This window comes from Bradyrhizobium elkanii USDA 76, assembly GCF_023278185.1.
Lineage (GTDB): Bacteria > Pseudomonadota > Alphaproteobacteria > Rhizobiales > Xanthobacteraceae > Bradyrhizobium > Bradyrhizobium elkanii.
The window spans coordinates 570,407-627,033 of sequence record NZ_CP066356.1 but is presented as its reverse complement, the minus strand read 5'-3'; the positions used below and the strand labels follow the sequence as shown (position 1 = coordinate 627,033).

Annotated in this window: 51 protein-coding genes (2 of these 51 running past the window's edge); 21 read left to right on the top strand and 30 right to left on the bottom strand. The window is 65.1% G+C overall.

Annotated features, from left to right (window positions below; genetic code table 11):
* A protein-coding gene (locus tag JEY66_RS02850; protein ID WP_016846822.1) for an ABC transporter substrate-binding protein crosses the window boundary here: on the top strand, positions 1-596 show its 3' end. It extends 1,012 nt beyond the left edge of the window; the window shows 596 of its 1,608 coding nt (coding positions 1,013-1,608); the start codon falls outside the window, past its left edge; it ends in the stop codon at positions 594-596.
* Between the two features lie 162 nt (positions 597-758).
* On the opposite strand, the gene JEY66_RS02845 is transcribed toward JEY66_RS02850, so the two are convergent.
* Positions 759-2,993, bottom strand: a complete 2,235-nt coding sequence (locus JEY66_RS02845; protein ID WP_018269122.1) for a CHASE2 domain-containing protein — start codon at positions 2,991-2,993, stop codon at positions 759-761.
* Positions 2,994-3,093: 100 nt separating this feature from the next.
* On the bottom strand, positions 3,094-7,260 hold the full coding sequence (locus JEY66_RS02840; RefSeq protein ID WP_016846824.1) for a VCBS domain-containing protein: 4,167 nt from the start codon (positions 7,258-7,260) through the stop codon (positions 3,094-3,096).
* Between the two features lie 594 nt (positions 7,261-7,854).
* Here JEY66_RS02840 and JEY66_RS02835 point away from each other — a divergent pair.
* A complete protein-coding gene (locus tag JEY66_RS02835; protein ID WP_016846825.1) occupies positions 7,855-8,601 on the top strand; it encodes a transglutaminase-like cysteine peptidase in 747 nt (248 codons plus the stop codon).
* A gap of 128 nt (positions 8,602-8,729) precedes the next feature.
* Here the strand turns inward: JEY66_RS02835 and JEY66_RS02830 are convergent, their stop codons facing one another.
* The 6 genes from JEY66_RS02830 to JEY66_RS02805 form a co-directional block, all read right to left on the bottom strand.
* Positions 8,730-9,929 (bottom strand): ABC transporter substrate-binding protein, encoded by a 1,200-nt coding sequence (locus tag JEY66_RS02830; protein ID WP_016846826.1) that lies wholly within the window; start codon positions 9,927-9,929, stop codon positions 8,730-8,732.
* A gap of 163 nt (positions 9,930-10,092) precedes the next feature.
* Positions 10,093-11,931, bottom strand: coding sequence for an AMP-dependent synthetase/ligase (locus JEY66_RS02825; protein WP_026191965.1), 1,839 nt, complete (start codon positions 11,929-11,931; stop codon positions 10,093-10,095).
* Between the two features lie 140 nt (positions 11,932-12,071).
* A complete protein-coding gene (locus JEY66_RS02820) occupies positions 12,072-12,851 on the bottom strand; it encodes an ABC transporter ATP-binding protein (RefSeq protein ID WP_018269124.1) in 780 nt (259 codons plus the stop codon).
* A 10-nt stretch (positions 12,852-12,861) separates the two neighbouring features.
* Positions 12,862-13,620, bottom strand: a complete 759-nt coding sequence (locus tag JEY66_RS02815; protein WP_018269125.1) for an ABC transporter ATP-binding protein — start codon at positions 13,618-13,620, stop codon at positions 12,862-12,864.
* Positions 13,617-14,768 carry a branched-chain amino acid ABC transporter permease gene (locus JEY66_RS02810; protein ID WP_016846829.1) on the bottom strand — a complete coding sequence of 384 codons (1,152 nt, stop codon included), beginning with the start codon at positions 14,766-14,768 and terminating at the stop codon, positions 13,617-13,619. Before JEY66_RS02810 ends, JEY66_RS02815 begins: the two co-directional genes overlap by 4 nt.
* A gap of 111 nt (positions 14,769-14,879) precedes the next feature.
* Positions 14,880-15,755, bottom strand: a complete 876-nt coding sequence (locus JEY66_RS02805; protein ID WP_018269126.1) for a branched-chain amino acid ABC transporter permease — start codon at positions 15,753-15,755, stop codon at positions 14,880-14,882.
* Positions 15,756-16,050: 295 nt separating this feature from the next.
* Here JEY66_RS02805 and JEY66_RS02800 point away from each other — a divergent pair, with 295 nt between their 5' ends.
* Both JEY66_RS02800 and JEY66_RS02795 read left to right on the top strand, forming a co-directional pair.
* On the top strand, positions 16,051-16,803 hold the full coding sequence (locus tag JEY66_RS02800) for an ABC transporter ATP-binding protein (RefSeq protein WP_016847306.1): 753 nt from the start codon (positions 16,051-16,053) through the stop codon (positions 16,801-16,803).
* Entirely contained in the window at positions 16,800-18,317 is a 1,518-nt protein-coding gene (locus JEY66_RS02795) for a hypothetical protein (RefSeq protein WP_018269127.1), read from the top strand. Before JEY66_RS02800 ends, JEY66_RS02795 begins: the two co-directional genes overlap by 4 nt.
* A gap of 117 nt (positions 18,318-18,434) precedes the next feature.
* On the opposite strand, the gene JEY66_RS02790 is transcribed toward JEY66_RS02795, so the two are convergent.
* On the bottom strand, positions 18,435-19,379 hold the full coding sequence (locus JEY66_RS02790) for an alpha/beta fold hydrolase (protein ID WP_050999331.1): 945 nt from the start codon (positions 19,377-19,379) through the stop codon (positions 18,435-18,437).
* A 184-nt stretch (positions 19,380-19,563) separates the two neighbouring features.
* Here JEY66_RS02790 and JEY66_RS02785 point away from each other — a divergent pair, with 184 nt between their 5' ends.
* The 3 genes from JEY66_RS02785 to JEY66_RS02775 are packed head-to-tail and all read left to right on the top strand — an operon-like array spanning position 19,564 to position 22,421.
* Complete coding sequence (locus JEY66_RS02785) at positions 19,564-20,379, top strand: MBL fold metallo-hydrolase (RefSeq protein ID WP_016847302.1); 816 nt, start codon at positions 19,564-19,566, stop codon at positions 20,377-20,379.
* A 45-nt stretch (positions 20,380-20,424) separates the two neighbouring features.
* Entirely contained in the window at positions 20,425-21,477 is a 1,053-nt protein-coding gene (locus tag JEY66_RS02780; protein ID WP_018269129.1) for an amidohydrolase family protein, read from the top strand.
* A gap of 11 nt (positions 21,478-21,488) precedes the next feature.
* Positions 21,489-22,421, top strand: coding sequence for a GNAT family N-acetyltransferase (locus JEY66_RS02775; RefSeq protein WP_018269130.1), 933 nt, complete (start codon positions 21,489-21,491; stop codon positions 22,419-22,421).
* A gap of 188 nt (positions 22,422-22,609) precedes the next feature.
* Here JEY66_RS02775 and JEY66_RS02770 read toward each other — a convergent pair whose 3' ends face one another.
* The 3 genes from JEY66_RS02770 to JEY66_RS02760 form a co-directional block, all read right to left on the bottom strand.
* Entirely contained in the window at positions 22,610-23,866 is a 1,257-nt protein-coding gene (locus JEY66_RS02770; RefSeq protein ID WP_016847299.1) for an aminopeptidase, read from the bottom strand.
* A gap of 114 nt (positions 23,867-23,980) precedes the next feature.
* Entirely contained in the window at positions 23,981-25,342 is a 1,362-nt protein-coding gene (locus JEY66_RS02765; RefSeq protein WP_016847298.1) for a class-II fumarase/aspartase family protein, read from the bottom strand.
* A gap of 60 nt (positions 25,343-25,402) precedes the next feature.
* Positions 25,403-25,792: a carboxymuconolactone decarboxylase family protein gene (locus tag JEY66_RS02760; protein WP_018269131.1), complete on the bottom strand. Its 390-nt coding sequence runs from the start codon at positions 25,790-25,792 to the stop codon at positions 25,403-25,405.
* A gap of 136 nt (positions 25,793-25,928) precedes the next feature.
* Here JEY66_RS02760 and JEY66_RS02755 point away from each other — a divergent pair, with 136 nt between their 5' ends.
* Genes JEY66_RS02755 through JEY66_RS02740 form a run of 4 tightly spaced genes read left to right on the top strand, consistent with a single transcriptional unit; the run spans position 25,929 to position 29,534 of the window.
* Positions 25,929-26,888 (top strand): Bug family tripartite tricarboxylate transporter substrate binding protein, encoded by a 960-nt coding sequence (locus JEY66_RS02755; protein WP_016847296.1) that lies wholly within the window; start codon positions 25,929-25,931, stop codon positions 26,886-26,888.
* Between the two features lie 19 nt (positions 26,889-26,907).
* Positions 26,908-27,795 carry an NAD(P)-dependent oxidoreductase gene (locus JEY66_RS02750; protein ID WP_026191967.1) on the top strand — a complete coding sequence of 296 codons (888 nt, stop codon included), beginning with the start codon at positions 26,908-26,910 and terminating at the stop codon, positions 27,793-27,795.
* Positions 27,792-28,772 (top strand): Gfo/Idh/MocA family protein, encoded by a 981-nt coding sequence (locus tag JEY66_RS02745; RefSeq protein ID WP_016847294.1) that lies wholly within the window; start codon positions 27,792-27,794, stop codon positions 28,770-28,772. The genes JEY66_RS02750 and JEY66_RS02745 overlap by 4 nt, the downstream gene beginning before the upstream one ends.
* Positions 28,773-28,778: 6 nt before the next feature.
* Entirely contained in the window at positions 28,779-29,534 is a 756-nt protein-coding gene (locus tag JEY66_RS02740; protein WP_018269133.1) for a GntR family transcriptional regulator, read from the top strand.
* Here JEY66_RS02740 and JEY66_RS02735 read toward each other — a convergent pair.
* Positions 29,531-29,671, bottom strand: coding sequence for a hypothetical protein (locus JEY66_RS02735; protein ID WP_157183405.1), 141 nt, complete (start codon positions 29,669-29,671; stop codon positions 29,531-29,533). The two genes, JEY66_RS02740 and JEY66_RS02735, sit on opposite strands and share 4 nt — an antisense overlap.
* Before the next feature lie 375 nt (positions 29,672-30,046).
* Here JEY66_RS02735 and JEY66_RS02730 point away from each other — a divergent pair, with 375 nt between their 5' ends.
* Positions 30,047-30,223, top strand: a complete 177-nt coding sequence (locus JEY66_RS02730; RefSeq protein ID WP_016847286.1) for a hypothetical protein — start codon at positions 30,047-30,049, stop codon at positions 30,221-30,223.
* 705 nt (positions 30,224-30,928) lie between these two features.
* Here the strand turns inward: JEY66_RS02730 and JEY66_RS02725 are convergent.
* From JEY66_RS02725 to JEY66_RS02705, 5 genes are all read right to left on the bottom strand, one after another.
* The gene (locus tag JEY66_RS02725) at positions 30,929-31,846 is read right to left on the bottom strand and encodes a DMT family transporter (protein ID WP_016840630.1); all 918 of its coding nucleotides are present in this window, start codon (positions 31,844-31,846) and stop codon (positions 30,929-30,931) included.
* Positions 31,847-32,061: 215 nt separating this feature from the next.
* Positions 32,062-32,832, bottom strand: a complete 771-nt coding sequence (locus JEY66_RS02720; protein WP_016840629.1) for an SDR family NAD(P)-dependent oxidoreductase — start codon at positions 32,830-32,832, stop codon at positions 32,062-32,064.
* A 16-nt stretch (positions 32,833-32,848) separates the two neighbouring features.
* Positions 32,849-34,513, bottom strand: a complete 1,665-nt coding sequence (locus JEY66_RS02715; RefSeq protein WP_075968447.1) for a thiamine pyrophosphate-binding protein — start codon at positions 34,511-34,513, stop codon at positions 32,849-32,851.
* Positions 34,514-34,726: 213 nt separating this feature from the next.
* A complete protein-coding gene (locus JEY66_RS02710; RefSeq protein ID WP_240536787.1) occupies positions 34,727-35,530 on the bottom strand; it encodes a dienelactone hydrolase family protein in 804 nt (267 codons plus the stop codon).
* Positions 35,531-35,692: 162 nt separating this feature from the next.
* On the bottom strand, positions 35,693-36,718 hold the full coding sequence (locus JEY66_RS02705; protein WP_050994052.1) for a L,D-transpeptidase family protein: 1,026 nt from the start codon (positions 36,716-36,718) through the stop codon (positions 35,693-35,695).
* Between the two features lie 176 nt (positions 36,719-36,894).
* On the opposite strand from JEY66_RS02705, the gene JEY66_RS02700 reads away from it, so the two are divergent.
* The 3 genes from JEY66_RS02700 to JEY66_RS02690 all read left to right on the top strand — a co-directional run bounded on the left by JEY66_RS02700 (position 36,895) and on the right by JEY66_RS02690 (position 38,474).
* Complete coding sequence (locus JEY66_RS02700) at positions 36,895-37,146, top strand: hypothetical protein (RefSeq protein WP_016840625.1); 252 nt, start codon at positions 36,895-36,897, stop codon at positions 37,144-37,146.
* Between the two features lie 69 nt (positions 37,147-37,215).
* Entirely contained in the window at positions 37,216-37,842 is a 627-nt protein-coding gene (locus tag JEY66_RS02695; protein WP_016840624.1) for a Crp/Fnr family transcriptional regulator, read from the top strand.
* 359 nt (positions 37,843-38,201) lie between these two features.
* Complete coding sequence (locus JEY66_RS02690; RefSeq protein ID WP_016840622.1) at positions 38,202-38,474, top strand: hypothetical protein; 273 nt, start codon at positions 38,202-38,204, stop codon at positions 38,472-38,474.
* A 10-nt stretch (positions 38,475-38,484) separates the two neighbouring features.
* Here the strand turns inward: JEY66_RS02690 and JEY66_RS02685 are convergent, their stop codons facing one another.
* From JEY66_RS02685 to JEY66_RS02640, 10 genes are all read right to left on the bottom strand, one after another.
* Positions 38,485-39,519 (bottom strand): D-alanine--D-alanine ligase family protein, encoded by a 1,035-nt coding sequence (locus JEY66_RS02685; RefSeq protein ID WP_016840621.1) that lies wholly within the window; start codon positions 39,517-39,519, stop codon positions 38,485-38,487.
* Positions 39,516-40,544, bottom strand: coding sequence for a putative zinc-binding metallopeptidase (locus tag JEY66_RS02680; protein ID WP_018269137.1), 1,029 nt, complete (start codon positions 40,542-40,544; stop codon positions 39,516-39,518). Before JEY66_RS02680 ends, JEY66_RS02685 begins: the two co-directional genes overlap by 4 nt.
* 194 nt (positions 40,545-40,738) lie before the next feature.
* On the bottom strand, positions 40,739-41,116 hold the full coding sequence (locus JEY66_RS02675; protein ID WP_016840618.1) for a hypothetical protein: 378 nt from the start codon (positions 41,114-41,116) through the stop codon (positions 40,739-40,741).
* 195 nt (positions 41,117-41,311) lie between these two features.
* A complete protein-coding gene (locus tag JEY66_RS02670; RefSeq protein WP_018269138.1) occupies positions 41,312-42,595 on the bottom strand; it encodes an RNA polymerase sigma factor in 1,284 nt (427 codons plus the stop codon).
* Between the two features lie 89 nt (positions 42,596-42,684).
* Positions 42,685-43,080, bottom strand: a complete 396-nt coding sequence (locus JEY66_RS02665) for a YciI family protein (protein WP_016840615.1) — start codon at positions 43,078-43,080, stop codon at positions 42,685-42,687.
* A 279-nt stretch (positions 43,081-43,359) separates the two neighbouring features.
* Entirely contained in the window at positions 43,360-44,055 is a 696-nt protein-coding gene (locus JEY66_RS02660) for an AprI/Inh family metalloprotease inhibitor (protein WP_016840614.1), read from the bottom strand.
* A complete protein-coding gene (locus tag JEY66_RS02655) occupies positions 44,055-45,038 on the bottom strand; it encodes a 2-hydroxyacid dehydrogenase (protein ID WP_016840613.1) in 984 nt (327 codons plus the stop codon). Before JEY66_RS02655 ends, JEY66_RS02660 begins: the two co-directional genes overlap by 1 nt.
* Positions 45,038-45,826, bottom strand: a complete 789-nt coding sequence (locus JEY66_RS02650; RefSeq protein ID WP_016840612.1) for an ABC transporter permease — start codon at positions 45,824-45,826, stop codon at positions 45,038-45,040. Before JEY66_RS02650 ends, JEY66_RS02655 begins: the two co-directional genes overlap by 1 nt.
* The gene (locus JEY66_RS02645) at positions 45,823-46,629 is read right to left on the bottom strand and encodes an ABC transporter ATP-binding protein (RefSeq protein ID WP_016840611.1); all 807 of its coding nucleotides are present in this window, start codon (positions 46,627-46,629) and stop codon (positions 45,823-45,825) included. The genes JEY66_RS02650 and JEY66_RS02645 overlap by 4 nt, the downstream gene beginning before the upstream one ends.
* 328 nt (positions 46,630-46,957) lie before the next feature.
* Positions 46,958-48,001 (bottom strand): ABC transporter substrate-binding protein, encoded by a 1,044-nt coding sequence (locus tag JEY66_RS02640; protein ID WP_016840610.1) that lies wholly within the window; start codon positions 47,999-48,001, stop codon positions 46,958-46,960.
* 144 nt (positions 48,002-48,145) lie between these two features.
* Here JEY66_RS02640 and JEY66_RS02635 point away from each other — a divergent pair, with 144 nt between their 5' ends.
* The gene (locus tag JEY66_RS02635) at positions 48,146-48,952 is read left to right on the top strand and encodes a creatininase family protein (RefSeq protein WP_016840609.1); all 807 of its coding nucleotides are present in this window, start codon (positions 48,146-48,148) and stop codon (positions 48,950-48,952) included.
* Positions 48,953-49,097: 145 nt separating this feature from the next.
* Positions 49,098-49,367 carry a hypothetical protein gene (locus JEY66_RS02630; RefSeq protein WP_018269139.1) on the top strand — a complete coding sequence of 90 codons (270 nt, stop codon included), beginning with the start codon at positions 49,098-49,100 and terminating at the stop codon, positions 49,365-49,367.
* Positions 49,368-49,484: 117 nt separating this feature from the next.
* Here the strand turns inward: JEY66_RS02630 and JEY66_RS02625 are convergent, their stop codons facing one another.
* A complete protein-coding gene (locus JEY66_RS02625; RefSeq protein ID WP_016840607.1) occupies positions 49,485-49,754 on the bottom strand; it encodes a metal-sensing transcriptional repressor in 270 nt (89 codons plus the stop codon).
* 338 nt (positions 49,755-50,092) lie between these two features.
* On the opposite strand from JEY66_RS02625, the gene JEY66_RS02620 reads away from it, so the two are divergent.
* The 4 genes from JEY66_RS02620 (at position 50,093) to JEY66_RS02605 (ending at position 56,152) form a co-directional block, all read left to right on the top strand.
* The gene (locus JEY66_RS02620; protein WP_018269140.1) at positions 50,093-50,398 is read left to right on the top strand and encodes a hypothetical protein; all 306 of its coding nucleotides are present in this window, start codon (positions 50,093-50,095) and stop codon (positions 50,396-50,398) included.
* A 176-nt stretch (positions 50,399-50,574) separates the two neighbouring features.
* Positions 50,575-52,212, top strand: a complete 1,638-nt coding sequence (locus JEY66_RS02615) for an Nramp family divalent metal transporter (RefSeq protein ID WP_018269141.1) — start codon at positions 50,575-50,577, stop codon at positions 52,210-52,212.
* Between the two features lie 374 nt (positions 52,213-52,586).
* The gene (locus JEY66_RS02610) at positions 52,587-54,575 is read left to right on the top strand and encodes a carbohydrate porin (RefSeq protein WP_038373256.1); all 1,989 of its coding nucleotides are present in this window, start codon (positions 52,587-52,589) and stop codon (positions 54,573-54,575) included.
* 104 nt (positions 54,576-54,679) lie between these two features.
* Positions 54,680-56,152 (top strand): FAD-dependent monooxygenase, encoded by a 1,473-nt coding sequence (locus tag JEY66_RS02605; protein ID WP_016840604.1) that lies wholly within the window; start codon positions 54,680-54,682, stop codon positions 56,150-56,152.
* A 12-nt stretch (positions 56,153-56,164) separates the two neighbouring features.
* Here the strand turns inward: JEY66_RS02605 and JEY66_RS02600 are convergent, their stop codons facing one another.
* A protein-coding gene (locus JEY66_RS02600) for an FMN-binding glutamate synthase family protein (RefSeq protein ID WP_016840603.1) crosses the window boundary here: on the bottom strand, positions 56,165-56,627 show its final stretch. 1,163 nt of this gene lie beyond the right edge of the window; only the last 463 of its 1,626 coding nucleotides appear in the window; its start codon lies beyond the right edge, outside the window — the gene reads right to left on this strand; it ends in the stop codon at positions 56,165-56,167.

Here is a 56,627-nt window from a genome sequence, read left to right as displayed (position 1 = left end):
TCGGCAAGCCGACCTTTGAACTGAAATACGACCTCGCAGCCGCCAGGAAGCTGGTGGAGGAAGCCGGCTATTCGAAGGACAAGCCACTGAAGGCGACCTTCATCATCGCCCAGGGCGGTACCGGGCAGATGCTGTCGCTGCCGATGAACGAATTCCTGCAGCAGAGCTTCAAGGAGATCGGCATCGACATCGACTTCAAGGTGGTCGAGCTCGAGACATTATATACGCACTGGCGCAAGGGCGCGGCGGACGAGATGAACGCCGGCATCACCGCCAACAACATCGCCTATGTCACGTCGGATCCGCTCTACGCCATCGTGCGGTTCTTCCATTCCGGCCAAATCGCGCCGGTCGGCGTCAACTGGGGCGGCTACAAGAACCCGAAGGTCGATGCGCTGATCGACGAGGCCAAGCAGACCTTCGATAGCGCGAAGCAGGATGCGCTGCTGGCGCAGGCGCACGCGCTGATCGTCGACGATGCCGCGCTGGTGTGGGTAGTGCACGACACCAATCCGCACGCGCTGTCGCCGAAGGTGAAAACCTTCGTGCAGGCGCAGCACTGGTTCCAGGATCTGACCCAGATCGGGCTGGAGTGAATCTCTGGACCGTCGTCCCGGCCTAGTGCGCAATTGCGCACGGGGGCCGGGACCCATACGCCGCGGCCGGCGCAATAGGCAAGCGGCCAGACGGCTTTCTAACAACACCCATCTGTGGTTATGGGTCCGGCTTTCGCCGGGACGACATCGAGTTTGCGTCGCCTATTTCGTCGTCAACGCGAATGCGCCGTTCCAGTCGTCGGGCGGCGGCTCCTTCTGGAAGGCGTGGATGCGCGCCTCGTAGAGGCGGTAGAGATATTGCAGCGTCTGCGCCTCGTCGGTCTTGCGGCCGCGTTCGATCGCGGCGAGCGCGCCGTCCCAATCGCGGCCGCGGTAGCAGGCGAGCATCTCGATGGTCAGGTTGCGCAGCCGCTGGAAGCGGCCGGAGTTCGCGACATCCTCGCGGCCGGCAATCGCGTAGATCACCTCGGGCTCCTTCTTGCCCTTGACCATGATGAAGTCGAGCTCGAGGATCGCAAACTTCTCCTTCACCGCGAGCGCGGTCTTCGATCCCACGATGATCGGGAAGCCGTACTCCTTGGACTGCCCCTCGAGCCGCGAGGCCAGATTGACGCTGTCGCCGAACACCGAATAGTCGAAGCGCACATCGGAGCCCATATTGCCGACCACGCAGGAGCCGGTGTTGAGACCGACACCGATGTTGAGCGGCACATAGACGTGGCCACCGTCCTTCGCCTCCTGCTCGCGCTCACGGTTGAGGTCGTCGACGCGCTCCAGCATGTCGAGCGCCGCATCGCAGGCGTTGAGCTGGTGCTGCTTGTCGTCGAGCGGCGCGTTCCAGAACGCCATGATGGCGTCGCCCATATATTTGTCGATGGTGCCCTTGCGGGCGAGGATCGCGTTGGAAAGCGGAGTAAGGAAGCGGTTCATCAGCGCCGTGAGGCCCTGCGGATTGCTCTTGTAGGTTTCCGAGATCGAGGTGAAACCGCGCATGTCCGAGAACATGATGGTCATCTCGCGTTCCTCGCCGCCGAGCACCAGCCGCTCCGGCGACTGCGCCAGCTGCTCGACCAGCGCGGGCGACATGTACTGCACGAATTGCGACCTGATCTGCCGGCGCTGCTGCTGCTCGCGCACGAAGGCGGAGAAGATCAGCGTGAGATAGATCGCCGTGGTCGACATCAGCGGATAGGTGAAGTCGATCAGCAGCCGGTGCTGGGAATAGAAATACCAGGACGTGCCGATCAGCACGGAGGCGAACATTCCACCGACGGCGACCAGCGTGATCGGACCGAACTTCGGCGCGAAGGCGATGACAAGGAGCCCCATGATCAACGCGGCGAAGAACTCGATGCCGATGCCGTAATTCGGCTGCGAAACGACGTCGCCGGTCAGCGCGCTCTCCAGCACCTGGGCATGAACCTCGACACCGGGCATCGCCGGCGTCACCGGCGTCGTCTTGATGTCGTTCAGCCCGATCGCCGAGGTGCCGATCACGATCAGCTTGCCGGCAATTCGGTCCGCTGGGACGCGCCCGTCCAGCACATCGACGGCCGAGACATAGATCGAGGGATCGCGGCGGGCGTAGTGGATCCAGAGTTGGCCGTGGAGATCGGTCGGGATCGCAAAGCCCTTGAGACCCAGGCTCTTGATCCCGGCCTTGTCGGCCTTGATCAGGATCGTGCCCGAGCCGCTCGCCACCCGCAGCATCTCGAAGCTCAGCGACGGCATGGTGATGCCCTGCGCCACCATGATCATCGGCACGCGCCTGACGATGCCGTCGCGCTCCGGCCTGATCGTGAACAGGCCGCGCCCGGCAGCCGCCTCCTCAAGCACCGGCACGTTGCGCAGCAGCCCCGGGAACATGAACATGAAAGGTTGCGGCTCCTCGCCGAGCATCGCAAGTCCGGTGACCGGAAGCTTTTCGTTGAGGTCGGCGCGCACGTTGGGCCCGCCGGACTCGCCGAGCACCACGCGCGAGTTCTTGATGGCTTCGGCCATGATGCTGTCGTTGCTCGGCAGCTGCCGCAGCCTGGCGCGCATCTCCTCATCGAGGCTGCTGAAGGTATCGGCGGCGATATCGGGGTTGAGACGGTCCGGCTCGGAGAACACCGCGTCGAACGCGATCACCACGGCGCCGAGCCGGGTGAGGTTGGTGACGATGTCGGCGAGCCGCGTCCGTGGCCACGGCCACTGTCCGAGCCGGGGATCGGCGAGGCTCTTCTCGTCGATGTCGACGATGGTGACGGGCCGCGCGGTCTTCTGGCGCGGCTGCAGCGCCTGGAATGTGTCAAACGTCCTGACGCGAAGCTCCTGGACCGGAGCCGGATCCACGATCCGCAGCGCGGCAATGCCGATCAACAGCGCCACGCAGACCAGCCGCGCATAGCCGAAGCGCCGTGCGAACCACCTGCGTATCGCCTTCAGCCGTTTCATGCCATCTGGATATCACGCGCGCAGAATTGTTCCAATCGAACAAGCATGCGCAGTGCACAATCGGCCGGACCAGACCCGCGGCGGCACGGCCGCGCGTCCGTCAGGTAAAATGAATAATGAAGTCGTTCTGAGACAGGCTCGCCTTCGCGACATTGTGCAATGTGATCGTGTCTGCGCCGTCGACCGTGATCAGCGTATCCGCCGAGTTCGTCGGCGATGTCGCAACATGCTGATCGAACCAGGTGCTGAAGGTGCTTGCCGAGACGACCGTGGACAGGTCGATCTGGTCCTGGCCTGGCGTGAAGTTCAGGATCGTGTCGTGGTTGAAGCTCGGCGCAAACACGAACTTGTCCTGGTACCCCGAACCGAAGAACACGTCCTTGTCGCTGGTCCCCGTCAGTGTCACCGGCTGCGGCGGATCCTGCTGGACGTTGAAGATCAGGTTGACCGTATCGGTTGCGCCATGGCCATCGGTCACGGAGAGCGCGATCTTGTCGGTCGCCGGAGGCGTCTGGCCGGGATTGTAAACGAGGCCTGACGATCCAAGCGCGGTGTTGATGCTGGAGAGAAGCCCCTCCTGCGACGAAGGCGCAACGCTGCTGCCCGCACCGGGCGTCGTCGCCGCGGCCATGGTGAAGGTCTCGTCGGCCGTCGCATCGGCGTCCGTCACGGTCAGGCCGGAGATCGTCTCGGTCCCGTTGGGATGTTCGGTGATACTGACGTTGTCGGTATGGATCACGGGCGTGTCGTTGGCGCCGATCACGTCGATCGTCAGCGTCGCAGTCCCGACGGCGCCATGCGCGTCGATCGTCTCCACATCGAAGGTGTCGACATAGGTGCCTTTGCCCAACGCGTTGATCGCGGCGGCATCGGGAACATAGCTGTAGGTGCCGTCCGGGTTGATGGTCAGCGAGCCGTAGAGGCCTGCGATCTGCGTGACCGCGGCGTGGTCCGAATTGAGCGCGGCATAAGTCAGCGTCGCGGTTTCGCCATGGTCGACGTCGTTGCCATGCAGCGTGCCGGTCAGCGTGCCGAACGTGTCGTTATCGGCGGTATCGGTGAGAGTGCCGGCATTGACGTCGGCGAGTGTCGGCGCGTCGTTGGCGCCGTTGATCGTGATCGTTACGGGCTCGTTGACGACGCCGCCATGTTGGTCGTCGATCTGAATCGTGTAGGTCAGCGTCAGCGTCTCGCCGAGGGCGAGATAGTCGAAATTCTGGTCCGCAGCCGAAAAGGTCCAGGTCGACGATCCGGTTGAACCGCCGGTCGCGTCCGTCAACGTCCCCAGCGACAGCCAGTTCAGGATCGTGGACTCGTCGGGCAGGCCCGTGGTCGCCCCGGATTCGGCGACGCCGGTGATGGTCATGGTGTGGGTGTCGCTGAGATCCACATCGGTGAACGTCACGGTGCCCGATGCGCTGTCCGGCGTCGATGAACCGGTCGTATCGGGTTGTTCGGGGATGATGGCCGCCTGAGGCGCCGACGTGACGATCGGCGCGTCATTGCTGCCGGTAATCGTGATCGTCACCGGTTGGCTGATCACGCCGCCATGATGGTCATTGACCTCGACCGTATAGGTCAGCGTCAGCGTTTCACCGTCGGCAAGATAATCGAAATTGCGGTCGGCGGCCGAGAAGGTCCAGGCCTGGGATCCGGCGACCCCGCCGGTCGAATCGGTCAGCGTCCCCAGCGAGAGCCAGTTCAGGATGGTGGACTCGTCCTCGGGCAGGCCTGTGGTCGTTCCGGATTCCGCGACAGCGGTGATGGACACGATGTGGGTGTCACTGAGATCGACGTCGGCAAATGTCACCGCGCCCTGGGCCACGTCGAGCTTGATCGATCCGGTCTCGCCGATCATCTCGGGGACCGTGGCGGTCGGCGGCTCCGACGTGAACGACGGCGCGTCGTTGGTGCCCGTGATGGTGATGGTGACGGGCTGGGTCACGACGCCGCCGTGGTGGTCGTCGACCTGGATCAGGTATGTCAGCGTCAACGTCTCGCCGACGGCGAGATAGTCGAAATTCCCGTCGGCGGCCGAGAATGTCCAGGCGCGCGATCCGGTTACGCCGCCGGTCGAATCCGTCAGCGTGCCGAGCGACATCCAGCCCAGTATCGTCGCCTGATCGGGAAGCCCTGTGGTCACGCCCGTTTCGGTGACGCCGGCCACGGTGACCCTATGGGTGTCGCTGAGATCGACATCGACGAAGGTCACAGTACCGGATGCGGTATCCGGCACGACCGAACCGGTCGTCTCCTCGGCTTCAGTGATGGCCGCCGCCTGGGTCGGCGAGGTGATCACCGGCCTGTCGTCGGTGCCGACGATCGTGATGGTGACCGGCAGCGTGACGACGCCACCCTGATGATCGTCGATCTCGATCGTGTAGGTCAGCGTCAGCGTCTCGCCGGTGGCGAGATAGTCGAAGCTCCTGTCGGCAGCCGAGAACGTCCAGGAGCGCGATCCCGTCACGCCATCGGTCGAATCAGTCAGGGCACCCAGCGACAGCCAGCTCAGCACGGTGGCATGGCCGGCAAGTCCGGTGGTGACGCCGGCCTCGGTGACGCCGGTGATGGTGACCGTATGCGTGTCGGTCAGATCCGCATCGGTAAACGTCAGCGTGCCGTGCGCCGTATCGGGCTGGGCGGAATTCGTCGTTGCGGCGAGTTCGGTGATCGAACCGGCCTGCGTCGAGGACGTTACCGCCGGCGTGTCGTTGGTGCCGGTGATCGTGATCGTGAAGGTCTTGAACGTGGTCTCGTTGTTCGGCGCGAAATTATTGTCGACGCGCGCGACATAGGTCAGCGTCAGCGTTTCCCCGGCAGCCAGGAAGTCGAACGCGCTGTCGGCAAGGTTGTAGGTCCAGGTTGCCGAACCGGCATTCTTGTTGTTCGGATTGGGCTCGAGCAGCAACGGGATCTCGACGGTCTTGATGGCCGCAAGCTGCGCAGCCGTCAGCGATGAGGTGACGTCGCTGCCGTTGGCGTCCCGATAGCTGAACGCGGAATAGTCGACCTTCGCGCTCGGTATGTCACCGACATTGAGGTCCAGCCATTTGATCTGGCCCGTCGCAGTGTCGAACAGCCCGCTTTGGGTCAGCCCCGGCCGCTCGGTAAACACCGCGTCCTGGGTCACGACTTGCGGCGGCCCCGGGATGTGATCGAGCCTGCTGTTGGGAGCGCCGCCGGCCTGAGGTCCGGTCGTGTTGACGAAGGTCAGCAGAATGACGATCGGCGCGCCACTGTCGCTGCTGGTGAGCTTGAAGCTGGTCGACACCGGCACGACGCTGTCCGTGAAGTTCGTCGTGAGCTTGGTGTTGGGATTGTTGTTGTCGGTGAACTTCAGCGCGAAGACGTCGGAGATGAGCTTCTGCGCATCGGTCGACAGTTGCGCCGACGAAACGAAGCTGACGCTGCCCTGGCCGTTGACGATGGTCTGGGTGCCGGCCTGATCGATGGTCGCGATCGGATTGAGCGTCGTCTTGTCGAACAGGATGTAGGAGCCGGTGCTGCCATCGGGCTCGACCAGCACCTGGAATTTGGCCGGCGGCACGCCGCCGGTGCCCTGCACGTCGAAATCGATCTCGACCAGCACCGCGGTGCCGCGGATGCCCATGGTCGCAACCGGCGTATCGACCTTCATATCGCCGTGCTTGGCGGTCGCGCCGGCCACGAAGGAGATCGTGCCCGAGACCAGACTCATCAGCGACGAATTGCTCGACCCGTTCGGGTCGTAGATCATTTCGTTCAACACCATCTTGGCGTTCGGTCCGAGACCGAACACGGTGCCGTCGATGAAGGTGATGCCGAGCGTCGAGTCCCCGCCGGATTGCACAACGTCACCCTTGTTGACGTTGTCGCCCTGGTTCAGGACGATGGCGACGCCATTGCGGATGGCCGTGGCGTTCCCGGTCAGCTTGGTGACATGGCCGATGACCTTGGCCGGCTCCGCCGCGCCGCCGGCCTGGGCATATTGGGTATAGCCGGTGAGTGCGCTGACGAGATCGCCGGTGAGATGCGCGCCGTCAGGCGACGCCAGCGGCGCGCGCTTTTCGCCCTTGAAGTAGTCGTGCAGGACGAGTTCCCGATCGTCCTTCGCGATGACGAGATCGAGCCCCGTCCGCTTGAAGTCGCCGGTGAACAGCAATTGCCCGTCGTCGACGATGATCGCGCCGGGCGGAGCATGCGTGGAAACGCTGTCGACGTGCACGTATCCACGGGCATAAGCGTCCGTGTTCGGCAACAGGCCGTCGAATTTCTCGACAAAGTTCACTGCGGATCACCGCACGAGAGTTAGTATTGTTAAAATATCCGAATGATTATGCCTGCATATCATCGGATAAAGCTTGGCGAAACCACTCTGTGCTTGCGCAAGGTGGTCCTCTAGTGCGGTTTGACTGGATGTGACCTGGCTCACGCTGTGAAGAGCCGTGTAGTTCGGATTCGCTTGACGGTACCATAAGGTGGGATTTAAGCCAAGATACGTACTGAGCCACGTATTCGTGGTATTGATTGGCATTTCTGTACTTGCCTCTATTTCCCCATAGCCCAGAGCGGGCATTTGACCCCAATTTCCCGGCCAGAGCTGTGACTTAGCTTACAAATCACAGCAGTCCGTGCGCGGACCGGCCGGGTTAACCAGAAGGCAAGGATGAGTTGCAAAGCAGTGGAAAAAGGTTCGCCGCTTCCTTTCACAAACCGGTAAAGTTTTCGGGACCCCAAGCAGGCGCCCTTTAGCCTCTTCCCCTGATTCCCCACATCTTAAGTCGATTCGAAGGGATCGTTCGCCATGCTGGCGGGCATGAAACGATCCGGTCGCGTGCGCGGTGCAGTATCCACCCGCCGATGAGCGGACAGGGGGTGTCAGATGAGGTTCTCGCTTCGCCCGCTTGCGCTGCGCGCCGTCATGCTGAGCTTCGGCCTGGCGCTGGCCGCGCCGGTTGCCGAGCTCAATGCCGCTTCGCTGCTCTCGCCTGGTCCAGCGACGCTGATCAGAAAGTCGACCGAGCCGTTCGGCCTGACGACCAGCCTGCTTGCCGACGGCGGCCTGTACGACAAATGGCTCGGCGTGCAGCGCCAGCTCGCCGACGAATTGGAGCAACTGGCAGCCTGCGAGAGCGACCGCGCCGGCTGTGTGTCGCCGGCGGCGCTGCGGTTCCTGGCGATCGTCGATGCCGGACGGGCGCGTCAGGGTCGTGCCCGGCTCGGCGAGATCAACCGCGCGATCAACCTTGCGATCCGTCCGGGCAGCGATCTTGCGGCCTATGGCGAGCCCGACGTCTGGACGACGCCGCTCGCCACGTTCGCCCGCGGCAGCGGCGATTGCGAGGACTATGCGATCGCGAAATTGGTGGCGCTGCGCAAGGCCGGCGTCGCGCCGGAAGATTTGCGGATCGTCGTCCTGCATGACCTCGTCGGCGGCGAGGACCATGCGTTGGTCGCGGCGCGGCTCGACGGCCGCTGGCTAACGCTCGACAACCGCCGCATGGCGATGATCGAGGACAGCGACATCAGGAGTTTTCGGCCGACCTTCGTGATCGACCAGCATGGCGTCAGCCGCTATGTCGATGCCCCGCTCGTCGCCGAGGCCGCGTGGCGGCCGGCGGCGCGATAACTGATTGCGTCATTCCGGGACGATGCGAAGCATCGAACCCCAATTCGCAATTGCGAATTGGGGAATCTCGAGGCTTCGGGTCTGGTCCAAACGCACCATCTCGGAATGACGATCCCGAGGAATGCCGCTCAGAACATCAGATTGTCCTTCACCAGAACCCAGCGGCCGCCCTTGACCTGCTGCACCTGGGTGATGGTGTTGGCCAGATGATCCGTCTTGGAGAACTTGGTCGGCGGCGAGCTGAAGATGTCGAGGAATTTGTCGCCTGATTCCAGCGAGTCCAGCATCTTCTGGCCGGTGAGATCCTTGCCCGCCTTCTGCGCGTAGAAGGCGAAGGTCATCACCGCGTTGTAGCCGATGATCGCCTGGGTGTTGGCGTCGGTGTTGAACATCTTCTTGTAGTTCACCAGCCAGTCCTTCACCTTGCCCTTGGCCGTGTCCTCGTAGGGAATCTCGAAGCCAGACGCCGCATAGAGCCCTTCGACGGCTTCCTTGCCGAGCGCCGGCACTTCGAGCACGTTGGTCGGGGTGGCGCCGAGGAAGGTCACGTCCCAGCCGAGCTTCTTCGCCTCGTTCATCGCGCCGATGGTCTCGCGGATCACGGTGCCGAGCACGACGAGGTCGCAGCCGTCGGCCTTCATCTTGGCGACCTGCGCCGAGAAGTCGGAGGCGCCGCGCTTGTAGCTCGTGACCGAGGCCGGCTGCACCTTCATCGCGCCGAGCTGCTGGGTGAAGCCATCGAGCACGTTTTTGCCATACTCGTCATCCTGATGCATGATGCAGGGCTTCTTGAAGTTCTTCCACTCCATCATGTATTTGAGCGCGGCGCGCGTGCTCTCGACATAGGGCAGGAGGTTGTTGAACTTCAGCCGCTCCTGCGGCTTGGCGGGATCGAACTTGAAGGTGAATTCGGCGGCCGTCAGCGGGAACAGCTGCAGCACGCCGGCATCGAACAGGACGTCCTGCGCGGCGAGCACGGTCGGCGAGCCCATCGGGCCGATCATCGCGAACACCTTGTCGCGCTCGACCATCTTCTGCGAGGCCAGCACCGCCTTCTTCGGATCGTAGCCGTTATCCTCCAGGATCATCTTGATCTTGCGGCCGTTGATACCGCCGCCGGCGTTGATCTCCTCGACCGCCATCTTCATGCCGTTGGACACCGGAACGCCCCAGACCTTGATCGGGCCGGACAAGTCCTGATGCGTTCCGATCACGATCTCGGTCGGCGATATGCCTTCATTGGTGACCTTGGTCTGGGCTGCGGCCGGCAGACAGGTCAGCGCCAGCGCGCTCACCGCAAGGCCCAGCGCCTTCAGCGATTTCGACATTGCAGTCTCCTCCTTAACAATGGCCCATGTTGAGCGAAGGGTCGGGCCGGCTCGCTCCTTCGCCAATTCGGCGTCGTCGAATCCTTCTTTGAGCATGATCTCCGCGCAAGCGTTGCGCGCTTGTCGCGAGGGAAAACCGCTTCACACTTTTCCGGATCATGCTCTATGCCACCGCCCGCTCGCCATACATGGCGTCGATCTCGGCGGCGTAGCGCTTGTTCACGAAGCTGCGCTTCAGCTTCATGGTCGGCGTCAGCTCCTCGTCCTCGGGCGTGAGCTGGCGCTCGATCAGATAGAATTTCTTGACGGTCTCGACGCGCGCGAACTTCACGTTGACCGCCTCGACCTCGCGCTGGATCAGATCCTGGATTTCGCGGGCGCGGCACAGGCTCGCGTAATTGGTGAAGGGGATGTCGTGATCCTGGGCGTATTTCTCGACATTCTCCTGGTCGATCATGATCAGGCAGGTGAGATACGGCCGCTTGTCGCCGATCACGACCGCGTCCGAGACATAGGGCGAGAATTTGAGCTGGTTCTCGATCTCGGACGGCGTGATGTTCTTGCCGCCGGAGGTGATGATGATGTCCTTCATCCGGTCGGTGATCTTGACATAGCCTTCATTGTCGATCGTGCCGACGTCGCCGGTGTGCAGCCAGCCCTTCGCGTCGATCGTCTCGGCGGTCTTCTCCGGCTGGTTGAGATAGCCCATGAACAGGAAGTCGCCCTTGATCAGGATCTCGCCCTTCGGGCAGATCATCACCTCGCCCCAGGGCGCGGCCTTGCCGACCGAGCCGAGCTTGATGCGGTCCGCCGGCATCATGGTCGCGACGCCGCAATTCTCGGTCTGGCCGTAGACCTCGCGCATGTCGATGCCGAGCGCGAGATACCAGCGGATCAGATCCGGCGAGATCGGCGCGGCTCCAGTCAATGCGATCCGGCAGCGGTCAAGCCCGAGCATGCGGCGGATGTTGCGGAACACCAGCCAATAGGCCGCGCGGTTGGCGATCCGCAGCAACAAGGGCGGCGCTTCGCCCTGCAGCCGGCACTCGGTCATCCGGTTGCCGATCGCGAGCGCGCGGGCATACATCCAGTTCTGGAACGGGGTCGCATCCTTCAGCGCGATGGTGATGCCGGAATAGAACTTCTCCCAGATCCGGGGCACCGCGAGGAACGCAGTCGGCTGCACCTCGCGCAGATTGTCCGGCACCGTCTCCGGGCTCTCGGCGAAATTCATCACCGAGCCGAGTGCGAGCGAGATGTAATAGCCGCCGACCCGCTCGGCGACGTGGCAGAGCGGCAGGAACACCAGCCGCTCCTCGCTGTCGGTCGAGGGGTAGAGATCGTTGGCGTGGCGCATCTGGTGCGTCACGCTGCGGTTCGAGTGCATCGCGCCCTTGGGCGGGCCCGTGGTGCCGGAGGTGTAGACCAGTATCGCGAGATCGGAGGCGGTGCGGCTGCCGGTCATTTCGTCCCACACGGCGTCATTGCCCTGGGCATGGTTGCGGCCAAGCGCGGTGAATTCGGCAAACGAAAGCACCATCGGATCGGAGAAGCCGGAGAGGCCCTCCATATCGAACACGACGATCTTCTCCAGCGTCGGACAGCGCGCGCGGCAGGTCAGCACCTTGTCGAGCTGCTCCTCGTCCTCGACGAAGATCACCCGCGTGCGGGAATCATTGATGAGGTATTCGACCTGCGCCGCCGAATCGGTCGGATAGATCCCGGACGAGACGCCGCCGGCGCACAGGATGCCCATGTCGGCATAGACCCATTCCGGCACGGCGTTGGCGATGATCGAGGCGACGTCGCCGGGGCGAAAGCCGGTCGCCTGCAGGCCGAAGGCGATGTCCTTGGAAATCTGCAGCCATTCGCGCCAGCTGGTCGGCTGCCAGATGCCGAACTTCTTCTCGCGGATCGCGGGCCTGTCGCCACGCGTCTGAACCGCGAGCAGAAAGCTCCTCGCGATCGTGTCGGCAACCGTCAGCACCGCTGGTCCTGCCATGCGCGCTCCCTCCTCTGCCGCCCGTCTCACCCGCCGGCCCTTGGTACCGGTCTTGTTGGCGAAACAGGCCTTAAATCTAGCTCCAACTCGATCTCAGTGCCAAACCTTCCTCGGCGCCAATTTTCAGCGCCAAGTCCTTCTCAACGCCACGTCTTCTTCTTTTTCCAGCGCCGCTCGCCCCGCGCGCCGGCTTCCTTGGCGCCGAGGTAGAACTCCTGGATATCGGGTGAATTCATCAGCCGCTCGCAGGTGTCGTTCATGACGACGCGGCCGATCTCCAGCACATAGCCGTAGTGCGCCGTCTCCAGCGCGATCTTGGCATTCTGCTCGACCAGCAGGATCGACATGCCCTGCTCCTCATTGACGCGGCGGATGATGGTGAAGATTTCCTTCACAAGGATCGGCGACAGCCCGAGCGACGGCTCATCGAGCAGCAGCAGCGTCGGCCGGTTCATCAGTGCCCGCCCGATCGCCAGCATCTGCTGCTCGCCGCCCGAAAGCTGCCCGGCGGGCTGGCCGAGCCGCTCCCTCAGCCGTGGAAAATAGCCGTAGACGCGCTCGAGGTCCTGCGCCACACCGTCGCGGTCCTTGCGCAGATAGGCGCCCATCATCAGGTTTTCGCGCACCGACAGGAACGGAAACACCTCGCGCCCCTCGGGCACGTGGCTGAGGCCGAGCCGCACGATCCGGTCGGCCTCCATGCGCTGGATCGGCTTGCCGAGGAATTCGATCGAGCCCTTCTGCGGGTCGAGGATGCCGGAGATCGTCTTCAAGACCGTGGTCTTGCCGGCGCCGTTGGCGCCGAGCAGCGTCACGATCCGGCCGCGCGGCACCTCGAGGCTGATGCCGCGGATCGCCATGATCGGCCCGTAATAGCTTTCGATGTTGGAGAGCTTCAGGATAATGTCCGCTGTGCTCATGGCATCATCCTCATGCGCCGAGATATGCTGCGACGACGTCGGGATGGTGCTGCACCTCGGACGGCGAGCCCATCGCCAGGACGCGGCCGTAGTTCAGCGCGATGATGCGGTCGGAAACGCGGTTGACCAGCGTCATGTCGTGCTCGACCATTAGCACGGTGATGCCGAGCTCGCTCTTCATGTCGCGGATCCAGAACGACATGTCGTCGGTCTCCTCGACATTGAGGCCGGACGACGGCTCGTCGAGCAGGATCAGCTTCGGCTCCGAGCACAGCGCCCGCGCCAGCTCGATCACCTTGCGCACGCCGTAAGGCAGTCCCGAGATCAGCTTGTCGCGGTAGGGCTCGAGATCGAGAAATTCGATCACCTGCTCGACGCGGCGGCGATGCGCCTTCTCGCCGGCGCGGACGCTCGGCAGGAACAACAGCTCCTGCCACAGCCGGGTCGTGGAATGGCGATGGCGGCCGACCAGGAGATTGCTCAGCACGGTCGCGTTCTCGAACAGCTCGATGTTCTGGAAGGTGCGGGCGATGCCGAGTTTCGCGATATCGTAGGCCGGCTCCTGGGTGATATCCTGATCCTCGAAGAAGATCTTGCCGGAGGTCGGCGGATAGATCCGCGAGATCAGGTTGAAGATCGAGCTCTTGCCGGCGCCGTTGGGCCCGATGATCGAGAGGATCTCGCCCTTCTCGACCGCGAAGCTGACCGCATCGACCGCCTTGAGGCCCCCGAAATGCAGCGACAGGTTCTCGGCGCGGAAATAGCTCATCTGTTCCGCTCCGATTTCACGTAGATCTTCTGCCGCTTGAAGGTCGCGCGCTTGTAGAGCGGGAACAGCTGGAAGAAGAGCTTGATCTTGAGCCAGCGGCCGTAGAGTCCGAGCGGCTCAAACAGCACGAACAGCACGATGATGATGCCGTAGATCGCGCCTTTCAGTCCGTTGGCGGAGGCGAAGGCTGCGACCGCGTCCTGGATGTGGCCCGCGCGCTCGGTGCCGGCGCCGAGCGTCGCAGCAATGCCGCCGATCACGCCGGGCATATCGTCCTTCAGATAGGTCAGGAACGGATCGATCATGACCAGGAAGATCGCGCCCAGCACCGCGCCGTGCAGGCTGAACGTGCCGCCGATCAGGATCACGATGATGAACTCGATCGAGAGCTGCAGCGTGAACATCTCGGGCGAGATGAAGGACAGCTTGTGCGCGAACAGCACGCCGGCAAAGCCGGTGATCGCCGCCGAGATCGCGAACGACTTCACCTTGTAGAGCGCGACATTGATGCCCATGCTGCGCGCCGCGGTCTCGCTGTCGCGGATCGCGACGAAGGCGCGCCCGGTCGGCGAGCGCAGCAGATTGAGCGTGCCGACGATGGTCAGCACCAGTACCGCAAGGCAGAGATAATAGAAGGTCGGACCATCGCGCGACACCGTCGTGCCGAGCAGCTGCATGGTCTTGACCCGCATGCCCTCATTGCCGTTGGTGACGCTTTCCCAGCGCGCCAGGATCTCCTCGACGATGAACGCAAAGGAGATCGTCGCGATCACCAGATAGATGCCCTGCAGCCGCAGCGCCGGAAACCCGACCAGCGCGCCGACCACGCCGGTCAACAGCCCCGCGGCGAGGAAATAGACCGGGAACGGCACATTGAACTGCTGCAGATAGGCCGCGGTGTAGGCGCCGATCGCCAGAAACGCGGCATGGCCGAGCGAGGCCTGTCCGGTGAAGCCGGTCAGGATCAAGAGCCCGACGCCGACGGTCGCGTAGATGCAGACGAAGACCAGCTGGCTCATCAGATAGCTTGACAGCACGTAGGGCGCGATCAGCAGCACCGCCAGCAACAGGCCGTAGGAATAGATGTAGCCCGAATGCGGGAACAGCTTGATGTCGTCTTCGTAATCGGTCTTGAAGAGAAACCGCATGTGTCGCTCCCTAGATCATGATGCGATTACGATCTAATCGCATCATGATCCCGTCTTCTCTTTTGAGCATGATCTCTTCGGAAAACCGGTTGCCACTTTTCCGGATCATGCTCAGACCTTCTTGCGGACATGAAGGCCGAACAGGCCCTCGGGCTTGAGCAGCAGCACCGCGAGCAGCACGATGTAGGGCGCGACGTCCTTCCAACCCTGCGGCAAATAGAAGCCGGCCATGCTCTCGATCACGCCGATCAGGACGCCGCCGACCACGGCGCCCGGGATCGAGCCGAAGCCGCCGAGCACCGCGGCCGGAAACGCCTTCAACCCCAGCACCAGGCCGACATTGGAGTGAATGAAGGTGATCGGCGCCAACAGCACGCCGGCGCAGGTCGCCACCGCGGCCGAGATCGCCCAGACGATCGAGACCACCCGCTTGACCGGAATGCCCATGTAATAGGCAGCCAGCATGTTCTCGGAGCTGGCGCGCATCGCGGTGCCGAGCGTGGTGCGGTTGAAGAACAGATAGAGCAGCGCGCACAGGATGATGGTCGCCGCGATCACCGACAGCTTGTCGTAGGCGAGCACCAGGCTGCCGATCCGCAGGACGCCCTGGCTGAACGGCGTCTCGATCTTGAAGTCGTCGGTGCCCCAGATCATGCCGGAGATCGAGCGCAGGAAATAGCCGAGCCCGATCGTCGCCATGATGATGGAGAACTGCGGATAGCCGAGGATCGGCCGCACCACGAGCCGCTCGGCCAGCATGCCGAACAGCGCCATGCAGATCACCGCGCCGGCGAACCCGACCCAGTAATTCAGCCCGAGCATGCCGATGAAGGTGAAGGCGAAAAAGCCGCCCAGCATCATCAAATCGCCTTGCGCGAAATTGACGACCTCGGTTGCCTTGTAGACCAGCACGAAGCCGAGCGCGATCAGGCCGTAAACGCAGCCGAGCGCGATGCCGCTGACGAGCTGCTGAACAAAGTCCAGCATCGTTCCCTCCCCGATGCCCGGCGATTCTTATCCGATCGCTCGTTGCATCCCGCCTTCACGCCCTTGTGTCTGGAGCGCTGAAAGCCGCCTATGTCCGCCCCGATTGAGCCAAAAGGCCCGATCCCTGTCAACAAACCGCTGATGTCGCTGTATCATCACATTTGCGGAGATTTGCCGCAGCACGGACTAATACGGATATCACCTTTGATTTGCCCCGTGCGATTCACTGCACCGAAACGGTTTTTGTCCAAGCTTTGCGCAACCGACGAGCGAACTTCCGGATCGCCACCACGCCATGACACCTGAACTGTCCGCACTCGCCGTGCGAGGGTTAACCAAGCGTTTTGACCGCCCGGCGGTCGACGCGCTCGATCTCACGATCCGTGTCGGCGAATTCTATGCGCTGCTCGGGCCGAACGGCGCCGGCAAGACCACGACGCTGCGCATGGTGGCGGGGCTGTTGCGGCCCGATGCCGGCTCGGTGTCGATCCTCGGCACCGACGCACTCGCCGATCCGGTCTCAGCCAAGCAGGTCATGGCATGGGTGTCCGACGAGCCGATGATCTACGACAAGCTGACGCCGCTGGAATATCTCGAATTCGTCGCCGGCCTGTGGGGCATCGATCCGCGAACCTCGGAGAGCTCGGCGCGCGATCTCCTGATGTCGCTCGGGCTCGAGCCGCATCTCAACGAGCGCTGCGAAGGCTTCTCCAAGGGCATGCGCCAGAAGGTGGCGCTCGCCGGCGCGCTGGTGCACGATCCCCGCCTGATCATTCTCGACGAACCGCTGACCGGCCTCGACGCGCTGTCGGCGCGTCACGTCAAGGGGCTGCTGCAGGAGCGCGTCCGCGCCGGCTGCACCGTGATCATGACGACCCACATTCTCGAAGTCGCCGAGCGAATGGCCGACCGCATCGGCGTGATCGCGGCCGGCAGGCTGATCGCCGAGGGCACGCTGGCCGAGCTGCGCGAGCAGAACGGCCGCAACGACACCACCCTCGAGGATATGTTCATCGCGCTGGTCGATACCGAAGCGGCGGCCGCGTGAGTTCGGTCGCCCACCTCACCTGGTTCGCGCGCCACGAATTCCGCCTGGCGTGGCGCGAATGGCTGGCGATGATGACCGGCGGCCGGCGCCGGCGCAATCGCGCCGTGATCGGCCTCCTGATCTTCGCGGCGATCCTGCATCTGCCGGCTTATGCCGTGGTCAGCCGCTATGCCGACCTGCGGTTTCCGCTCGACCCGTCGTCGCTGATCGTGCTGACCGCGACGATCTTCCTGGCCTGGGCGCTGATGCTCTCGCAGGCGATCGAGTCGGTGACGCGCGTGTTCTACGCCCGCGCCGACCTCGATTTGATCATGTCGTCGCCGGCAAAACTCACCAACATCTTCTCGATCCGGATCGCCGCGATCGCGCTGACCGTGAGCAGCATGGCGCTCTTGCTGTCGACGCCGTTCATCGACGTGCTGGTCTATCTCGGCGGCCCGCGCTGGCTCGCCGGCTTCGGCGTCGTCCTTGCGATCGGGCTGTCGGCGGCAGCCACCGCGATCGCCGTCACCGCGTTCCTGTTCCGCCTGATCGAGCCGAGCCGGACGCGGCTGGTGGCGCAGGTCGTCTCCGCCGTGATCGGTGCGGGCTTCGTCATCGCGCTGCAGGTCGTGGCCGTGCTGTCCTACGGCACGCTGTCGCGCTTTGCCTTTCTGACCTCGGAAACCGCGGCGCGAATTGCCCCCGCCCCCGACAGCCTGCTGTGGTGGCCGGCACGGGCATCGCTCGGCGACCTCGAAATCATGATGCTGCTGCTCGCCGCAGCGCTGGTGATGCTCGGCGGCGTGATGGCGATATTCGCACCGCGGTTTGCCGATACGGTCGCCAGCGTCGCCGCCAATCCGGCTGCGGTGACGCGGGGACGCGCCCGCGCGTTCCGGGCGGGCTCGCGGCAGCAGGCGCTGCGGCGCAAGGAATTCTTGCTGCTGCGCCGCGATCCGTGGCTGCTGTCGCAGAGCCTGATGCAGATGCTCTACCTGCTGCCGCCGGCGCTGATGCTGTGGCGAAGCTTCTCCGGTACATCGACTGCGATCGTGCTGATTACGCCCGTCATCGTCATGGCCGCAGGCCAGCTCGCCGGCGGGCTCGCCTGGCTGACCATCTCCGGCGAGGACGCGCCCGATCTGGTGGCGACCGCGCCGCTGCCGCCGTCACGCGTGACCCGCGCCAAGGTCGAGGTGGTCCTGTTCGCCATCGCCGTGGTCTTCGCCCCGCTGGTGGCCGCGCTGGCGTTTGCCTCGCCGGGGCAGGCCGCGGTCACGGCGATCGCAATCCTCATCGCGACCGCATCCGCCGCCGCCGTCCAGCTCTGGTTCCGCGCGCAGGCCAAGCGCAGCCAATTCCGCCGGCGTCAGACCTCCTCCCGCATCGCCACTTTCGCGGAAGCCTTCTCCTCGATCGGCTGGGCCGCAACCGCGGCGCTGGCCCTGACAATCCCGACGGCCGCGCTGGTCAGCGGCATTCTGACGCTGCTGACGCTTGCCATCGCCTGGAAGATCAGCCCGCGGCGCTAAAGCGCGATGAGCTTAGATTGAATCATCATCGCGCTCTAGTTCCTTGTTTGAGCATGATCTCCGCGCAAACGCGTCCCGCGTTTGTCGCGCGGGAAAACCGCTTCGCACTTTTCCGGATCATGCTTTAGCCTTCATCACCTCCAGCACTGCGGCGGCAAACGCCTCGGGCGCTTCCCGCGGCAGATTGTGGCCGGCATGCGGAATCAGGCGATGGGCCAGGCGGCGGGTGTACTTGGCCGCGGTGCGACTGCCGTCGGTCGCGAACGTCACGCCGTCGTCGGCGCCGTCGAGCGAGATGGCGGGGACCCTGATGACAGGCAATATGTCGAGCCGCCGCTGCAAATCCGCATATTGCGGATCCCCATCGACCACGCCGTAGCGGTGCCGATAACTGTGGATCACGACGTCGACATAATCAGGATTGTCGAACGCGACCGCAGTCCGCTCGAAGCAGGCGTCGTTGAACGCCCAGCTCGGCGACCATTGCGACCACAGGATTTTGGCGATGCCGCGCCGGTTGGCGGCGAGCCCCGCCCGCCCCCGCTCGAGCTGGAAGTAGTACTGGTACCACAGCGCCACCTCGCGATCCGGCGGCGCCGGCACCATTGCATGCGCGATGTCCTGGATCATGTAGCCGTTGGTGCAGACGAGTCCGATGCATCGCTGCGGCCACAGCGCCGCACCGATCGATGCGGCGCGGCCGCCCCAGTCATAGCCGGCGAACACCGCGCGCTCGATGCCGAGCGCGTCCATCAGCGCCATCATGTCGGCCCCGACCGCCGCCTGCTCGCCCGAACGTGGCGTCGCCTTGTCGCGGAACGCCGTCGGTCCGTAGCCGCGCAGATAGGGCACGATGACCCGACAGCCCTGCGCCGCCAGCGCAGGCGCGACGTCCACATAGGAGTGGATGTCGTAGGGGAAGCCGTGCATCAGCATCACGGCCGGCCCGGCGGCCGGACCAGCCTCGTAATAGGCGATGTTGAGCACGCCAGCGTCGACATGGCGCACTGGTTCGAGCCGCCTGGTCGAAGGCGCGCGCGGCGCGGAGGCAGTGTCAGTCACGCATAACTCCCTGATCCTGGTTGTCTGCGCGGCATCCTAGCGCGTCTCGACGCAACAATCCGCCGGATCGCGTTGCAATCAGCGCCATGGAGCGATGCGCCGACCTCATCATGACGGCGCGCCGATTGCGCGATAATCTCACCTCGGCGGATATCGCCGAAGGCGGAAGAAGGCGGAACACGTCATGCTGAGATTGCTCGCCGCGCTCGTCTTGCTGGGAACGTTCACCAGTCACGCCTTCGCGCAGGACGCCCAGCGCAGCGAATGCCTGGCGATGGCCAATGCGCCGCTGCGCGCCTTCCCGGTGAACTACCGGCGCGTCGCAGCCAAAGCCGACGAGGTCGCGATCACCTATGCCGGCCATTCGACCTACTATATCGACACGCCCGGCGGCATCCGGATCGCGACCGACTATAACGGCGTCTATCGGACCGGGCGGCTGCCCGACGTCGCGACCATGAACCGGGCCCACGCGACCCATTACACGCTGTTTCCCGACCCCAAGATTCCCCACGTGCTGCATGGCTGGGGCGAGAACGGCCAGGCCGCGCATTACGCTGAGCGCATCGGCGACGTCTATATCCGCAACGTCACCACCGATATCAGCCGCTACTGGGGCGAAGACGCCGGCGGCGAGATGATCAAGGACGGCAATTCGATCTTCATCTTCGAGGTCGCCGGCCTCTGCATCGGCCATCTCGGCCACCTCCACGTCAAGCTCGACGACAGCCATTTCGCCGCGATCGGCCGGCTCGACATCGTGATGGTGCCGATCGACGGCACCTATACGATGTCGCTCGACGGCATCTCCGAGATCACCAGGCGATTGCGCGCCGCCGTCGTGCTGCCGATGCACCGCTTCGCCACCCCGCTCGACGAGTTCATGCGCCTGATCGGCCAGCAGTTCGAGATCGATCGCCGCGGCGGCGAGCGCACCCTGCGGATTTCGCGCGACACCCTGCCGGCGACGCCGACGGTGATCATCCTCGACGGGGTGTGAGGTCTCTGTTCAAGAAGAAGCAAAACCAAACGGGAGTGAAAATCGATGGTTGCCAGCACTCTGCCCGCCTCCGCCAGCGGGCTCTATGCCAACCCGCGCGAAGACTGGCTTGCCCAATACACAGAGGAGATCATCGATCCGGCCCGTCCGATCGTCGATCCGCATCACCATCTCTGGGATCGCGGCGGGCTTCGCTATCTGATCGAGGAGATGTCCGACGACATCGCGTCCGGCCACAACATCGTGGCCACCGTCTATGTCGACTGCCGGTCGATGTACCGCGCCGACGGCCCGGAGGCGTTCCGTCCGGTTGGCGAGGTCGAGTTTGCCAACGGCGTCGCCGCGATGGCGGCGAGTGGCGGCTACGGCAAGGCGGCGATCTGCGCCGGCATCGTCAGCCACGTTAACCTTCTGATCGGCGATCAGGCCAAGGCGGTGCTGGAGGCGGAGATTGCCGCCGGCAACGGCCGGTTCCGCGGCATCCGCCACTCCTCGGCATGGGACGAGGACCCCAACGTCGCCCACATGTACGCGAACCGGCCGAAGGGCATTCTGCTGGACTCCACCTTTCGTAGGGGGTTCGCCTGCCTGGCGCCGCTCGGCCTCAGTTTCGATGCCTGGTTGTTCCACCCGCAGATCGGCGAGCTGACCGACCTCGCTCGCGCCTTTCCCGATACCAGGATCGTGCTCGACCATTGCGGCGGCCCGGTCGGCACCGGCCGCTTCGCCGGCAAGCGCGCGGAAACCTTTCCGGTCTGGAAGGCGTCGATCCTGGAGATCGCCCAATGCCCGAATGTGGTGGTCAAGCTCGGCGGGCTGGCGATGTGCCTGCTCGGCTACGACTTCCACCTCCGCCCCAGGCCGCCCTCGTCGGAGGAACTCGCCGCCGCCTGGCGGCCTTATGTCGAGACCTGCATCGAGGCGTTCGGTCCGGACCGTTGCATGTTCGAGAGCAACTTCCCACCTGATAAGGGGCAATGCAGTTATCAGGTCATCTTCAACACCTTTAAACGCCTTGCATCACAATATAGCGAAGCCGAAAAGACGGCGTTGTTCCTGAAGACGGCAAAGGATGTCTATCGGCTCGATATCGGGTAAGCTTCCGACTCATGGATGACGGCATCACCATCCGGCCGCTTCGAGAGGCTGATGCGGAAGCGGTGGTCGAACTTTACGCAAAGGCAGCTGCGGTGGAACCGCGGCTAGGCCCTGTCACGCTGCCGCAATGGTCCCAGTTCCTGAAGCTGCCGCAGAACCGCGGCGGGCGGGACTTTCGTGTTGCCGAGCGCGATGGCCTGCTCTGCGGCCTCGCCGAGTCGTCGTTGCGCGACCAGGGCGCGCACCATTCCCGGTTCCTCAAGATCGTCGTGGCGCCCGAGATGCGGCGCCACCGGATTGGCCTCGCGCTGTTCGACGAGGTGCTTGCGATCGACGCCGATCCCGGTCTCACCGTGCAGACGCTGGTGAGCAGCGACTGGCCTGCGGGTATGGCCTTCGTGGCGGCTTTCGGCTTTGTTCATGTCGAGTCCGAGATCGGGATGAAGTGCGTCGAGCCGTTGCAGCCAGCGCGCACGCTCGCGGCCGCGCGCGCCACCATCGAGCAGGTCAGCGACGTCACCGCCTGCGCGGGCGAGGTCGCGCGCATCCACAATGCCGCCTATGCCTCGGACGCCGCCTTCCGCCTGTATTCGCCGGAGGAGATGGCGCAGGTCCTGACCGAGAGCGAAGTCTGGATCGCGTCGGAGGATGGACAGATGTCGGGCTTCTGCCTGACGGAGTCGGAACGGAACTCGATGTGGATCGAGTCGGTCGCCGTCGATCCGGTGCGGCAGGGACGCGGGCTCGGCCAGCTGCTGGTCTATCGCGTGTTGGCTGCGCACGACGTCTCGATCGAGCACCCCTGCTGGCTCAACGTCTCGAGCCGCAACGCGCCCGCGCTGAAGATCTATCGCCGGCTCGGCTTCCGGCCCCAGCACGAGACCTGCCGCTTCAGCGCCACGCGAGGCGAATTGATCGCCGCGCGCGAGCGGCGGTTTCAGTAGAGCCCTGCAGCACAAGTCCGACAACGGCAAATTTAGGCCCGTCACCCTGAGGAGCGCGTAGCGCGTCTCGAAGGGTCGACGGCCACCGGCGGGGCCGTGCATCCCTCGAGGCTCGCTCCGCTCGCACCTCCGGCGACAAAGGCGAAGCCTTTGCGCGGGGATGACGGGACTGACTGGGCAGTCGCCCCTTACGCCCACTCGCCCTTGCGGAACACCGGCACGCTGCGGCCGTCGGCGTGGATGCCGTCGATGTCGGTGTGGGCGGAGCCGATCATCCAGTCGATATGGATCAGGCTCTTGTTGCCGCCCTGCTCGGCGATCTGCTGCGGCGTCAGCTTGTCGCCATTAACGAAGCATTTCGAGTAGCACTGGCCGAGCGCGATGTGCGAGGCGGCGTTCTCGTCGAACAGCGTGTTGAAGAACAACAGCCCGCTCTTCGAAATCGGCGAGGAATGCGGCACCAGCGCGACCTCGCCGAGGCGGCGCGCGCCCTCGTCGGTGTCGAGCACCTTCTTCAGCACTTCCTCGCCGCGCGAGGCCTTGGCCTCGACGATGCGGCCTTCCTCGAACTTGACCGAGATATTGTCGATCAGCGTGCCCTGATAGGACAGCGGCTTGGAACTGACGACGTGGCCTGAGACGCGGCGGCAGTGCGGGGTGGTGAAGACTTCCTCGGTCGGGATGTTGGCATTGCAGACGATACCGTTCTTGGCGGTCGACGCTCCGCCTTCCCATTCATGACCGTCGGCGAGGCCAATCGTGAGGTCCATGCCGGGTCCGGAATATTTCAGCGCGTGGAAGCGCTGGCCGTTCAGCCATTCGGTGCGCTCGCGGAGCTTCGCATTGTGCTGTGCCCAGGCGGCGACGGCGCCATCCTGATCGACCCGGGAGGCGGCGAAGATCGCATCCGCAAGCTTGGCTACCGCGACGTCCTCGGCATCGTCGGGGAACACCTGCTTGGCCCAGGACGTGCTCGGATAGGCGATGATGTTCCAGTTGGTGTCGAAATTGACGATCTTCTCCAGCGCCGGCTGGTAGGCGATCGAATTGGCCTTGCTGGCGCGCGCCACCTTGACCGGGTCTTCGCCCGACAGCAGCATCGGATTGTCGCCGACGATCGCAAGCCGCGCGGTGTTGGCGCCGAACGCCTTCGCCATGCCCTCATAGAGCCAGCTTGCAGCGCGATCGAAACTCGCATCGTTGCCGTAACGGTAGCGCGCCAGCGTGAGCTCTTCGTCCGAGAAGAACGGGGTCACGAGACCAGCACCGGCCTTGTAGGCATGCTCCACCACCCGCCGCACCAGCGGCATCGCCGCGGCAGGCGCGGTCAGCAGCAGATCTTGCCCCGGCTGCAGCTGCAGGCCGACCTTGATCGCGACTTCGGCGAGCCGATCGAGCTTGACGGGATCGATCGAGGCGGAAAGGTTGCGTTGATGTGCGGTCATGAAGCGCCGTGTCGTTTGAGGAACTCTCGGGATTCGTAGTCCAATTCGATCCGCATTCGCAAGGTTCCTGGCCGCCGCGCCCGATCACGCGACGGCGAGCAATTGCCTCGAATCTTACCGCTTCACCGTGGCCAGCACCCGGTCGACCATCTCGGGCGCGAGGCCGAGATAGTTTTTCGGCGCGGTGAGGCGGTCGATCGTCGCGCGATCGACCCGGCTGGCAACGCGATCATCCGCGGCCAGCGCCTCGGCCAGCGTCAGGCCCTTGTCGTTGGCGACGCGGCAGGCGTCGTAGACCACGTCATGCGCCTCCTGCCGGCCGATCGCGGGCGCGAGGCCCATCATCACGGCTTCGGCCACGATCAGCCCGCGGCTGATGTCGAGATTGTCGGCCATCCGCTGCTCATCGACAATCAGGCCGCCAAGCGCGAACCTCGCCTGGTGCAGCGCGCCCGCGGTCAGCACGAAGCTTTCCGGGATCGCTATCCATTCGGCGTGCCACGGACCGGTGGCGCGCTCGAAATCCTGCACCATCGCGTCCAGCATCAGGCCGGCATGCTGGCGCACCGCCTTGGCGGCGGCGAGCATCAGCTCCGACGAGATCGGGTTGCGCTTCTGCGGCATGGTCGAGGACGCGCCGCGCCCCTTCACGAACGGCTCGTAGACCTCGGCGAACTCGGTCGACGCCATGATCATGATGTCGAGCGCGATCTTGCCGAGCGTTCCCGTGACCAGCGCGAGGAAATTCACCGCTTCCGCCAGGCCGTCGCGCGCGACATGCCAGGTGGAGACGGGCACGCCGAGCCCGAGCTCCTCGCACAGCGCCTGCTGGACCTCGAATCCCTTGTCACCGAGCGAAGCCAGCGTGCCGGCGGCGCCGGCAAACTGGCCGACCAGCACGCGCGGCTTCAGCTCCACGAGCCGCGCGGCGTGGCGATCGAAGGCGGCGAGCCAGATCGCGGTCTTGTAGCCGAACGTCACCGGCAGCGCCTGCTGCAGATGGGTGCGGCCGGCCATCGGCGTGTCGCGGTATGTTTTCGAGAGGTCGGCGAGTATGCCGCGCAGCGCGGGGATGTCGTCCTCGATGATCTTCAATCCGTCGCGCAGCTGCAGCACCACGGCGGTGTCCATGATGTCCTGCGTGGTCGCGCCCCAATGCACATAGCGGCCGGCCTCGCCGCACTGCTTCGCCATCTGATGCACCAGCGGCAGGATCGGGTAGCCGACCACGTCGGTCTCCTGCCGCAGCAGATCGAAATCGAGCGCGGCAACATCGGTCCGTTTTGCGATCTCCGCGGCCGCTTCCGCCGGGATCACACCGCAGCGCGCCTCGGCCTTCGCCAGCGCGACTTCGACTTCGGCGTAGCGCTCGATCAGCCGCAGGTCGGAAAACACCTCACGCATCTCGCGCGTGCCGAAGGCATCGCGAAACAACACGGAATCGAGCACGGTGGTCGAGGTCGGGAAGGCGGACATGGGCAGATCCTGTTGCCGGTCGCGGTCGGCAACGTCCCTATCACGGCAGAGGCTTATGCCCTACCCCTCCGGCGGCGCCTCGCCGAACACCTCGGCTGCGATCTTGCTGGTCTCGATCGCGGCCGGAATGCCGCAATACATCGCGACCAGCAGCAGCACGTCCTGCACCTGCGCGGCGGTGCAGCCATTGGCCAGCGCACCCTTGGCATGGACGCGGAACTCGGCCGGCTTGCTGCTCGCCGCGGTGATGCCGAGCATCACGAGGCTGCGGATCTGGTCGGACAGCCCGCTGCGCTCCCAGACGTCGCCATAGACATAGGCATTGATGATGTCTTGCAGCGGCGCGCCGAAATCGCCGGCAGCGGCCATCCGCTCGGCGACATCGCCTTCGCCGAACATCTTCTGGCGCCGGCGCAGTCCGCGCGCATGGAGATCGCTGATGTCCACCATCGTCGTCGGGCTCCCTGAATGGGCTATTTATACGGATAAGTATGACGCACCTCAACATTCCGGCAGGCCTGACGCTTGCCTTTCTGATCCATTTGTCCGTATAAATTTGCAAAAGCAGACACGGGAGGGGACCGGGATGAAGTTACGGCTGGGGCTGCTCGTCGTCCTGCTTGCGACGCTTCCGGTCCTGCCGGCTTTCGCGGCCGACGATTTCCCGCAACGGCCGCTCAAGATCATCGTGCCGTTCCCGGCCGGCGCCGGTCCCGACAATGTCGCGCGGCTGGTCGGCCAGCATCTGCAGGACGCGTTCGGCCAGACCGTGCTGATCGAGAACCGCGCCGGCGCGCTCGGCAGCATCGGCGCCCAGGAGGTCGCCCGCAGCGCGCCCGACGGCTACACACTGTTGATGGGCACCAACACCACCCATGCCAGCAACGTCGCGACGCTGAAGAGCCTGCCCTACGACCCGGTGAAGGACTTTGCGCCCGTGATCCGCACCACCACGACGGCGATGGTGCTGCTGGTCAATCCGAAGCTCGCGGCCAGGGACCTGCCGCAGTTCCTCGCCTACGCCAAGGCCAATCCCAACCTGACCGCGGGCTACGGCTCCGGAGCCTCGCAGATCTCGATCGCCCAGCTGCAATCGCGCGGCGGCCTGTCGCTGATCGCGGCGTCCTATCGCGGCGTCCCGCAGGCAATGACCGACGTGATGGCGGGGGTGATCGATCTCACCTTCGGCGATTTCTCGGTCGCGATCCCGCAGATGGAGGGCGGTACCTTGCGCGGCATCGCCGTGACGTCGGCGGCCCGCAACGAGCTGACGCCCGGCCTGCCCGCGCTCGCCGAAGCGATGCCGGGCTTCGAGGCCACGATCTGGTACGGCCTGTTCGCGCCCGCCGGCACACCGGAACCGGTGGTCAGCAAGCTCTACGCCGAGTGTGCGAAATACCTCGCGATGCCGGAGACGAGGAAGAAGCTCGCCGATGTCGGCGTGATGGTGGCGCCGCTGGCGCCGGCCGAGTTCGGCGCCTTCGTCAGGAGCGAGGTCGTGCGCTGGTCGGCGGAGGTCAAGGCGGCCGGCATCCAGCCGCAATAAAGCGAGGTGGCGTCGCATCATGGCTCGCGAGACACCTGTTGGCATGATTGGCCTGGGGCTGATGGGATCGGCGCTCTCCGCGCGGCTGATCGACGCCGGCATCGGGGTGATCGGCTTCGACATCGACGCCGCGAAGACGGATGGCCTGAGGGCCAGCGGCGCCGAGTTCGCGGCTTTCGCCGCCGACGTCGCGGCACGCTGCCGGACCATCGTCATCGCGGTGTATGACGCGGCCCAGGTCAGGACGTTGCTGCCGGACCTTGCCAACGCGACGCCGCCGCCGCGCGTCATCTGCACCACCACCTGCGCGCCGGGCGAGATCGTGGCAATCGCCGAATTCGCCTCGCGCTCGCGCCTCGCGTTCATCGAAGCGCCGATCTCGGGGACCAGCGCCGAGGTCCGTGCGGGCACGGCCACCGCGCTGGTCGCCGGCGATGCCGACGCCATCGACGCCGCCGCGGCGACGCTCGACATTCTCTGCCCGCAGCAGATCAATGTCGGCGCGATCGGCAATGCCAGCCGCACCAAGCTCGCCATCAACCTGATCCTGCAGAACAACCGCGCCGCGCTGGCCGAGGGCATCGCCTTTGCCGAAAGCCTCGGCCTCGGCGGCGCGGCGTTCCTTGCGACCGCGCGGCGATCGGCGGCATATTCCAAGGTGATGGACAGCAAGGGGCCGAAGATGCTGGCGCGGGATTTCTCGCCGCAATCGCATATCGCGCAGACCCTGAAGGATGCCGAACTGATCCTGCAGGAGGCCGGCCGGCACGGCCTGCCCTTGCCGCTGACCTCGGTGCAGGCCGGGTTGCTGCGCGCGGCGATCGCGCTGCAAGGGCCGGACAACGACAGCGCCGCGGTCATCGAGGCGATCCGGGCCGGCCGCGGCCACAGTGAGGGACAGTCATGATCAACTGTGCGATCGCGGGCCTCGGCCGGTGGGGCCGCGCACTGGTCGAGGCTGCGCAGAGCGAGCCGCGGCTCAGGATCGTCCGCGCGGTGGAACCCGACGCCAACAGCGCTGCCAGCTTTTGCGAGGCGCACGGCCTCTCGGTCACTGCGAGCCTGGACGATGTCCTCGCCGACCCTCGCATCGATGCCGTTCTGCTGGCGACGCCGCATTCGCTGCACAAGGGCCAGGTGATCGCAGCAGCCGGCGCCGGCAAGCAGGTGTTTTGCGAGAAGCCGCTAGCGCTTCGGCGCGCCGATGCCGCAGAGATGTTCGCGGCCTGCCGCAGCGCCGGCGTGGTGCTTGCGGTCGGGCATAACCGCCGGTTCTGGCCGTCGATGCAGGCGCTGCGCACGATCACAGCCAGCGGCGAGCTCGGCACCATCCTGCATGTCGAGGGCCACAACAGCAACGAGAACTCGCAGAGCATCACGCAGGGCTGGCGGCTGTCACCCGAGGAATCACCGGGCGGCGGCCTGACCGGCGCGGGGCTGCATGTGCTCGACGGCTTCGTCAGCCTCCTTGGTCCTGCCCGACAGGTTTATGCCCGGTTGAGTGCGCGCGAGGCCGGACCGCCGCCGCTCGACACTGCAACCTTGGCGATTGAATTTGTGAATGGCGTGAGCGCAACCCTTGCGACAATTCGCGCAACACCGTTCTATTGGCGCGTGCATGTGTTCGGAACGAAGGGATCCGCCGAGGTGCTCGACGAACAGACGATGGTGCTGCGGAGATCCGGCGAAGCGCCTGCGACCACGCGCTATCCGGCGATCGACACCCTGACCGCGGAACTTGCGGCCTTTGCGGACGCTGTCGAAGGCAAGCAGCCGTTCCCGGTGCCTGAAGCGGACGTGCTGGCGACGCTCGCTGCGTTCGAGGCCGCGCTGCAGTCGATGTCGTCTGGACATCCGGTTGCCTGCCATATGGCATGCCAGTGATCTGCCATGTCTGAACAACCGGACAGGGCGAGATCGTCCCGCTATCGCGACATCGCCACCGGGCTGCAGAAGGACATCCGGCTCGGCACCTACGCGGTCGGCAACCTGCTGCCGACCGAGACCGAACTGATGGCGAGCTACCAGGCCAGCCGGCAGACCGTGCGCGAGGCGCTGCGCATCCTGATCGACCAGGGCCTGATCGTGCGCCGCGCCGGCCTCGGCTCGGTGGTGATCGCATCCGAGCCGCCGGTGCTGTTCACCCACAGCGTCAAGTCGCTCGGCGAGTGGCTGCGCTATTCCAACGAGACCTATCGCGAGGTCGTCGCCAGCAGCGACATCGTGGCCGACCGCAAGCTGGCCGGGCTATTGAAATGCGAGCCCGGCAAGAGCTGGTTCCTGATCGAGGCGGTGCGCCGCTCCGACCAGTTCGCCGCGCCGCTCGGCTGGGCCGAGATCTACGTGCTGCGCCGTTTCGCCGATGTCGTGACCCGCAGCGACCACGGCCGCACCCCGGTGCATGAGCAGATCGCCAGGATGTACGGCCAGGTCACCGAGCGCGCGCAGATGGAAATCTTCGTGCGGGGCATGCCGGCGCCGATCGCCAGGGCGCTCGGCGTCAAGACCGGCTCGCCGGCGCTCACCGTGGTACGCCGCTACTACGGCCAGCGCGAGGAACTGTTCGAGGTCACCATCACCACGCACCCCGAAGGGCGCTACACCTACACGATGGATATGCAGCGCTCGCTGCGCCCGAAGCTCTAGCGCACCCGGGCCAGATGGGTGCTGGCAGAGGTATGTGCCGTCTGCGGGGTGCCGCTCACGCCCCAGATCGCGACGGCGATCAGCGCAGCCGCCCAGACATAAGGCACAGCATTCAACTTCTTCATTTCCGGGATCATCCCCAACGTCTCAGGAGGACCGACTGACCTCTCGACCCAGGTCGTGAATCTCACCACCGCGGTCCTCAGCGTCTCACCAGGCAGCCGTCCTTCACAACGCTACTAAGGTTAGACCTTGTCGGTTTCAGGACGCCTTCGTGCGAATCCGGAAATGATTTCGTCGGAACCGGCCTCTCTCATCCGAATTGATGAGACGGCGGGCCGAAGAGGTTCGGCTCCATTCGAGGCAACACTTAAGAGAATTTTCTGCCCAAATTTGAATCAGACGCACAGCAAACCTTCCAAAGATGCGCCCACTGAATTCTTTTTGATTGTCGCCCCGACTCCCGCCGTGCCATCAGGGCCTGTGACACTGTGATGACAAGGGCTTCTCCCGTGACTGCCGAACCGGCCAAACCGCAAGGCGACTCCCGTCGCCGCTCCAAGGAAACCCGGGACGAGGTCGCGCGGTCGCTGGAACGGGAATTGAAGCTGCTGACGGAAGAGCGTCAGGAGCGCGCGCTCCGGTTCGGCCTCGACATTGCGGGCAAGACGCCGAAGGTGGACCAATAAGGTCGCCGCCGCGCTGAGAGCCTCGGGCGCATAGTTTCCATAGCACTGTCGATTCGCGCGGCCGTCTGCCATGGCCGGTGTGCGTGTTGGCGTACGCCGGTCGCGACGCGACCTCCTCCGGCACGACCTCGAGGCCGCTGTGCGGGCACGTGCACGGCGCTTTCTGATTCCACCTGTCAAACAGCTCTCGACGTCATCACCCGCGCATGCGGGTGATCCAGTATTTCAGAGACGCCGGTGCTTGAGCCGAGGGGGCGCGGCGTACTGGATCGCCCGGTCCCGTCTTCGCCAAGGCTTCGACGAGGCCATGCATCCTTGGCACGCCGAAGCTTTAGCGGAGGCGGCAAGCCGGGCGATGACCGTGCGGATGCCACACACACGATCGTCGTCCTGGCGAAGGCCAGGACCCATAGTCACCGCACTTGATCATGAACGGGATCGTGGCCCCAGCGTCGCGCAACAACTCTCATTTGGGGTAATGGGTCCTGGCTTTCGCCAGGACGACACCAAATGTGTTGCACGAGCCGCGAGTCACACATCCGCATTCTCGGCTGCAAGCACGAGCCCTGCAAGCATCGGCAGCGCCAAACGTTGAACTTGCATCGGCGTCTCATTGCGAACGGCGGAGAGCGGCACCATCCGCGATCCCCCGCATGCCTGTCAATCGTCGCCACGACCGCGCCAATCGGAACGGCGGCAAGCCGTCTAGCGCTGCCGCTGCGCGAGATAGAATCCGGCCAACACGGCGGCCAACCCGGCCGCCTGCAGCGTGGTCGGCGGCTCGCCGATCAGGAGCCATCCCAACAGCAGGGTCAGCACCGGCACGGTCGCAGGAAATACGGCTGCGCGGGCCACGCCGAGGCGCTGGATCGACACCGCGAACAAATACATTGCCGCGGGCCCGGCCAGGATGCCTTGGGCGATGGCCTGCAGCGCGTTTTCATGCAGGCCGATGGCCGCATCGCGAGCGAGCCCACCCGAGACGGCGTACAGTGGAAACAGCGAGAGCGACAACACGCTGATCACGCTGGCCACGGAGAACGCCGAGACACGCCAATAGCGCACCAGCGTGGCGAAGCCCGCGAACATCAATCCGGTCGCAACGAAGATCAGATCGCCCATCACGGCGCTCGGCCCCATATGGCCGATCGACTCGCTGCCGATCACGGCAAGGCCGACGACAATGACGACAGCGCCGGCTGCCCGCGAGAGCGAGACCGATTCCTTCAGCAGGACGACCGCGAGAAACAATCCGCCCAGCGTCGCGCAGGACGGCTGGATCACGCTGCCATGCCCCAGCGGCACGAACATGAAGCCGGCATAGCTGATCAGCGACATCACCGGCCCGCCCAGCAGCATCAGCGCCATGCCGCGGCCCCAGCCGATGCCGCAGAGATCGCGGAGGCCGGCGCGCACAACGAGCGGCAGGAAGGCGATGCCCGACCACAGGAAGCGATGCATCAGCAGGTCGACGGGCGTGAACCCGACCTTGAGGCCGTGCCGGGTCGCCACGAAGCCGAGCGCCCAGCACAGCGCCGCGCCGAGGCCGCATGCGACCCCGAGCAGGATGGCTTTCGTATCCGGAAGGGCTGCAGCCTTGGCGTTGGCCGGACGTTCGTTCATCGCGAACGACTACGTGAGCTGCCGAGACGGATCAACCCACAGGTACGCACGGCTGGTTGGCGCAAGCCCTTCAAAAGCCGCTTGGATCAAGCTTTGACGTCATTCCGCGCTGCCGCGATGTCCGCTTGCTGCAAAGGGCGAGCTCGAGGGCCGGTCCACCCTAAGGGAAGCTGGCCTTTCACAGACAAGACGTGGGACTTAGGCCCTTCGAAAGATCAGGCGGCGCTGTAGCCGCCGTCGACCACGTGCGATGCGCCTGTCATGAACGACGCCTTGTCCGAGCACATCCAGACCACGGCTTCCGCGATTTCCTCGGGCACGCCCAGGCGACGGACCGGCACCTTGGCGATGATCTCGTCGTAACGTTCGTCCATCGTCTCCCTGGTCATCGGCGTCTTGATGTATCCGGGATTGACGCAGTTCACGCGGATGCCGTCCTGGGCATATTCGATCGCGGCGGACTTGGTCAGTCCGACAACACCATGCTTGGTCGCGACATAGTGGCCGGACGTTGCGAGGCCGACCAGGCCTGCGATCGAGGCCGTGTTGACGATGGCGCCGCCACCGCCCTGTTTGAGCATTTGCGCGATCTCGTATTTCAGGCACAGGAACACGCCCATCAGATTCACCGAGAACATCTTGGCCACCGAGGCTTGCGTGAGTTCATGAATGCGCTGGCCGGGCGGGCCGACGGAACGCCCGGCAACGCCAGCATTGTTGAACGCGCAATCGATGCGCCCGAACGCCGACACCGTGCGCGCCACCATGTTCGCGACATCGGCCTCGTCGGTGACGTCGCCCTGGATCGCGATCGACTGGCCGCCGGCGGCATTGATCAAGGCGACCGTCTCCTCGATGCCGTCCATCGAGAGGTCGGACACCGCTACGCGTGCGCCTTCACGCGCCATCGCGATCGCCGTCGCCCGGCCGATGCCGGAGCCGCCGCCCGTCACCAATGCAGCCTTGCCGTCCAGAATGCCCGCCATGAGAAACTCCTTCGGGTCAGCGCTTGCCTTCGATTGCGATCTCGACGAGGTACGGCCGCTGCGCCGCGACAGCCTTTGCGACGGCACCGGCAATGTCGCCGGCCTTCTCGACCCTGACCGCCTCGACGCCCATGCCGGCCGCGAGATGCACGAAGTCGAGCGCGGGGCCGGTGATATCCATGTTCTGATAGGGGTGCTGGGTGCCGGCTTCGAAATTCTGCCGCCAGACATCCACATTGTGCTTGAGGATGCGGTACTCGCGGTTCGCCAGCACCACGAACACGATCGCAAGCTTGTGGTGCGCGGCAGTCCACAGCGCCTGGATCGCATACATCGCCGAACCGTCACCGGAGATGGCGACCACCGGACGATCCGGCATCGCGACCTTGACGCCGATTGCCCCGGCGAGGCCCTGGCCGATGCCGCCGCCGCGACCGCCGAAATAGTCGCCGAAGCCGCGATAGTCGAAGGCGCGCGCGAGATCGAGGCTCGCCGTGATGCTTTCATCGACGATGACGACGTCATCGGGCAGCCCGCGACGCAGCTCCGCCGTGACGCGCGGCATCGCAGTCGGCTGCCGGTCCCAGCTTTTCTCGAGGCGCGCGCGATAGGCCTCCTTCTCCTTCGCCTGCAATTCGGCCAGCGCGGCATTGCGGTTCTGCGCGGCCTGCCTGAAGTCCGCGCTCGCCTGTGCACGCACCGTCTCCGTCAAGGCACTGACGCTGACGGCGATATCGCCGACGATGCCGGCATCGAGCCGGTTGTTGAGCGCGAGGCGTTCGGCAGAGGCCTCGATCTGCAGCACGAACGCGCCGTCAGGGATGTGGCCACCAGGCGCAAACCAGATGTCCTCAAAGAACGGACCGCCGATCAGCAGCACGAGATCGGCATCGCCGAGCGCCTTGCGCACCTGCCGGGCGTCGCCGGGGAGCGACTGACGATAGCTCGGATGACTGGTCGGGAACGGCGCGTGATGGCGGAGCCCCTCGAACCACACGGTGGCGCCGATCGCCTCCGTGAGCACCACCAGCGCCTGTTCGCCGCCCGATCGTGCCACGTCGTCACCGGCGATGATGGCCGGCTTTTTCGACTTGAGAAGCAGCGCGACAAGCGCTTCGATGCCTTCCGGATCGCGGCGCGTCGATCGCCACAAACGATCGGGCGTCGACGCGTCGACCGCGGTCTCCTGTTCCATGACGTCGATCGGCAGCGACACGAACACCGGCCCTTGCGGCGCATCGGTCGCCACCTTGAACGCGCGTCGCATGATCGGCGCGATCTCGTCGGCGCGCTCGATCTGCACGCTCCACTTGGTCACCGGTGCCGCCATCGCAACGAGGTCGTGGCCGAGCAGCGGGTTGTTGAGTCGCATCCGGGTATCCTGCTGGCCGGCCGTCACGACCACGGGCGAACCTGCCTTCAGCGCGCCGTACAGCGAGCCGATGCCGTTGCCGAGGCCGGGAGCGACGTGCAGGTTGGCGACAGTGACGCGCCCCGACGCCTGCGCGTAGAAGCTGGCGGCGCTGACCGCGACACCTTCATGCAGCGCCATGATGTATTCGAGTTGCGGAAATGCCGGCAGGCTGTCGAGCAGCGGCGTTTCGGTCGTGCCGGGATTGCCGAAGATATGACGCACGCCGTGCGACACGAACGATTCCATCAGCACACGACGCCCGCGCATTCGCTCCCTCTCGATTGTTCTGATCCGTTTTGCGCATCATCGGCCGGGGAGCGCCCCGTGGCAACCGTGCGAGACGGCTGGCATCCGCGCGGCCGGCTGCGTCTTCCGCATGGCTTCAAGGCGCGAACGCGCCAGCGAGGCCGCGGCCCTGCCACTTCCGCGGCCAAAGCAGCCACGAATGAAAAAGGACCACCGTTTGGGTGGCCCTTTGGTTTATTTCTTGAGGTTGGCGGCAAACAGCTTGGCGGCTTCGGCCTTGGATTCCTGATCGGCCTTGGCGTCGTATCTGAGCGGCAAATTGAACTTCTTGCCGAGCTCGGTGGCCTCGGGGTTGGTGAACGCGTGCACCGCACCGGGATACTCGACGATGCGGTAGTCGGCCTTCGCCGCGTCGAAATCCTTCTTCAGCGCATCGTACTGCTCGCGCTTCACGAACGGGTCGTCGGCGCCGTTCAGGATCAGGATTTTCGCCTTGACGGTGCCCGGCGCCGGTGCGGGAGTGTTGAGACCGAGCGAGGCGTGGAAGCCGGCGACAGCGGCGAGATCGGCGCCGGTGCGCGCCATGTTCAGCACCACCGCGCCGCCGAAGCAGTAACCGACGGCGCCGATCCGCTGCGGATTGACCGAGGCCTGCTCGGCAAGTCGCTCGCGTGCGGCGTTGAAGCGCTGCTCCATCACCTTCGGGTTCTTCATCACCGACCCGGAGAGCGCGCCGGCGTCCTTCGGGTTGTCGGCGGTCTTGGCGTCACCGTACATGTCCGCGATGAAGGCCACGTAGCCCTGCTCCGCGAACTTCCGCGCCTCGTTATGGATATGCGGGGTGATGCCCCACCATTCATGCACCATGACGATGCCGGGCCGCTTGGCCTGGGTCGCGTCGTCATAGACGACGAAGCCCTTCATCGTGGTCTCGCCGTCGCTGTAGGTTACCGGCTCCTCCTTGACCGCTGCGTGTGCGCTCGCGACCATCGCGATGGCGCAGAGTGCTCCCACTATGTTCGTTATGATCGTTCGCATGCTGACCTCCTGCGGGTTTGGCACGACGCGACATTGGCATACCAGCGAATCTCGCGCTAGGCGTGGAAAGCGGAGCCGCTTTGCTTCGCAGGCTGCGCATCATCTCTCGAGCGCGCCGATATTTCTGTCGGTTGCTGATGCGTGAACGATGTTGCGTCACGGTCAGCGCGTCTCGGTCACCGCTCCTAAACTTGTCGCGCTGTCGACGAACGCAACCGGCGTGCCCTTCGCGACACCGACCGCGACGCGCTGCACGTCCCAGTTGGTGAGCCGGACGCAGCCGTGCGACTCCGCCTTGGAGATCTTGCCGGGATCGGGCGTGCCGTGAATGCCATAGCCTTCTCCCGAGAGGTTGATCCAGATCACACCGACCGGGTTGTTCGGACCGGGCCTGATCGTGAAGGGCGTCTTCGATCTGACGCCCTTGAACGCGTATTTTGGATTGTAGCGATAGGTCGGGTTCTTGTTGATCGCCGTCACCTTCAGCGCTCCGCTCGGCGTCGGCTTATCCGCGCTGCCGACCGTCGCAGGATAGAAACCGAGCAGCTTGCCTGCTGCATCGAACGTGCTGAGCGTCTGCCTGGTCTTGTCGACCACGACGCGCGCGATCGGCGTTGCGTTTCCGGCGTCGACGACGTTCGCAACCGCAATGGTCTCGCCGGCCTTGTTGAACTTCCGTCCCGGATTGAGCGCCTGAAGCAGCGCCTCGCTCATGTGGAATTTCTCCGCGAGCGCTTCGCGCGGACTGGTGTAGCCCAGTGCCGGCAGGCTCTTCATGCTCTCCATCTTCGCGGGGATCCTCTTCACGAACGGTCCCTTCACGTCGGCATCGACGATCGTGTAGCTGACGATCGCAGGCCCGTCGCTGGCGGCGGTGAGACTGCTCCAGAGCTCCGCCGTCACCGCCTTGTCGAAGGGCACTCCACTCGCCTCGGCAAACGCCCTGAGCGCCTTCTGCGCGTTGTCGCCAAGTTTGCCGTCGATCTCGCCGGGAGAAAAATGCGCGCGGTCGAGCAGGATCTCGAGCCTGGCAATGAAGGCGCTGAGCTGACGACGGTCCGGCAATCTTGCCGGCGGCGCCGCCTCGTCATTGATCGCGGCGGCATCGAGACCCGCGGCCACCGCCGGCGCGGCCGACACGAGCAAAAGGACAAGAGCAAAACGCGCAGCGGAAAACGGTCGGAACATCGTGCATCCCAACGTGGCTACCTTCCATAAAGCTACGGAAAGCCTCGAAGTTCCAATGCGAATAGCGGCGAAGTTCCGCCGCGGAACAGCTGACCCGCGACTATGTCCGGATCATCACCGGCACCAAGGCGGAGGACCGGATCAAGCATGCCGACACGCTCGCCATCCGCATCGACTTGCCGAGCGAAGCACCGTGCGAAGGCATCGGCGGCCTCTCGAAGACGAAGGATGTCGCCTTCGTCGCGGCGTCGCCGGCGTCCGCGGTGACGACGATCATTCGCAAGGCCGAGGCCGCGCGAGAGGCGGCAAAATCGGTCGCCGGCCGCGCGCGCAGGCGGCTCGCGCGCACGTTCGTCGAGCTGAGGCCGCGTCACGACGCGTGCACCGCCGCAAGCGCGGGCCGGCGATATTTCCGCTCAGGAAAATGAATGCCCTGGTGTATGTTGCCGGTCGTTTCAGATCGGTTTGCTTGCAATTCATTTCCAGTGGGCGTTGTCATGACGTTGATCGATGGTTTGGGTTATCTGGCGTCGGCTCTCGTGTTGCTGACGTTCTGCATGAGCACGATGCTGAGCCTGCGCGCTGTCGCGATATTCAGCAATCTGGCGTTCATCAGCTATGGATTGGGCGACGGGATCTACCCGGTGCTCATCCTGCATATCATTCTGCTGCCGCTGAACGTGGTGCTGCTGTTCCAGATGGTTCGGCTGCTTCGGAAAGCGAAGCGTGCTGCAGCGACGGACCTTTCTCCGAACTGGCTGCAGCCATTCATGCAGCCGAAGCACGTCAAGGCGGGAGAAACGATCTTCCGGAAGGGCGACGACGCCGACCTGCTGTACATGGTCGTGTCCGGCGAGGTCAGGTTTCCCGAGATCGATCGCGGGGTCTCGGCGGGCGAACTGTTCGGCGAGATCGGGCTGTTTTCGCTCGAGCGCCGCCGCACGCAGACCGCTCAAGCCGCGACCGACGTCGATCTGCTCTGGATCAGCGACGGCGCGCTTAGGAAGCTGTGCGAGCGCAACCCGGGACTGTCGCTGTATTTCCTGCGGCTGACGGCGACGAGGATGACGGAAAACGCAGCCCGCACAATCGGGGTCGGCGCGATGACGCCCAGTCCGGCGTAACGCGCGTCGCCTCCCTGCCGGCGCTACGGCGCGGACGAAGCCGCAAGGCTCGGCAGCGGCCCAAACTGCATCTCTGCAACGGCCGAGCCGGCGTATGCACTGGCGATCAGGATCATGACTCGAATGGCGACGAACATGGTGCCTCCTCAGTCTTGTTGTTGGTCTCTCAATGCCAGAGACTTCTTTCTCGCCGGTGAGGAAAGCTGGTTGCCGCAACCTTGAAGGCATTGGTAAGCGGGCCGTTTACGCAAGCCTCCGTTCATGAGTTGGGAACCGTATCGGCCGATCGGCCTCGGCGCTAAACGCGCGGTTCACCGTCACCGGGCATTGTCCGCCTCAATCAAGAAGGCGCAAACACAATGCCGATTTTCAGGACGATCCTTGTTGTCGTATCGATTTTTCTTGCCGGTTTGTACGTCTACGACAGCTGCCGCAGTGATGGGCTCGCCATGCCGGTTTCGGTAAACGAAGTCCTTGCACGGCGCTGGCCGGAACCGGACGCGTTTCATCCGACGGCGGCCCCTGTGTCCGCAGCCGCCGGCAACGTGACGCCGGCCGCGCGCGTTAGGGAAACGTTTGCGATGTTCATCCCCAAAGATGCGCGACGCCATCCGATGCAGCGCAGCCTTTGACGACCTCGAGTCAGCCCAGCGATGCGCCGGCCTTGGCGCGGCTTATTCCGAGCGTCACGATGCGCTGCAGCAGATCCGGATAGTTGAGCCCGTCATGCCCGGCGGCCGTCGCGAACTCCTGGCTCTTGGCGATCTCGGGATTGGGATTGGCTTCGATGAAATACGGAACGCCGTTGGTGGACAGGCGGAAGTCGATGCGCGCATAGCCGTCGAGCCCCAAGGTCCGGTAGATGCGCTTCGCCAGCCGTTGAATATGGGCGGATAGTTCCGGCGTGAGGTCTTCGGCCGGGCCATCGGCAATCCCGACCCGCTCCTGATAGCTGGTATCGTGCTTGACCTTTTCGGTGGCGATCTGGCGCGCAGCAGGGCCGCCCATGCTGCCGAATTTCAATTCCCACACCGGCAGCACCCGCAGCCGGTTGTTGCCGAGCACGCCGACATAGAGCTCGCGTCCCTCGATGAACTGCTCGGCGATCGCAGCCGTTCCGATCCGCTCATGGATGAAGGCGACGCGCTCGGCGAGCTTCTCGTCGGTATCGACGATCGACGCCTGCGAGATACCGAGCGATCCATCGCTGCTCAGGCTCTTGACGATCAGCGGCAACTCGAGACGCGGCGGCCGCTTGACCTTGCGGCGCATCGGAAACACCGCGAAGGCCGGCACCGGGATCCGGCGATGGTGCACCAGCGTCTTGGACAGATCCTTGCCGCGCGCCAGGATCAGGCCGCGCGGGTTGCATCCGGTATAGGCGATCTTCATCAGCTCGAGATAGCTCGCGATGTGCTGGTCGTACACGACGTCGTAGTGAAACTCCTCCAGCAGCGTGAACACGACGTGCGGCTTGAAGCCCTCGATCTCGTCGCGCACCGGCTTGATTTCCTCCTGCACGCCGAGCGGACGAACCTCATGGCCGGCCGCGCGCAGGGTACTGACGACGTCGTATTCCGTCTTCCACTCGTTGATCTCCCGCGCGCTGTATCCATCGCTGGAGTCGGGCGGCACACAGTCCGGGTGCATCAGCACCAGAATGCGAAGCTGTTTCATAGCGCGATCCATTTCCGGCGCGACGGGCCGAACAGCGCGTGCATGGTCTTGGCGGTCAGCAGAATGGTGAAGTTTGTCACGAGCTTCTGCTCGGGGCCGACGGCACGCAGATTGAGCTCGCGGCAGCGCGAGATCATGTCATCGAGCACGGCATCGAGCGTCAACTGGTTCTCGCCGGTCCAGCGCGCCACCAACTGCCTGATCTGGGCGCGGTGCCGCCTGATGAAGGCCGCGGCCGGCGGACGCCGATAATGCCGCGGATCGGCGGAGAACAGCTTGGAGAGATCGCGGTCGTAGGTCTTCGGCGGCGTGAAGGCGTAGAATGCCTGCTTCTTCCTGTAGTGCTCGGCGAGCGTTTGCTTGAGCGTATGCAGCGGATCGACCCGTTCGCGCGTCGCGAGCAGCGGCCGCTTGCCGGCGATCTCGCCCATCAGCTCGTCGACATATTCGAGCTTCTTCAGCGCGGGCCAGCCGGCATAGCGCGTCCGCCAGTTCGAGCGCGGCCGCAGCCACACCGCGAAAGTCTCGGCGAAGTCCTCGTCCGGATGGCTCTGCGCGTACCAGAGCCGAAGATGCTGGACATAATTGCGGCTGGCCGGATTGGGCCGGTAGTAGCGCGGGTAGTGCTGCGACGACGGGCCGAACAGCTGCTGCCAGCGCCGGCGGCGCTGCAGCTGGTAGCCGTGCTGCACGGCGTGCCCCGCCTCGTGGCGGAGAATGGCCATGCACTCGGACCACGAGGCGCCCTCGACGTCGAGCATCATCTTCTTCTCGAGCTTCATCAGGCGGGGATGGGCGAGGTAGAACGGGATCGCGATGCCGGGCACATCGGCCGGGCTGAACCATTCGCTCGAGATCCATGTGTGCGGCCGCAACCGGACGCCGCGCTCCTCGAGCTCTTCATAGAGCGTATTCACACAATCGGCGAGCCAAGTGCCCTCGACGGCAACCCTCAGACGGCTGAGCGGTTGCGCGAGCAACTGCTCGTCCGTCAGCTTTTCCCAGTCAAATTTGCGGCGCGGCATAGGCTTCCAAAGTCTAAAACAAATCGGACTCTGAATGGTGTCATAGGTTGCCGCCGGCAACAACCGCCGGGCCTTCGCGCCGCGCCCCCGGCCAATGCCGGCAGCGGGCCGGACCCGGCCCGAGCGTCCGCCTTGGGCGGCGGGCAGCGCGCCGACCCCGATTCGCCGGCTCGAGGCGACGCTCATCTTGCGTCCTAGGGCTTGACCCAGCGTTGCACGGCCGCGGCGGTGTCGGCCGGCCTGGTGTTGAAGCAGATGGCGGCATCGGGGGCGAGCCGGTGCACCAGATTGAGGACCGTCTCGAACAGCAAGAGCCGCTCCGGCGGCTCGCGCAGCCCGGCACCGATCACGACGCAGTCGTAGCGGCGCGCGTTGAGGGCCGCCGCCGTTACGGCTTCCGCCGTATCGCCGAGGTCGATCAGGCAGCTCTCGACGTCGTAGCCGAGCGTCCGCAGGCCCTCGATCTGTGCGTCGAGATAGCTGCGCACCAGTTCGGGCGTGAACTGCGGCATGACGGACAGATCGACGAAGGTCGGGTCGAGGCCGATCGCCAGCACGGATGGCTTCGTCATGGTGACAGTTCCCGGTCCAAAAGAATTTCGTCCGAGCATGCCGCAGGTTTGAGTCGAAATCGCGGACACGACGACCCGCAGCAACCTTGTAGCCCGGGTGAGCGAAGCGACACCCGGGGTCACTCGTGGCAAAGACCCGCATGTCGCTTCGCTCATGCGGGCTACGTGGTTTCGCTCCGCCGAATCGCGGAGCCGTCAGCGGCAGCCATGATCCTGCGCGGCACGCGCGGCGATCGCGGCGCGCCGCTTGAGGAACTCACGCTCGCGCGAATTGCCGGCCAGCGCGGCGGCGGCCTCGAACGCGGCATGCGCCTCCGCGAAACGGCTCAGCCTGTGCAGCAGATCGCCGCGCACGCTCGGCAGCAGATGATAGGATTTCAGCACCGGCTCATCCGCGAGGCTGTCGACGATCGCGAGCGCGGCAAGCGGCCCCTCGGCCATGCCGATCGCAACCGCGCGGTTGAGCTCGATCACGGGTGAATCCAGCAGCGCGGCGAGATCGCCGTACAGCGCGGCGATGCGGTTCCAGTCGGTTGCATCAGGCGTGCCGGCCGCGGCGTGGCAGGCGGCGATCGCGGCCTGCAGCGCATAGAAGCCGCCGGCGCCGCCGAGCTCGCGGGCGCACGCCAGTGCGAGCTGCCCGCGGCGGATCTGCAGGCGATCCCACCGCGCGCGGTTCTGGTCCATCAGCAGAATCGGTTCACCGGACGCATCGGTGCGCGCCGCCATCCGCGAGGCGTTGAACTCCATCAGCGCCAGCAGCCCGTGCGCCTCCGGCTCCGATGGCGCGATCGAGGTCAGCACGCGGCCCATGCGCAGCGCCTCGTTGCAGAGCTGCGGCCGCAGCCATTCGTCGCCGCTTGCCGCGGTATAGCCCTCGTTGAAAATGAGATAGACGACCTCGAGCACGGAGGCGAGCCGCTCCGACAGCTCCTCGCCGCGCGGCGTCTCGTAGGCAAACCCCGATTCCGACAGCGTCCGCTTGGCGCGCACGATGCGCTGGGCGATGGTCGCCTCCGCCTGCAGGAAGGCGCGTGCGATCTCCTCGGTGGTGAGGCCGCAGATCATCCGAAGCGCCAGCGCGGCGCGCGCCTCCCGCGACAGGCGCGGATGGCAGGCGGTGAAGATCAGCCGCAGCAATTCGTCGCCGATATCGTCGTCGAGCGCGGCATCGAAGTCGGGCATGGTCTCCTGCTCCCGCGCCAGGTCGTGCGCGATCACGCCATGCTTCTCGGCCAGCATGCGGTTGCGGCGCAGATGGTCGAGCGCGCGGCGCTTGGCGGTCGCCATCAGCCAGGCACCCGGTTTCTCCGGCACGCCATCCGCCGGCCAATGCTCGAGCGCGGCGACCAGCGCCTCCTGGGTCAGGTCCTCGGCGAGCGGCACGTCGCGCAGCATCCGCGACAGGCTGGTGATCAGCCGCGGCTGCTCGATGCGCCACACCGCAAGGATCGTGGCCTGGATGTCGGCGGCCGTCATCGCCGCCGACCTGGATTATTGCCTTGACGCGCTTTCTTCACGCGAACCGGCGTCCACTTCGCTTGAGAACGCCCCGTTCGCGCGGCGCATCAGGCGCAGGCGGACACATCGATCTGACAGCCGCCGTCGGCGCCCGGGGTGGCGAACGGGCGAACCTCGCAGGTCCCCTCCCAGCCCGGCATATGCTCCTTGTGCAGCTGCATGAACTCCACCGCGGCGGCGACCGCCTCCTCCTTGTTGCGGAGCTCGAAGATCGCGTAGCCGCCGATCATCTCCTTGGTCTCGACGAAGGGCCCATCGACGACGTTGAGCTTGCCGTCGGTGATGCGGACCTGGGCGCCCATCGCGACCGGCAGCAGCCCGCCGGTGTCGATCATGCGGCCCGCCTTGATTTCCCGCTCGGCAAGCCTGCCCATCGCCTCCATCAGAGCCGGCGTCGGCGGGCCCGGGGGCTGGGGCGAGGTGACGATATACATGAAGCGCATCGGAAAACTCCTGTTGGGCGAGACGCGGCGATGATCGCCGCAAGACCGGCTCGCTATGGGGAACGACGATCCGGGAGGGGGTGAATCGACAGCGGGGCGGGAATTATTTTTCGGGCAAAGGCAGATCATACCGGCCCCCATCGTCGACCCTGCGAAAGCAGGGACGACCCGGAGCTTGTGGCAGTCCCGTAGCCCGGGTGAGCGAAGCGATACCCGGGAGCCGCGCGCGACACCCCGCATATCGCTTGCGCTCATGCGGGCTACGAAGCAGCACCCGACCTACTGCTCCCGCAGCATGATCAGCGGGTCGGCGCTGTCCGGGACGCGGCGCCACTGGGCGTTGTCGTCGGCCTCGAACTGCCAGGTCTCGCCCTTGGCCGACATCAGGAGCATCTGGCCGTGATCGAGCCGCCACATGGCCGGGTTGAAGGAAGCGACTGCCGGATCGCATTTGCCTTTCAGGAACACCTGGAAATTGTCGTTGCCGGCGTCGGTGTTGGTCAGCACCAGCGTGCAGATCGCCTGGCCGTTGCCGCGCACCATCGACCAGTCGCCGATCATCTGGTCCATCGACTTGGCGAGCGAGCGCGCCGCGGCAAGGTTTTGCAGGATATAGACACCCTCGTTGGTGCGCATGCCTTCGAAGATGCCGGTCTCGACCTCGGTGAAATCGATCACCGCCTCGCCGGCCGCGTTCTGCAGCCGCACGATGTCGCCGAGGCCCTTGATGCTCCAGCCGGTGATGTCCTTGGTGAAGGGCAGCGCGGCGGCGCAGGCGGGCTCGAGCTCGAGCTTGAAGCCTTGCGGCGCCGTATCGCCCTTCAGCGTCACGACGCAGGTCTTGCTGCGCTCGGTGGTGGCGAGCTCCCACTGCCCGATCATGTCCCTCTTCAACGTCGTGACGTCCTGCGCCGCTGCCGGACCGCACGCGGCCAGCAGCAGACACAGCACGGCATTGAAGCGGGACAACGACATCAGCGATCCTTGACGGGCGTTTCGGCAACCGGCGTCAGCGGCGGCTTGCCGGCAAACCAGTTCTTGATGTTGTCGACCACGAGCTGGTCCATCGCGTTGCGCGTGACCACCGAGGCCGAGCCGATATGCGGCAGCAGCACGACGTTCTGCATCGCCTTCAATTCGTCCGGCACGTTCGGCTCGGCCGCGAACACGTCGAGACCGGCGGCCAGGATGGTGCCGGACTTCAGCGCCGCGACCAGCGCCGGCTCGTCGACCACCGAGCCGCGCGCGACATTGATCAGCACGCCGCGCGGACCGAGCGCCTTCAAGACGTCGGCATTGATCATCTTCGCCGTCGAGGCGCCGCCCGGCACGATGACGATCAAGGTGTCGACCGCCTTCGCCATCTCGATCAGATCGGGATAGTGCTTGTAGGAGACGTCTTTCGACGGATTGCGCGAGTGATAGGACACCGGCACCCGCGAGGCGTCGAGCCGGCGTCCGATCGCCTGGCCGATCCGGCCCATGCCGACGATGCCGATCTTGCGGTCGCGCAGCGAGCCGACGCTGAGCGGATAATTCTGGGTCTGCCACAGCCCGGAGCGCACATAGCGGTCGGCCTTGACGAATTCGCGCAACGTCGCGATCAACAAGCCCATCGCGACGTCGGCGACCTCCTCGGTCAGCACGTCGGGCGTATTGGTGACCACGATATTGTGATCGCGCGCATAGGCGGAATCGACGTGGTCGTAGCCGACGCCGAAGCTGCCGACGATTTCCAGCTTGGGAAACAGCGCCAGCGCGGTCTTGTCGGTCGCCATCGTGTGATAGGTGACGGCGATGCCGCGGATCTTGGCCAACGTATCGGGCGTCAGCCGCTCGAGGTCGCCGCGGCTCTCGGCGCGATGCAGCACGAATTGATCGGGAAAGCCGTTTTCGAGGATTGGCCGGATCGGTCCATAGATCAACAGATCGATCTTTTCGGAAGAAATCGGGGCCATCAACTGTCCTTTCCTAACGCGCTTTCATGCCAACGCCGCAACAACAGGTGCGAAACTAGCGCCAGCAACCCATAGATGACAATCCCGGCCAGCGATAGCAGCAGAAGTGCTGCGAACATGCGGGGAATATTCAGCCGGTAGCCTGATTCAGCGATCCGGAAGGCGAGGCCCGAGCCGGCGCCGGCGCTGCCCGCCGCGATCTCCGCGACCACGGCGCCGATCAGCGACAGCCCGCCGGCGATGCGCAGGCCGCCGAGGATATAGGGCAGCGCCGCGGGCAGCTTCAGGAACAGCAGCGTCTGCAGCTGTGAGGCGCCATAAAGTTGAAACAATCCGGCGAGGTTGCGATCGACCGAGTTGAGGCCGAGCGTCGTGTTCGACAGCACCGGAAAGAACGCCACGATCCAGGCGCAGACGATCACCGCGGTCTGCTGCTGCAGATAGATCAGGAGCAGCGGCGCGATCGCGATGACGGGCGTGACCTGCAGCACCACGGCATAGGGGAACAGCGAATATTCCAGCCATTTCGACTGGTTGAACAACAGCGCCAGCACGATGCCGCCGATTGCGGCGGCAACGAAGCCTTCGAGCGTGGTCAGCAGCGTGACGCCGAGCGATTGCGACAGCACCGGCCAGTCCGCAACCAGCGTCTTCAGCACCAACAGCGGGCTCGGCAACACGTAAGGTTGGATGCCATAGCCGCGGACGATGGCTTCCCAGAGCACGAGGCCAGCGGCGAACACCGCAAGCGGCAGCAGAAAACGGACAATGTCCTGCGGAGATTTCATGCGCCCGCCTGCCCTGCATAGGATGGCGCCAGCGCGCTGGAGACCTCGCGGCAGAACGCGGCATATTCGGCCGAGGTGCGGAATTCCTCGCCGCGCGGCTCCGGCGAGGTGATGCGAAACTCGGCGCCGATCCGGCCCGGGCGCGCGGTCATCACGATCACGCGCTGCGACAGATAGACCGACTCGAACACCGAGTGCGTCACGAAGATGACGGTCTTGTGCAGGCTGCGCCACAGCGACAGCAGGTCGTTGTTGAGGCGAAATCGCGTGATCTCGTCGAGCGCCGCGAACGGCTCGTCCATCAGAAGGACATCCGGATCGGTCACCAGCGCGCGCGCCAGCGACACCCGCATCTTCATGCCGCCGGACAATTCGCGCGGATAGGCCCTCGCGAACTCCGCAAGCCCGACCTGATCCAGCGCCGCATCGATGCGCGCATCGGCGCTGGTCGCGGGCAGCCGCGCAAGCTTCAGCGGCAGGCGGACATTGTCGCGCACGGTGGCCCACGGCATCAGGGTCGGCTCCTGGAATACGAAGCCGATGCGATGGCTGCCCCGCTGCTCCGCGCCATGATGCGAGACCTCGACAGTGCCGGCGCTTGGCGCGGCGAGACCCGCAATGAGCCGCAGCGCGGTGGACTTGCCGCAACCGGAGGGCCCGAGCAGCGAGACGAACTCGCCTCGCCTCACATCGAGGTCGAGCGGCCCGAGCGCCCTCACGCCGCTGTCATAGGTCTTGCTGACGCCGCGCAGGCGCACGGCGAGGTTACTGGCGTCGGTATTCGGCAAGATGCTCTCTACCATCGGCGGCGGGATAGCGGTGAGCGCAGCCGAGCTGAGAAAGACACCTCTCTACGCGGCGAACAACGTGACGATCGCATAGGAGACTCGGGAGGCAGCGGCGGTCGGCTCCCTCTCCCGCTTGCGGGGGAGGGCTGGGGTGGGGGCTCTCTCCGCTTTTCGTATCGGAGAGAGAGCCCCCACCCGGCCCGCGCTACGCGCGCGCCGGCCTCCCCCGCAAGCGGGAGAGGCGAAGGAAGCCCGCGGGCGAGCTTCACGGACGCCATGCGCGATTGCTTTCTCCTATCAACGGAGAGGTCGACTGCCGATGCTGAAACAGATCGGATCATAGTCAGTTCTTCGGCCGGAGCTCGGCGCCGACCGCCTTGTTGACGAAGCGCAGCGTGTAGCCCTGGCGATAGTCGATGGCGCTCTTGACCACGCCGGCGCGCACCATCTTGTCGAAGAAGCTCGCCATCCGCTCATCGGTCATGGCGCCGATGCCGTTCTTGATGGAATCGCCGGAATCGACGATGCCGTGCTCGCGCATCTTGGCGACGCAGTAGGCGAGCAGCTCGTCGTTCATGTCGGGATTGAGCTTCTTGATCATCGCATTGCCGGCCGAGTTGTCGCCGTAGACGTAGTGGTACCAGCCGACGATCGAGGCATCGACGAAGCGCTGCACGAAGTCAGGCTTCTTGTCGACCAGGTCGCGGCGGGTCTCGATCAGCGTCGAGTAGGAGTTGAAGCCGTAATCGGCGAGCAGCAGCACGTTCGGCTTGAAGCCGGCGGCCTTCTCGACCGCGAAGGGCTCCGAGGTGACGTAGCCCTGCATCGCGGTCTGCTTGTTCACGATGAAGGGCTGCGGGTTGAAGGTGTAGGGCTTCACCTTGTTCTCGTCGAAACCGTATTCGGACTTCAGCCACTGGAAGTAGCTGGTAATGCCCTCCTTCGAGATCAAAAGCGTGAGCGGCTTCAGATCCTCGATCTTTGTCGCCTTGACCTCGGGATGGGTCAGGAAGACCTGCGGATCCTTCTGGAACATGGCGGCGACGGCGACCAGCGGCACGTTGTTGGTCACGGCGTCGAAGGTCTGCAGCGAGTTCGCGCTCATGAAGAAGTCGAGCTTGCCCGCGATCAGCAGCATGCGGTTGTTCTCGTTGGGACCGCCCGGCACGATGGTGACGTCGAGGCCGTATTTTTTGTAGGTGCCGTCGGCGAGCGCCTGGAAGAAGCCGCCATGCTCGCCCTCGGCGACCCAATTGGTGCCGAACGAGACCTTGTCCAAGGTCTTGTCTGAGGTCTGCGCCCGCGCCGGGGCAAGCGCCGCGGCGACGCAAAGCGCGGCGGTCAGAAGGCTTGTGGTTAACGCTCGCAGCAAAAAGGCCGGGATCATGGTTGGACTCCGTCGATCATTATGGCCCATGATGGAAGGCGGGAAGACGCGGACCGCGCCCGGAGACGCGAACCCGTTATGATGTTAAACAAACTAGCCTGCAAATCCATCCCGTGAAACGCTTGTATTGAAACGACCGGCTTGATGACTTCTCAGCTTCCGTCCCGCGACTGGACCGCCATCCACTGGCCCGATATCGCCAGGGATGCGGCCGCGCGCTGGATCGCGGTGCTGCCGCTGGCCGCGACCGAGCAGCACGGGCCGCATCTGCCGCTCGGAACCGACGTCATGATCGGCGAGGCCTATCTTTCGCGGGTGCGAGAGTTGCTCCCGGCGACCACTCCCGCCACGTTCCTGCCGTTGCAGCCGGTCGGCATCTCAACCGAGCACATCGATTTTCCGGGCACCTTGACCTTGCCGACCAACGTGGCGCTGAAGAGCTGGATGGCGCTCGGCGAGAGCGTGGCGCGCGCGGGCGTCAGGAAGCTCGTGATCGTGACCAGCCATGGCGGCAATTCCGCCGCGATGCAGCTGGTGGCGCAGGATCTGCGCGCGCACCATCAGATGCTGGTGGTGACCACGAGCTGGTCGCGCTTCGGCGCGCCGGACGGGCTGTTCGACGCCGGCGAATTGCGCCACGGCATTCATGGCGGCGCGGTCGAGACCTCGATCATGCTGGCGAAATATCCGCACGCCGTGCGCAAGGAAGCGATCGCGGACTTCAAGCCGGCGAGCGTGCAGATCGAGAAGGATCATCGTTTTCTGTCGACGCAGCGGCCGGCGCCGTTCGCCTGGCAGGCGCAGGACCTCAATCCGAGCGGCGCGATCGGCGATGCGACCAAGGCCTCGGCCGAGAAGGGCGCGAAGCTGATCGAGCACGGCGCGCGCGCGTTCTGCGAGCTGCTTGCCGACGTCGACCGGTTCGATCCGAGCGCATTTCGCGACAGCTGACCGCGATTGCTTCGTCCTGACAAACGCGACGAAACAATTCGCGAAACCATATTTCCGGCAAGGTCTTCGAACCGGAACCGGACAGCCTCCGTCCAACGGGCATGCGGACCACACCGGCGCCGCCCCACACAGGATGGAGTATTCCATGTCGATCAAGACCAAGTTCGCCGCTCTCGCCCTCACCGCGCTCGCCGTGACCGGCACCATCGCGTCCACGACGTCGCAGGCTGAAGCGAAGCCCTATGGCTGGGGCTGGGGCGTTGGCGCAGGCCTCGTCGGCGCCGCCGTTGTCGGCAGCGCGATCGCGGCCAGCGACGGCTATTACTACGGCGGCGGCTATCGGCGCTGCGGCTGGGTGCGCCAGTTCGACGCCTACGGCAATTACATCGGCCGCGTGCGCAGCTGCTACTACTGATCGACACAATTCTTAGGGTTGCGGATCCAGTGTTCGGCACGGGTCCTCATCCACCCCGTGTCGCAACCGACCCGTCCGGTGATCCCCCCGGGCGGGTCAATTCCTTGAACGCGGCAATCACAGATACTTCGCGACCAGCCTGAAATCGCGCAGCACGGCGCGGCCCTTCGGCCCTGACGCCTTCAGAGTCTCCTCCAGGCTATGACCGATGTGATCGTGGATCAGCGCCTTCTTGGCGCTCTCGATCGCGCTCTCCACCGCCTGCAATTGCTGGGCGATCTGCGCACAGGGCCTGCCCTGCTCGATCATCTCGACGATGGTGTCGAGATGGCCGTTGGCGCGCTTGAGGCGCCGGGCGATCGCAGCGTGCGGATGGTCGTCGGACATCTGGCTCTCCTATCCTCCCTGGAGGATAATCATGATCCTCCCCGGAGGATAGCGGAATCGGCTTGACAGGCCATTGTCACAGGCGTAGTGGCCGATGAGCGGAACGTTCGTTCCGCCCCGGGGTTTTGGCCCGGAGACAAGTCAATCCACGAGCCGGCACAGAAGGCACATGGGCAGTAGCAACTCAGGCGACAGTAGACCGGCGATGCCGGGACTGGTGACGCCGCAACACAGCAAGACTGATCGCGCAGATCTCGCCTGCGTGGACGGGTGGTCGCGCCCAAGCTGACCACTGCTCCTCACCGGCCTGCCGCGACCAGCGGAAGTGGAGGTGAGCGATGTTCGAGAAGCTCGCAAAATTCCGGCAAGCAGGGCCGCGGCGCGTTGCCGAGCCGCGGCGCATGCCGCCGGCGGCCGCCATTCATTGCAATGACAACCTGCCGGGCTCTCGCCGCCTGGCGGGCCGCCGCCGGCGTCCAACCCCGGCCTGTCATTGGGTCCTGATCGACGGCCGCCTGGAATGCCGTTGGATCGTCGAAGACACCAGCGGTGATCTCGATCAGCAGCGACGCGTGGGCCGGCGTTTCGGCCCGCGCGCAACAGCCACGCGCCACGCCGCGGCAAAGCCGCGGCTGTGCGCCTAGGAGGCCGACATGGACGAAGGACCTAGTCGTCCCGTTGCGCGCCATCGCGGCGCGGCAGCGGGACCATTGAACCGCATCAGATCTGGAAATGCTGCTGCTCACGGCAGCGGAGACGTGCGCGCCTGACGGGGCCTGCGTCCCTCCCGCCGTGCCGAAAGGCGGCGAGGAGACGCGAAATGACCGAAAGCAAGACCACACAAACCGCCATTCTCGATAGCGCGCATGCCGGCGACATCCACGGCGCGCTCGGCAGCATCGCGCGCGACGACACCGCGCCGCGCGCGACCTTGCCGGCCCGGCTGAAGACGCTGCTGGCGATCGTCGGCCTCGGCGACAACGACGCCGGTGCGTTCGGCACCTATACCCAGGCCGGACAGAATTACGGCACCACGCTGCTTTGGACACTGCTGCTGCTGATCCCGGTGCTCTACGTCAACCAGGAGATGGTGGTGCGGCTCGGCGCGGTCACCGGGGTCGGCCATGCGCGGCTGATCTTCGAGCGCTTCGGCAAGTTCTGGGGTGCCTTCAGCGTCATCGACCTCCTGGTATTGAACGCGCTGACCATCGTCACCGAGTTCATCGGCATCACGCTCGCACTTCATTTCCTCGGCGTCTCGCAGTTCTGGGGCGTATTGGCCTCGGCTGTCATCGTGATGCTGGCGGTCTCGACCGGCGACTTCCGCCGCTTCGAACGCTTCGGCATCGTGCTGGTCGCCGGCAGCCTGCTGCTGGTGCCCGTGATCCTGATGGTGCACCCTCCGATCGGCCAGATCGCGGCGGACTTCTTCGTGCCGAAGATGCCGCAAGACGCCAAGCTCGGCGAGGTGATGCTGCTGATCGTCGCCATTGTCGGCACCACGGTGGCGCCGTGGCAACTGTTCTTCCAGCAGAGCTACATCGTCGACAAGCGGATCACGCCGCGCTTCATCCGTTATGAGCGGATGGACCTGTGCATCGGCATCGTGCTGGTCGTGGTCGGCGCGGTGGCGATGATCTCGTTCTGTGCGGCAGTGTTCGCGGGAAAGCCCGAATTCGGCAACTACACCGATGCGCTGGGGACCGCCGTGGGCCTCGAGACATATGCCGGCCGGCTGCCGGCGGTGCTGTTCGCCCTTGCGCTGCTCGATGCCTGCATCATCGGCGCTGCGGCGGTCTCCCTCGCGACCGCTTATGCGATCGGCGACGTGTTCGCGGTCAAGCACTCGCTGCACCGCAAGCCGTGGGATGCGAAAGGCTTCTACAGCGTCTATTGCGGCCTGATCGTGCTCGCGGCGGTGCTGGTGCTGACGCCGGGCACGCCGCTCGGGCTGCTCACCAATGCGGTGCAGACGCTGGCCGGCGTGCTGCTGCCGAGCGCGACCGTGTTCCTGCTGCTGCTGTGCAACGACCGCCACATCCTCGGGCCCTGGGTCAATTCGACCAAACTCAACCTGTTCACCGGCGCGGTGGTCGCGGGGCTGGTGATGCTGTCGGTGATCCTGACCGCGGCGGTGCTGTTCCCCGATCTCGGCGAGGCTTGGATCATCGGCATCCTCGTCGGCGGCAGCCTGCTGGCACTGGCGGTCACCGCAGCCGTCAAGTTCTACGAGATGTCGTCGCGCGGAAAGGCGCCCTTCCGCTTCAAGCGCAAGCCCTCGCAAGAGCCTTGTTTGATCGACCGCGACAGCTGGCGGATGCCGCCGCTTGACCGGCTGCCGCCGGTGCGGCTCAGCGCGCTGAGCCGGATCTGGATGATCGTGCTGCGCGGCTATCTCGTCGTCGCCGCCGGCCTCGTGCTGCTGCGGATCGTCCAGCTCGCCGCGGTGGGGGCGTGACTGCGCTCAGTCGCGGCCGGCATTCATCGACACAAAGGATGAGGACAATGGCGGCGTCGATTGAACGGTCGGGTCTCGACCGATTTGCCGCAGACACGTGGTCGATCGCAGCCGATGCGGCCTGCCGCCTCGCGCTGTTACGTGACTGTCACGGTGGCGTGCAAATCGGAGCGGTATTGGGCGCGCCTCAGTTGCTATTGCGAATTATTTGCAATAAGCAGCAGAGGATGCTAGGTGCTGATCTGGCTTTGGATGGGACGACACAGATCGGACCGGGGACGACGGGCGATGATTTCAAATCTCGGGTGGCAAGCGGCCACCAAATCTGCAGTGATGCCGGGCGAAACCGCCACTTGCTCGCGGAAAGCCGCGTCATGACCTGCGTCCGCCTCTTCCGGGTCCAGATCGCCGCCGGCGCAGCGCTCGGTGCGGCAACCTTCGGCGCGCCGGCGATCGCGGCCGATCTGGCCCTCAAATCCCCCGCCGCCAGGGCGGTCTACAGCTGGACCGGGTTCTATGTCGGCGCCCATGTCGGCTATGGCGACGGCACGCTCGGTCCCGGCACCAACCCGATCCTGGAACAGGGCGTGTTCTTTCCGCCCACCATCACCGGCGGGATCGGCGGCTTCCAGGTCGGATACAACAAGGAATTCGCCAACCGCTTCGTGCTCGGCGTCGAGGCGGATGCGACCTTCACCGGCCCGACCGATCTGCCGCGGCGGGTGCTCGGCCCCTTCAATTCGTCGATCGATTATGTCGGCACGCTGCGCGGCCGCGCCGGCTACTCTTTCGGCACCTGGATGCCTTACGTGACCGGCGGTTTCGCCTGGGGCCACAGCCAGGTTCGGGTCAACGATGCCGCGGGCGAGGTGATCTCGGAGCCCGGCCAGTACCACACCGGCTGGACCGTCGGCGCCGGCGCCGAATTCGCGGTGAGCGGCAATTGGACCGCCAAGGTCGAATACGACTATGTCGACCTGTCGCGCCGCACGCTCGGCCTCAATGACTTCGGCATGCCCGGCGTCAGGATCGACCCGCGCATTCATCTGCTGAAATTCGGCCTCAACTATCAGCTCGGCGACTCGCCATGGTCGGCGACGCCGACGCGCACCGCGCTGCCCGAATCCAGCGACTGGAGCGTGCACGGCCAGACGACGCTGCTGCCGCAGACCTATCCGTCGTTCCGTTCGCCCTATGCCGGCACCAACAGCCTTCCCGGCGCCGGGCAGTTGCAGCAGACCTGGACCACGACGGCGTTTCTCGGCGTGCGGCTCTGGGAAGGCGGCGAGTTCTACTTCAACCCGGAAACCGCGCAGGGCTTTGGCCTCAACGGCACGCTCGGCCTCGCCGGCTTCTCGAACGGCGAAGCGCAGAAGGCCGGCGCGCCGTTTCCGAAAATCCGGCCGCAGCGCTACTACTTCAAGCAGACCTTCGGCTTTGGCGGCGAGCAGGAAGACGTCGCCGACGGTCCCAACCAGATCGCCGGCAAGCGCGACATCGACCGCCTCACGCTCGTGGTCGGGCGCTTTGCGGTCGGCGATTTCTTCGACGGCAATTCCTACGCCAAGGACCCGCGCGCCGATTTCATGAACTGGGCGATGTGGGCGTCCGCGGCCTACGACTTCCCGGCCGACCTGCCCGGTTACACCCGCGGCGCGGTGGTCGAACTCAACCGCAAGGACTGGGCGGTGCGCGCCGGCGTGTTCCAGGTGCCGAACGCGCCGAACAGCGACGTTTTGGTGTTCGACACCGGCGGCGCGGTGGTCGAGTTCGAGGGCCGCTATTCGATCTTCGACCAACCCGGCAAGCTCCGCGTCGGCATGTTCGGCAACCGCGGCAACACCGGCAATTACGCCCAAGCGCTCGCGATCGAGGACGCCAATCCGGGGCTCGACATCAACGACGTGATGGCCGGCATCCGCAAGGACAATCTGAAATACGGCTTCTATCTGAACGGCGAGCAGCAGATCGCAACCGATGTCGGCCTGTTCGGCCGCCTCAGCTGGAACGACGGCCGGACCGAGATCCTGTCGTTCACCGATGTCGACCGCAGCGTCTCGGGCGGCCTGTCGATCAAGGGCAGCAGGTGGGGACGGGCGAACGACACGATCGGCATCGGCGGCGCGATCAACGGGCTGTCATCAGCGCATCGCGACTACCTTGCCGCCGGCGGCCTCGGTCTGCTGATCGGCGACGGTGCGCTGAACTACAGCCCGGAGCGGATCTTCGAGACCTACTACGCCTATCAGGTGAACAAGAACCTGACGCTGACTGCGGACTATCAGTTCATCACCAACCCCGCCTACAACGCCGACCGCGGCCCGGTGCACATCTTCTCCGGCCGCGTCCACGGCGAGTTCTGAGGCGCACCCTCTCCCCACTCAGATATATGTAGACCCCCCGGGCTTGCCGCAAGCCCGGGGTCATCCCGTAGAACGCGCGCCCTAATCGAACGGAGGGGTGCGGGATGCGGGAACATGCTGTGGTGATTGCCGGCGGAGGTCCGACCGGGCTGATGCTGGCGGGCGAGTTGGCGCTGGCGGGAATAGATGTTGCGATTGTCGAGCGTCGCGCGAGGGAGGACCTGATCGGCGCGCGGGCCGGCGGCCTGCACGCGCGCACCATCGAGGTGCTCGATCAGCGCGGCATCGGCGACCGCTTCGTCGCGCTGGGAACGCGCCATCCGGCGGTGCTGTTCCATTCGCATCTGGTGCCACTGGATATCACCGACTTTCCGACCCGGCGCAATTTCACGCTGGGGCTCCGGCAGAATCATATCGAGCGCCTGCTCGGCGAATGGGTCGGCGAACTGGCGGTGCAGACCTATCGCGCGCGCGAGGTGACCGGCTTCGCGCAGGACGAGGCCGGCGTCGACGTCGAACTGTCGGATGGCCAATTGCTCCGGGCGCAATATCTCGTCGGCTGCGACGGCGGCCGGAGTGTCGTCCGCAAAGCGGCCGACATCGAATTCGCCGGATGGGATCCGACCACGAGCTGGCTGATCGCCGAGGCCGAGATGTCGGGCGAGCCGGAATGGGGCTTTCGCCAGAACGACACCGGCATCTCGGCGATCGGCAAGGCGGAAGATGGCGGGCGGGTGCGGCTGGTGCTGACCGAGCGGCAACTCGGCACCGACAGGGAGCCGACCTTGCGCGACGTCAGCGAGGCGCTGGTCGCCGCGTACGGCACCAATTTCGGCATCCACAGTCCGGTCTGGATCTCGCGCTTCACCGACATGACCCGGCAGGCCGTGACCTATCGCAAGCAGCGCGTGCTGCTGGCCGGCGACGCCGCCCATGTGCATCCGCCGATGGGCGGCCAAGGTCTCAATATCGGCGTGCAGGACGCGGTGAATCTGGGCTGGAAGCTCGCCCAGGTAATCAAGCGGATCGCGCCGGACAACCTGCTCGACACCTACGAGGCCGAACGGCAAAAGGTGGCGGCCCGCGTGCTGCGCAACACCATGGCGCATGTCGCGCTCAACCGCACCGATCCGCGCACCAGGGCGCTGAACGAGATCGTCTCCGACCTGCTGCGCATGGACGAGCCGCGCAGATGCTTCGCCGCGATGATGTCCGGCCTCGACCTTCACTACGATCTAGGCGACGGCCACCCGCTGCTCGGACGCCGCATGCCCGATCTCGATCTCGTCACCGCCGACGGCCCGATACAGGTCTTCGCGCTGCTGCACTGCGCGCGGCCGGTGCTGCTGAATTTCGGCGCGCCCGGCAGCATCGCCATCGCGGGATGGACCGACCGGGTTCAGCTGGTCGATGCCGCGTATCGCGGCGCATGGGAGCTTCCTGTGCGCGGCACGGTTTCGGCGCCGACCGCGGTGCTGGTGCGGCCCGATGGCTATGCGGCGTGGGTCGGCGAGGGAACGCAGGCGGGGCTAACCGAGGCGCTGACCAAATGGTTCGGCCCGTCCGCGGGTACGTAGCGAGCGTAGCCCCTACCCCGCCGGCTGGAACGAATCCGCGCGCGCCATCGCCCAGGCGTCGCGGAAGCGGCGGTCCTGGGTGCCTTCGAGCAGCTCGCCGGGGCGCAGCGTCGGATAGAGCTCGGCGAAGGAAGCGACCTCGGTGGTCGAACTGCGCTGCGAGAAGTGGATCGGGCGCAGCTCTTTGGTGTGCTCGAGGCCGGCGGCGGCGAGCAGCTCGGTCAGCGCGTGCAGGGTCGAGTGGTGGTAGTTGTACACGCGCTCGATCTTGTCCGGCACATAGAGCGCGCGGTTGCGGATCGGGTCCTGCGAAGTCACGCCGGTCGGGCAGCGATCGGTGTGGCAGCTCAGGGATTGGATGCAGCCGAGCGCGAACATGAAGCCGCGCGCCGAATTGCACCAGTCGGCCCCGATTGCCATCGCGCGCGCCATGTCGAAGGCGGTCGCGACCTTGCCGGAGGCGCCGATCTTGATG

What these genes read in the sequence shown, in the direction of transcription:
- JEY66_RS02845 (WP_018269122.1), bottom strand. Translation starts at nt 2,993, where the DNA reads ATGAAACGGCTGAAGGCGATACGCAGGTGGTTCGCACGGCGCTTCGGC.
- JEY66_RS02835 (WP_016846825.1), top strand. Translation starts at nt 7,855, where the DNA reads ATGAGGTTCTCGCTTCGCCCGCTTGCGCTGCGCGCCGTCATGCTGAGC.
- JEY66_RS02830 (WP_016846826.1), bottom strand. Translation starts at nt 9,929, where the DNA reads ATGTCGAAATCGCTGAAGGCGCTGGGCCTTGCGGTGAGCGCGCTGGCG.
- JEY66_RS02825 (WP_026191965.1), bottom strand. Translation starts at nt 11,931, where the DNA reads ATGGCAGGACCAGCGGTGCTGACGGTTGCCGACACGATCGCGAGGAGC.
- JEY66_RS02820 (WP_018269124.1), bottom strand. Translation starts at nt 12,851, where the DNA reads ATGAGCACAGCGGACATTATCCTGAAGCTCTCCAACATCGAAAGCTAT.
- JEY66_RS02815 (WP_018269125.1), bottom strand. Translation starts at nt 13,620, where the DNA reads ATGAGCTATTTCCGCGCCGAGAACCTGTCGCTGCATTTCGGGGGCCTC.
- JEY66_RS02810 (WP_016846829.1), bottom strand. Translation starts at nt 14,768, where the DNA reads ATGCGGTTTCTCTTCAAGACCGATTACGAAGACGACATCAAGCTGTTC.
- JEY66_RS02805 (WP_018269126.1), bottom strand. Translation starts at nt 15,755, where the DNA reads ATGCTGGACTTTGTTCAGCAGCTCGTCAGCGGCATCGCGCTCGGCTGC.
- JEY66_RS02800 (WP_016847306.1), top strand. Translation starts at nt 16,051, where the DNA reads ATGACACCTGAACTGTCCGCACTCGCCGTGCGAGGGTTAACCAAGCGT.
- JEY66_RS02785 (WP_016847302.1), top strand. Translation starts at nt 19,564, where the DNA reads ATGCTGAGATTGCTCGCCGCGCTCGTCTTGCTGGGAACGTTCACCAGT.
- JEY66_RS02780 (WP_018269129.1), top strand. Translation starts at nt 20,425, where the DNA reads ATGGTTGCCAGCACTCTGCCCGCCTCCGCCAGCGGGCTCTATGCCAAC.
- JEY66_RS02775 (WP_018269130.1), top strand. Translation starts at nt 21,489, where the DNA reads ATGGATGACGGCATCACCATCCGGCCGCTTCGAGAGGCTGATGCGGAA.
- JEY66_RS02770 (WP_016847299.1), bottom strand. Translation starts at nt 23,866, where the DNA reads ATGACCGCACATCAACGCAACCTTTCCGCCTCGATCGATCCCGTCAAG.
- JEY66_RS02765 (WP_016847298.1), bottom strand. Translation starts at nt 25,342, where the DNA reads ATGTCCGCCTTCCCGACCTCGACCACCGTGCTCGATTCCGTGTTGTTT.
- JEY66_RS02760 (WP_018269131.1), bottom strand. Translation starts at nt 25,792, where the DNA reads ATGGTGGACATCAGCGATCTCCATGCGCGCGGACTGCGCCGGCGCCAG.
- JEY66_RS02755 (WP_016847296.1), top strand. Translation starts at nt 25,929, where the DNA reads ATGAAGTTACGGCTGGGGCTGCTCGTCGTCCTGCTTGCGACGCTTCCG.
- JEY66_RS02750 (WP_026191967.1), top strand. Translation starts at nt 26,908, where the DNA reads ATGGCTCGCGAGACACCTGTTGGCATGATTGGCCTGGGGCTGATGGGA.
- JEY66_RS02745 (WP_016847294.1), top strand. Translation starts at nt 27,792, where the DNA reads ATGATCAACTGTGCGATCGCGGGCCTCGGCCGGTGGGGCCGCGCACTG.
- JEY66_RS02740 (WP_018269133.1), top strand. Translation starts at nt 28,779, where the DNA reads ATGTCTGAACAACCGGACAGGGCGAGATCGTCCCGCTATCGCGACATC.
- JEY66_RS02735 (WP_157183405.1), bottom strand. Translation starts at nt 29,671, where the DNA reads ATGATCCCGGAAATGAAGAAGTTGAATGCTGTGCCTTATGTCTGGGCG.
- JEY66_RS02725 (WP_016840630.1), bottom strand. Translation starts at nt 31,846, where the DNA reads ATGAACGAACGTCCGGCCAACGCCAAGGCTGCAGCCCTTCCGGATACG.
- JEY66_RS02720 (WP_016840629.1), bottom strand. Translation starts at nt 32,832, where the DNA reads ATGGCGGGCATTCTGGACGGCAAGGCTGCATTGGTGACGGGCGGCGGC.
- JEY66_RS02715 (WP_075968447.1), bottom strand. Translation starts at nt 34,513, where the DNA reads ATGCGCGGGCGTCGTGTGCTGATGGAATCGTTCGTGTCGCACGGCGTG.
- JEY66_RS02710 (WP_240536787.1), bottom strand. Translation starts at nt 35,530, where the DNA reads ATGCGAACGATCATAACGAACATAGTGGGAGCACTCTGCGCCATCGCG.
- JEY66_RS02705 (WP_050994052.1), bottom strand. Translation starts at nt 36,718, where the DNA reads ATGTTCCGACCGTTTTCCGCTGCGCGTTTTGCTCTTGTCCTTTTGCTC.
- JEY66_RS02695 (WP_016840624.1), top strand. Translation starts at nt 37,216, where the DNA reads ATGACGTTGATCGATGGTTTGGGTTATCTGGCGTCGGCTCTCGTGTTG.
- JEY66_RS02690 (WP_016840622.1), top strand. Translation starts at nt 38,202, where the DNA reads ATGCCGATTTTCAGGACGATCCTTGTTGTCGTATCGATTTTTCTTGCC.
- JEY66_RS02685 (WP_016840621.1), bottom strand. Translation starts at nt 39,519, where the DNA reads ATGAAACAGCTTCGCATTCTGGTGCTGATGCACCCGGACTGTGTGCCG.
- JEY66_RS02680 (WP_018269137.1), bottom strand. Translation starts at nt 40,544, where the DNA reads ATGCCGCGCCGCAAATTTGACTGGGAAAAGCTGACGGACGAGCAGTTG.
- JEY66_RS02675 (WP_016840618.1), bottom strand. Translation starts at nt 41,116, where the DNA reads ATGACGAAGCCATCCGTGCTGGCGATCGGCCTCGACCCGACCTTCGTC.
- JEY66_RS02670 (WP_018269138.1), bottom strand. Translation starts at nt 42,595, where the DNA reads ATGACGGCCGCCGACATCCAGGCCACGATCCTTGCGGTGTGGCGCATC.
- JEY66_RS02665 (WP_016840615.1), bottom strand. Translation starts at nt 43,080, where the DNA reads ATGCGCTTCATGTATATCGTCACCTCGCCCCAGCCCCCGGGCCCGCCG.
- JEY66_RS02660 (WP_016840614.1), bottom strand. Translation starts at nt 44,055, where the DNA reads ATGTCGTTGTCCCGCTTCAATGCCGTGCTGTGTCTGCTGCTGGCCGCG.
- JEY66_RS02655 (WP_016840613.1), bottom strand. Translation starts at nt 45,038, where the DNA reads ATGGCCCCGATTTCTTCCGAAAAGATCGATCTGTTGATCTATGGACCG.
- JEY66_RS02650 (WP_016840612.1), bottom strand. Translation starts at nt 45,826, where the DNA reads ATGAAATCTCCGCAGGACATTGTCCGTTTTCTGCTGCCGCTTGCGGTG.
- JEY66_RS02645 (WP_016840611.1), bottom strand. Translation starts at nt 46,629, where the DNA reads ATGGTAGAGAGCATCTTGCCGAATACCGACGCCAGTAACCTCGCCGTG.
- JEY66_RS02640 (WP_016840610.1), bottom strand. Translation starts at nt 48,001, where the DNA reads ATGATCCCGGCCTTTTTGCTGCGAGCGTTAACCACAAGCCTTCTGACC.
- JEY66_RS02635 (WP_016840609.1), top strand. Translation starts at nt 48,146, where the DNA reads ATGACTTCTCAGCTTCCGTCCCGCGACTGGACCGCCATCCACTGGCCC.
- JEY66_RS02630 (WP_018269139.1), top strand. Translation starts at nt 49,098, where the DNA reads ATGTCGATCAAGACCAAGTTCGCCGCTCTCGCCCTCACCGCGCTCGCC.
- JEY66_RS02625 (WP_016840607.1), bottom strand. Translation starts at nt 49,754, where the DNA reads ATGTCCGACGACCATCCGCACGCTGCGATCGCCCGGCGCCTCAAGCGC.
- JEY66_RS02620 (WP_018269140.1), top strand. Translation starts at nt 50,093, where the DNA reads ATGTTCGAGAAGCTCGCAAAATTCCGGCAAGCAGGGCCGCGGCGCGTT.
- JEY66_RS02615 (WP_018269141.1), top strand. Translation starts at nt 50,575, where the DNA reads ATGACCGAAAGCAAGACCACACAAACCGCCATTCTCGATAGCGCGCAT.
- JEY66_RS02610 (WP_038373256.1), top strand. Translation starts at nt 52,587, where the DNA reads ATGACCTGCGTCCGCCTCTTCCGGGTCCAGATCGCCGCCGGCGCAGCG.
- JEY66_RS02605 (WP_016840604.1), top strand. Translation starts at nt 54,680, where the DNA reads ATGCGGGAACATGCTGTGGTGATTGCCGGCGGAGGTCCGACCGGGCTG.